The sequence below is a fragment of the Sinosporangium album genome (assembly GCF_900100605.1).
Taxonomy (GTDB): Bacteria; Actinomycetota; Actinomycetes; order Streptosporangiales; family Streptosporangiaceae; genus Sinosporangium; species Sinosporangium album.
This window is the reverse complement of the sequence record NZ_FNCN01000001.1, coordinates 227,648-284,165: the sequence shown is the minus strand read 5'-3', so window position 1 is coordinate 284,165 and position 56,518 is coordinate 227,648. Positions and strand designations below refer to the sequence as shown.

The 56,518-nt window shown below is 70.9% G+C and carries 54 protein-coding genes and 1 pseudogene (2 of these 55 cut by a window edge); 26 read left to right on the top strand and 29 right to left on the bottom strand.

Going from position 1 to position 56,518, the window contains the following annotated elements:
• On the top strand, positions 1–249 hold the 3' portion of the coding sequence (gene pgeF / locus BLQ73_RS01210; RefSeq protein WP_093167541.1) for a peptidoglycan editing factor PgeF. It extends 486 nt beyond the left edge of the window; the window shows 249 of its 735 coding nt (coding positions 487–735); its start codon lies beyond the left edge, outside the window; its stop codon occupies positions 247–249.
• Between the two features lie 98 nt (positions 250–347).
• Positions 348–995, top strand: a complete 648-nt coding sequence (locus tag BLQ73_RS01205) for a Uma2 family endonuclease (protein ID WP_143020069.1) — start codon at positions 348–350, stop codon at positions 993–995.
• Positions 996–1,074: 79 nt separating this feature from the next.
• Here the strand turns inward: BLQ73_RS01205 and BLQ73_RS01200 are convergent, their stop codons facing one another.
• The 4 genes from BLQ73_RS01200 to BLQ73_RS01185 are packed head-to-tail and all read right to left on the bottom strand — an operon-like array spanning position 1,075 to position 6,832.
• Positions 1,075–2,232 (bottom strand): acyl-CoA dehydrogenase family protein, encoded by a 1,158-nt coding sequence (locus BLQ73_RS01200; RefSeq protein ID WP_093167301.1) that lies wholly within the window; start codon positions 2,230–2,232, stop codon positions 1,075–1,077.
• Positions 2,225–3,166, bottom strand: coding sequence for a hydroxymethylglutaryl-CoA lyase (locus tag BLQ73_RS01195; protein WP_093167539.1), 942 nt, complete (start codon positions 3,164–3,166; stop codon positions 2,225–2,227). Before BLQ73_RS01195 ends, BLQ73_RS01200 begins: the two co-directional genes overlap by 8 nt.
• A 43-nt stretch (positions 3,167–3,209) precedes the next feature.
• Positions 3,210–5,255, bottom strand: a complete 2,046-nt coding sequence (locus BLQ73_RS01190; protein WP_093167299.1) for an acetyl/propionyl/methylcrotonyl-CoA carboxylase subunit alpha — start codon at positions 5,253–5,255, stop codon at positions 3,210–3,212.
• Between the two features lie 2 nt (positions 5,256–5,257).
• On the bottom strand, positions 5,258–6,832 hold the full coding sequence (locus BLQ73_RS01185) for a carboxyl transferase domain-containing protein (RefSeq protein WP_093167297.1): 1,575 nt from the start codon (positions 6,830–6,832) through the stop codon (positions 5,258–5,260).
• Between the two features lie 208 nt (positions 6,833–7,040).
• Here BLQ73_RS01185 and BLQ73_RS01180 point away from each other — a divergent pair, with 208 nt between their 5' ends.
• On the top strand, positions 7,041–7,697 hold the full coding sequence (locus BLQ73_RS01180; protein WP_093167295.1) for an SACE_7040 family transcriptional regulator: 657 nt from the start codon (positions 7,041–7,043) through the stop codon (positions 7,695–7,697).
• Between the two features lie 57 nt (positions 7,698–7,754).
• Here the strand turns inward: BLQ73_RS01180 and BLQ73_RS01175 are convergent, their stop codons facing one another.
• Positions 7,755–7,991, bottom strand: a complete 237-nt coding sequence (locus tag BLQ73_RS01175; RefSeq protein ID WP_093167293.1) for a DUF397 domain-containing protein — start codon at positions 7,989–7,991, stop codon at positions 7,755–7,757.
• A gap of 28 nt (positions 7,992–8,019) precedes the next feature.
• On the bottom strand, positions 8,020–8,844 hold the full coding sequence (locus tag BLQ73_RS01170) for a helix-turn-helix domain-containing protein (RefSeq protein WP_275936253.1): 825 nt from the start codon (positions 8,842–8,844) through the stop codon (positions 8,020–8,022).
• Positions 8,845–9,105: 261 nt separating this feature from the next.
• Between BLQ73_RS01170 and BLQ73_RS01165 the strand changes: the two genes are divergently transcribed.
• The 3 genes from BLQ73_RS01165 (at position 9,106) to BLQ73_RS01155 (ending at position 10,614) form a co-directional block, all read left to right on the top strand.
• A complete protein-coding gene (locus BLQ73_RS01165; protein WP_176955207.1) occupies positions 9,106–9,633 on the top strand; it encodes an ATP-binding protein in 528 nt (175 codons plus the stop codon).
• A 95-nt stretch (positions 9,634–9,728) separates the two neighbouring features.
• Positions 9,729–9,917: a hypothetical protein gene (locus BLQ73_RS01160; protein ID WP_093167287.1), complete on the top strand. Its 189-nt coding sequence runs from the start codon at positions 9,729–9,731 to the stop codon at positions 9,915–9,917.
• A 241-nt stretch (positions 9,918–10,158) separates the two neighbouring features.
• Positions 10,159–10,614 carry a GNAT family N-acetyltransferase gene (locus BLQ73_RS01155; RefSeq protein WP_245690659.1) on the top strand — a complete coding sequence of 152 codons (456 nt, stop codon included), beginning with the start codon at positions 10,159–10,161 and terminating at the stop codon, positions 10,612–10,614.
• A 121-nt stretch (positions 10,615–10,735) separates the two neighbouring features.
• On the opposite strand, the gene BLQ73_RS01150 is transcribed toward BLQ73_RS01155, so the two are convergent.
• The 3 genes from BLQ73_RS01150 to BLQ73_RS01140 all read right to left on the bottom strand — a co-directional run bounded on the left by BLQ73_RS01150 (position 10,736) and on the right by BLQ73_RS01140 (position 14,414).
• Positions 10,736–12,466, bottom strand: coding sequence for a hypothetical protein (locus BLQ73_RS01150; RefSeq protein WP_093167285.1), 1,731 nt, complete (start codon positions 12,464–12,466; stop codon positions 10,736–10,738).
• Positions 12,467–12,530: 64 nt separating this feature from the next.
• The gene (locus BLQ73_RS01145; RefSeq protein ID WP_245690698.1) at positions 12,531–13,463 is read right to left on the bottom strand and encodes a carbohydrate kinase family protein; all 933 of its coding nucleotides are present in this window, start codon (positions 13,461–13,463) and stop codon (positions 12,531–12,533) included.
• A gap of 15 nt (positions 13,464–13,478) precedes the next feature.
• A complete protein-coding gene (locus BLQ73_RS01140) occupies positions 13,479–14,414 on the bottom strand; it encodes a pseudouridine-5'-phosphate glycosidase (RefSeq protein WP_093167281.1) in 936 nt (311 codons plus the stop codon).
• Positions 14,415–14,755: 341 nt separating this feature from the next.
• On the opposite strand from BLQ73_RS01140, the gene BLQ73_RS34435 reads away from it, so the two are divergent.
• Positions 14,756–15,061: an FAD-dependent oxidoreductase gene (locus BLQ73_RS34435; RefSeq protein ID WP_338056583.1), complete on the top strand. Its 306-nt coding sequence runs from the start codon at positions 14,756–14,758 to the stop codon at positions 15,059–15,061.
• On the opposite strand, the pseudogene BLQ73_RS33745 reads toward BLQ73_RS34435, so the two are convergent.
• Positions 14,972–15,808, bottom strand: a pseudogene (locus BLQ73_RS33745) (helix-turn-helix domain-containing protein); the annotation flags it as partial. The gene BLQ73_RS34435 and the pseudogene BLQ73_RS33745 sit on opposite strands and share 90 nt — an antisense overlap.
• Before the next feature lie 229 nt (positions 15,809–16,037).
• Between BLQ73_RS33745 and fxlM the strand changes: the two are divergent.
• From fxlM to BLQ73_RS01105, 6 genes are all read left to right on the top strand, one after another.
• Positions 16,038–17,282: a methyltransferase, FxLD system gene (fxlM, locus tag BLQ73_RS01130; protein ID WP_245690657.1), complete on the top strand. Its 1,245-nt coding sequence runs from the start codon at positions 16,038–16,040 to the stop codon at positions 17,280–17,282.
• Positions 17,279–17,404, top strand: coding sequence for an FxLD family lanthipeptide (fxlA, locus tag BLQ73_RS01125; RefSeq protein ID WP_093167277.1), 126 nt, complete (start codon positions 17,279–17,281; stop codon positions 17,402–17,404). Before fxlM ends, fxlA begins: the two co-directional genes overlap by 4 nt.
• A gap of 81 nt (positions 17,405–17,485) precedes the next feature.
• Complete coding sequence (locus tag BLQ73_RS01120; protein ID WP_093167275.1) at positions 17,486–20,203, top strand: lantibiotic dehydratase; 2,718 nt, start codon at positions 17,486–17,488, stop codon at positions 20,201–20,203.
• Positions 20,200–21,276 carry a lanthionine synthetase C family protein gene (locus tag BLQ73_RS01115; RefSeq protein WP_093167273.1) on the top strand — a complete coding sequence of 359 codons (1,077 nt, stop codon included), beginning with the start codon at positions 20,200–20,202 and terminating at the stop codon, positions 21,274–21,276. The genes BLQ73_RS01120 and BLQ73_RS01115 overlap by 4 nt, the downstream gene beginning before the upstream one ends.
• Before the next feature lie 14 nt (positions 21,277–21,290).
• Positions 21,291–22,217: a thiopeptide-type bacteriocin biosynthesis protein gene (locus BLQ73_RS01110; protein ID WP_093167271.1), complete on the top strand. Its 927-nt coding sequence runs from the start codon at positions 21,291–21,293 to the stop codon at positions 22,215–22,217.
• A gap of 433 nt (positions 22,218–22,650) precedes the next feature.
• Positions 22,651–23,286, top strand: coding sequence for a TetR/AcrR family transcriptional regulator (locus tag BLQ73_RS01105; protein WP_093167269.1), 636 nt, complete (start codon positions 22,651–22,653; stop codon positions 23,284–23,286).
• A gap of 43 nt (positions 23,287–23,329) precedes the next feature.
• Here BLQ73_RS01105 and BLQ73_RS01100 read toward each other — a convergent pair whose 3' ends face one another.
• The 4 genes from BLQ73_RS01100 to BLQ73_RS01085 all read right to left on the bottom strand — a co-directional run bounded on the left by BLQ73_RS01100 (position 23,330) and on the right by BLQ73_RS01085 (position 25,785).
• A complete protein-coding gene (locus BLQ73_RS01100) occupies positions 23,330–23,593 on the bottom strand; it encodes a hypothetical protein (protein WP_093167267.1) in 264 nt (87 codons plus the stop codon).
• Between the two features lie 96 nt (positions 23,594–23,689).
• Entirely contained in the window at positions 23,690–24,535 is an 846-nt protein-coding gene (locus BLQ73_RS01095) for a helix-turn-helix domain-containing protein (protein ID WP_093167265.1), read from the bottom strand.
• 238 nt (positions 24,536–24,773) lie between these two features.
• Positions 24,774–24,980, bottom strand: a complete 207-nt coding sequence (locus tag BLQ73_RS01090) for a hypothetical protein (protein WP_093167263.1) — start codon at positions 24,978–24,980, stop codon at positions 24,774–24,776.
• Between the two features lie 253 nt (positions 24,981–25,233).
• Complete coding sequence (locus BLQ73_RS01085) at positions 25,234–25,785, bottom strand: TetR/AcrR family transcriptional regulator (RefSeq protein ID WP_093167532.1); 552 nt, start codon at positions 25,783–25,785, stop codon at positions 25,234–25,236.
• 97 nt (positions 25,786–25,882) lie between these two features.
• On the opposite strand from BLQ73_RS01085, the gene BLQ73_RS01080 reads away from it, so the two are divergent.
• The gene (locus tag BLQ73_RS01080) at positions 25,883–26,782 is read left to right on the top strand and encodes an NmrA family NAD(P)-binding protein (RefSeq protein ID WP_093167261.1); all 900 of its coding nucleotides are present in this window, start codon (positions 25,883–25,885) and stop codon (positions 26,780–26,782) included.
• 213 nt (positions 26,783–26,995) lie between these two features.
• Here BLQ73_RS01080 and BLQ73_RS01075 read toward each other — a convergent pair whose 3' ends face one another.
• The 3 genes from BLQ73_RS01075 to BLQ73_RS01065 all read right to left on the bottom strand — a co-directional run bounded on the left by BLQ73_RS01075 (position 26,996) and on the right by BLQ73_RS01065 (position 29,585).
• Positions 26,996–27,781, bottom strand: a complete 786-nt coding sequence (locus BLQ73_RS01075) for an enoyl-CoA hydratase-related protein (protein ID WP_093167259.1) — start codon at positions 27,779–27,781, stop codon at positions 26,996–26,998.
• A gap of 70 nt (positions 27,782–27,851) precedes the next feature.
• A complete protein-coding gene (locus BLQ73_RS30855) occupies positions 27,852–28,202 on the bottom strand; it encodes a hypothetical protein (RefSeq protein ID WP_143020068.1) in 351 nt (116 codons plus the stop codon).
• A gap of 234 nt (positions 28,203–28,436) precedes the next feature.
• Positions 28,437–29,585 (bottom strand): helix-turn-helix transcriptional regulator, encoded by a 1,149-nt coding sequence (locus BLQ73_RS01065; RefSeq protein ID WP_093167255.1) that lies wholly within the window; start codon positions 29,583–29,585, stop codon positions 28,437–28,439.
• Between the two features lie 223 nt (positions 29,586–29,808).
• On the opposite strand from BLQ73_RS01065, the gene BLQ73_RS30850 reads away from it, so the two are divergent.
• Genes BLQ73_RS30850 through BLQ73_RS01055 form a run of 3 tightly spaced genes read left to right on the top strand, consistent with a single transcriptional unit; the run spans position 29,809 to position 31,276 of the window.
• Positions 29,809–30,240 carry a hypothetical protein gene (locus BLQ73_RS30850; protein ID WP_143020067.1) on the top strand — a complete coding sequence of 144 codons (432 nt, stop codon included), beginning with the start codon at positions 29,809–29,811 and terminating at the stop codon, positions 30,238–30,240.
• Positions 30,237–30,806 carry an ATP-binding protein gene (locus BLQ73_RS01060; RefSeq protein WP_093167253.1) on the top strand — a complete coding sequence of 190 codons (570 nt, stop codon included), beginning with the start codon at positions 30,237–30,239 and terminating at the stop codon, positions 30,804–30,806. Before BLQ73_RS30850 ends, BLQ73_RS01060 begins: the two co-directional genes overlap by 4 nt.
• Positions 30,803–31,276, top strand: a complete 474-nt coding sequence (locus BLQ73_RS01055; protein ID WP_143020066.1) for a GntR family transcriptional regulator — start codon at positions 30,803–30,805, stop codon at positions 31,274–31,276. The genes BLQ73_RS01060 and BLQ73_RS01055 overlap by 4 nt, the downstream gene beginning before the upstream one ends.
• Positions 31,277–31,547: 271 nt before the next feature.
• Here the strand turns inward: BLQ73_RS01055 and BLQ73_RS01050 are convergent, their stop codons facing one another.
• Together BLQ73_RS01050 and BLQ73_RS01045 are read right to left on the bottom strand one after the other, a co-directional pair.
• The gene (locus BLQ73_RS01050) at positions 31,548–33,341 is read right to left on the bottom strand and encodes a serine/threonine protein kinase (protein WP_093167249.1); all 1,794 of its coding nucleotides are present in this window, start codon (positions 33,339–33,341) and stop codon (positions 31,548–31,550) included.
• A gap of 57 nt (positions 33,342–33,398) precedes the next feature.
• A complete protein-coding gene (locus BLQ73_RS01045) occupies positions 33,399–34,775 on the bottom strand; it encodes an FAD-binding oxidoreductase (protein ID WP_245690655.1) in 1,377 nt (458 codons plus the stop codon).
• A 246-nt stretch (positions 34,776–35,021) separates the two neighbouring features.
• Here BLQ73_RS01045 and BLQ73_RS01040 point away from each other — a divergent pair, with 246 nt between their 5' ends.
• From BLQ73_RS01040 to BLQ73_RS01030, 3 genes are all read left to right on the top strand, one after another.
• Positions 35,022–37,847 carry an immune inhibitor A domain-containing protein gene (locus BLQ73_RS01040; RefSeq protein WP_093167247.1) on the top strand — a complete coding sequence of 942 codons (2,826 nt, stop codon included), beginning with the start codon at positions 35,022–35,024 and terminating at the stop codon, positions 37,845–37,847.
• 170 nt (positions 37,848–38,017) lie between these two features.
• Positions 38,018–38,956, top strand: coding sequence for a diacylglycerol/lipid kinase family protein (locus BLQ73_RS01035; RefSeq protein ID WP_093167245.1), 939 nt, complete (start codon positions 38,018–38,020; stop codon positions 38,954–38,956).
• Between the two features lie 69 nt (positions 38,957–39,025).
• A complete protein-coding gene (locus BLQ73_RS01030) occupies positions 39,026–40,222 on the top strand; it encodes a sensor histidine kinase (RefSeq protein WP_176955206.1) in 1,197 nt (398 codons plus the stop codon).
• Between the two features lie 90 nt (positions 40,223–40,312).
• Here BLQ73_RS01030 and BLQ73_RS01025 read toward each other — a convergent pair whose 3' ends face one another.
• From BLQ73_RS01025 to BLQ73_RS00995, 7 genes are all read right to left on the bottom strand, one after another.
• Positions 40,313–41,440 carry an aminotransferase class V-fold PLP-dependent enzyme gene (locus BLQ73_RS01025; protein ID WP_245690653.1) on the bottom strand — a complete coding sequence of 376 codons (1,128 nt, stop codon included), beginning with the start codon at positions 41,438–41,440 and terminating at the stop codon, positions 40,313–40,315.
• 12 nt (positions 41,441–41,452) lie between these two features.
• Entirely contained in the window at positions 41,453–42,394 is a 942-nt protein-coding gene (egtD, locus tag BLQ73_RS01020) for an L-histidine N(alpha)-methyltransferase (protein WP_093167524.1), read from the bottom strand.
• A gap of 93 nt (positions 42,395–42,487) precedes the next feature.
• Positions 42,488–43,198 (bottom strand): ergothioneine biosynthesis protein EgtC, encoded by a 711-nt coding sequence (gene egtC / locus BLQ73_RS01015; RefSeq protein ID WP_093167244.1) that lies wholly within the window; start codon positions 43,196–43,198, stop codon positions 42,488–42,490.
• Entirely contained in the window at positions 43,198–44,502 is a 1,305-nt protein-coding gene (gene egtB, locus BLQ73_RS01010; RefSeq protein WP_093167242.1) for an ergothioneine biosynthesis protein EgtB, read from the bottom strand. Before egtB ends, egtC begins: the two co-directional genes overlap by 1 nt.
• Complete coding sequence (locus tag BLQ73_RS01005) at positions 44,499–45,794, bottom strand: glutamate-cysteine ligase family protein (RefSeq protein WP_093167240.1); 1,296 nt, start codon at positions 45,792–45,794, stop codon at positions 44,499–44,501. Before BLQ73_RS01005 ends, egtB begins: the two co-directional genes overlap by 4 nt.
• 56 nt (positions 45,795–45,850) lie before the next feature.
• Positions 45,851–46,195: an anti-sigma factor family protein gene (locus BLQ73_RS01000; RefSeq protein ID WP_093167238.1), complete on the bottom strand. Its 345-nt coding sequence runs from the start codon at positions 46,193–46,195 to the stop codon at positions 45,851–45,853.
• Between the two features lie 63 nt (positions 46,196–46,258).
• Positions 46,259–46,915, bottom strand: coding sequence for an RNA polymerase sigma factor (locus BLQ73_RS00995; protein WP_245690651.1), 657 nt, complete (start codon positions 46,913–46,915; stop codon positions 46,259–46,261).
• Between the two features lie 229 nt (positions 46,916–47,144).
• Here BLQ73_RS00995 and BLQ73_RS00990 point away from each other — a divergent pair, with 229 nt between their 5' ends.
• The 5 genes from BLQ73_RS00990 to BLQ73_RS00970 all read left to right on the top strand — a co-directional run bounded on the left by BLQ73_RS00990 (position 47,145) and on the right by BLQ73_RS00970 (position 52,011).
• A complete protein-coding gene (locus BLQ73_RS00990) occupies positions 47,145–47,897 on the top strand; it encodes a LytR/AlgR family response regulator transcription factor (protein ID WP_093167236.1) in 753 nt (250 codons plus the stop codon).
• Positions 47,894–48,268: a DUF485 domain-containing protein gene (locus tag BLQ73_RS00985; RefSeq protein ID WP_093167234.1), complete on the top strand. Its 375-nt coding sequence runs from the start codon at positions 47,894–47,896 to the stop codon at positions 48,266–48,268. The genes BLQ73_RS00990 and BLQ73_RS00985 overlap by 4 nt, the downstream gene beginning before the upstream one ends.
• The gene (locus tag BLQ73_RS00980; protein WP_420819985.1) at positions 48,265–49,773 is read left to right on the top strand and encodes a sodium/solute symporter; all 1,509 of its coding nucleotides are present in this window, start codon (positions 48,265–48,267) and stop codon (positions 49,771–49,773) included. Before BLQ73_RS00985 ends, BLQ73_RS00980 begins: the two co-directional genes overlap by 4 nt.
• 301 nt (positions 49,774–50,074) lie before the next feature.
• A complete protein-coding gene (locus tag BLQ73_RS00975) occupies positions 50,075–50,404 on the top strand; it encodes a DUF485 domain-containing protein (protein WP_093167233.1) in 330 nt (109 codons plus the stop codon).
• Positions 50,401–52,011: a solute symporter family protein gene (locus tag BLQ73_RS00970; protein ID WP_093167231.1), complete on the top strand. Its 1,611-nt coding sequence runs from the start codon at positions 50,401–50,403 to the stop codon at positions 52,009–52,011. Before BLQ73_RS00975 ends, BLQ73_RS00970 begins: the two co-directional genes overlap by 4 nt.
• Positions 52,012–52,211: 200 nt before the next feature.
• Here the strand turns inward: BLQ73_RS00970 and BLQ73_RS00965 are convergent, their stop codons facing one another.
• Entirely contained in the window at positions 52,212–53,765 is a 1,554-nt protein-coding gene (locus tag BLQ73_RS00965) for an MFS transporter (RefSeq protein ID WP_476712858.1), read from the bottom strand.
• A gap of 44 nt (positions 53,766–53,809) precedes the next feature.
• A complete protein-coding gene (locus BLQ73_RS00960) occupies positions 53,810–54,385 on the bottom strand; it encodes a TetR/AcrR family transcriptional regulator (RefSeq protein ID WP_093167229.1) in 576 nt (191 codons plus the stop codon).
• 168 nt (positions 54,386–54,553) lie between these two features.
• Here BLQ73_RS00960 and BLQ73_RS00955 point away from each other — a divergent pair, with 168 nt between their 5' ends.
• A complete protein-coding gene (locus BLQ73_RS00955; protein ID WP_245690649.1) occupies positions 54,554–55,093 on the top strand; it encodes a TetR/AcrR family transcriptional regulator in 540 nt (179 codons plus the stop codon).
• 127 nt (positions 55,094–55,220) lie between these two features.
• On the opposite strand, the gene BLQ73_RS00950 is transcribed toward BLQ73_RS00955, so the two are convergent.
• Positions 55,221–56,518, bottom strand: partial view of a wax ester/triacylglycerol synthase family O-acyltransferase gene (locus BLQ73_RS00950; RefSeq protein WP_093167227.1) — the 3' portion only. 424 nt of this gene lie beyond the right edge of the window; 1,298 of the gene's 1,722 nt are visible here — the last part of the coding sequence; its start codon lies beyond the right edge, outside the window; its stop codon occupies positions 55,221–55,223.

Below are 56,518 nucleotides of genomic sequence, written 5' to 3'. Positions count from 1 at the left end.
TACGAGGTGCCCGCCGGGATGCGCGACGAGGTGGCGGCAGCCGTACCCGAAACCCACTCCCGGACCCGCCACGGGACCCCCGCCCTCGACGTCCGCGCCGGCGTCGCCGCCCAACTCCGCCGCGCCGGCCTCACCGACATCCGCCACGACGCCCGCTGCACCATGGAATCCCCCGAGCTCTACTCCTACCGCCGCGACCGCACCACAGGCCGCTTCGCCGCCTACATCTGGCTGGACACTTCGCTTTGAGTGTTCACCTGACGACTGTCGGTGGCCGCTGTTAATGTCGCGCCTGGCCGTGATCCGGCACGGGTGACAGACTGGGCGATGTGGAGGGAGACGAGAAGATGAGTGCGCTTCCCGCGGAGTCCTGGCCGGAGCGGTCCGGTGCGGAGGAGGAGACCGAGCAAGAGATCCGGCGAAGGATCCTGCGCGATGTCTCGCGTCCGTGCACCGTCGACGACTGGTTGGCACTCCCGGATATAGGACGGCGGGTCGAACTCATCGATGGGAGCTACGTGGTGAGCCCGGCGCCGGCCGCGGGCCCTGCGTTGTGCGCTCAGAGGCTTTCCCACATCCTCCTCGCGGCGGCGCCGGACGATGTCGAGGTGATCGAGGCCGCGAACCTTCGGGTGAGGGATGAAGGGTTCATCCCCGACATCGTCGTCGGGTGGGCCGAGCCGATCATCGCGGGTGTCCTGGCCCTGGACGCGTCGGATGTGCTGATGGTCGTGGAGATCGTCAGCCCCGGCAATCGCAAACGTGACTACGTGCTCAAACCCGCATCGTACGCGGCTGCGGGGGTCCCCTTCTTCATGCGGGTTGAGCTTGAGGTGCCGGGCGGGCCGCTGGTGGAGGTGTTCGCGGCCAAGGACGGGGAGCCGGTTCCGGTGGCGGCGGCGCGGGCGGGGGAGACCCTGTCCTTGATCGAACCCTACGAGGTCTCATTCGATCCGGCGGACCTGGCGGGGCCCAGGCGGAGGGGCCGGGGCTGACCGGCGGCGTGCCAAGGGGGCGGGCCCGGGGGTGGGCTCGCTGGGCTCGCCCCCTTTGCGCCGGCCGGGAGGGGAGGGGTCAGAGCGAGCTCAGGCCGAGTTCGCGGGCGATGAGCATGCGCTGGACCTCGCTGGTGCCCTCGCCGATCTCCAGGATCTTGGCGTCGCGGTAGAACCGTCCGACGGGGTATTCGTTCATGAAGCCGTAGCCGCCGAAGATCTGGGTGGCCTCGCGGGCGTTGTCCATGGCGGCGTTGGAGGCGACCAGTTTGGCGATGGCCGCCTCGCGCTTGAAGGGCTCGCCGGCGAGCATCTTCTCGGCGGCGTGGTAGTAGGCCAGGCGGGCGGTGTGGGTGCGGATCTCCATGTCGGCGATCTTGAACTGGATGGCCTGGTAGTGGCCGATGGGGTGGCCGAACGCCTCGCGTTCGCGCACATAGCGCAGGGACTCGTCGACGCAGCCCTGGGCGAGGCCGACGGACAGGGCGGCGATGGCGACCCGGCCCTCGTCGAGGGTCTGGAGGAACTGCGCGTATCCCCGCCCTCGGGTGCCGAGCAGGTTCTCCTCGGGCACGCGGCAGTCGTCGAAGGACAGCTCGCGGGTGTCGGAGGCGGACCAGCCGACCTTGGAATACTTCTTGGAGACGGTGAAGCCGGGCGTGCCCGCCGGCACCAGAATGGTGGAGATCTCCGGTTTGCCGTCTTCGCGGGTGCCGGTGATGGCGGCCACGCCGACGAAACCCGTGATGTCGGTGCCGGCGTTGGTGATGAACGCCTTGGTGCCATTGATCACCCACTGGCCGTCCTCCAGCCGGGCGGTGGTCCGCATGCCGCCGGCCGCGTCCGAGCCGCCGCCGGGCTCGGTGAGGCCGAACGCGCCGAGCAGCTCGCCTGCGGCCAGCTTCGGAAGCCAGCGTTCGCGCTGCTCCGCCGTACCGAAGCGGAAGAGCGGCATCGCGCCGAGGGAGACGGCGGCCTCGACGGTGATGGCCACCGAGGAGTCCACCCGGGCCAGCTCCTCCAGGACCAGGCAGAGCGCGAAGTAGTCGCCGCCCATGCCGCCCTGCTCCTCGGGGATCGGCAGGCCGAACAGACCCATCGCCCCCATCCGGCGGACGATGCCGTACGGGAACTCGCACCGCTCGTAGTAGTCGCCGATGACGGGCGCCACGACGTCGCGGGCGAACTCCTCGACCGTTTTGCGCAGCGCCTCGTAGTCGTCGTTGAGCCTATGCATCCTGCTTCTCCTTGGCGAGGGCCTGCACGACCCGTGATGTTGAGGGGCGGCCGAGCTTCTCGGCCAGCCAGACGCTGGTCTCGACCAGCGTTTCGAGGGACACCCCGGTGTGCACGCCGAGGCCGTGCAGCATCCAGACGAGGTCCTCGGTGGCGAGGTTGCCGGTCGCCGACTTGGCGTAGGGGCAGCCGCCGATGCCGCCCGCGGAGCTGTCCACGGTGGTGACGCCCTCGCGCAGCGCGGCCAGGGTGTTGGCGAGTGCCTGCCCGTAGGTGTCGTGGAAGTGGACGGCGAGCTGGTCGGTGCCGATGCAGCCGCCGCCGAAGGCGCGCAGGAGCGCGGTGACGTGGCCCGGGGTGGCGACGCCGATGGTGTCGCCGAGCGACAGCTCGTAGCAGCCGAGGTCGAGCAGGCGCGATCCCACCTCGACGACCCGCTCGATCGGGACCGGCCCCTCCCACGGGTCTCCGAAGCACATCGACAGGTAGGCCCGTACCCGCAGCCCTTCGGCCCGTGCCCGCGTCACCACGGGCGTGAACATCTCGATCGACTCCTCCACGCTGCGGTTGAGGTTGCGCCGCGCGAAGGTCTCCGTCGCACTACCGAAGATCGCGATCTCGTCGACCCCGTGTTCGAGGGCCCGGTCGAGGCCGCGCTCGTTCGGCACCAGCACGGGGTAGCGCACGCCGGGCGCGCGTTCGAGGGACGTCAGCAGTTCACCGGCGTCGGCGAGCTGCGGCACCCACCGGGGGTGGACGAAACTGGTCGCCTCGATCACGTTCAGTCCAGCGCGGGCCAGACGGGTGATGAACTCCGCCTTCACCTCGACCGGCACCACCGTGGATTCGTTCTGCAGCCCGTCGCGCGGCCCGACCTCGTAGATCGTGACCCGCTCGGGCAGCTCCTCCGACTTCACCCTGTACGGCTCGCGCATCACTCTTCCCTTCTCCCGCACGCCGCGGTGTACGGCGCCGCCCTCATGACGCGGCCCCCGCCAGCCCCGCCGCCGGTCCCGCGTCCGCGGCACGCACGGCGTCCTCCTCGCCCGGGGCCTGTCCCTGGGGCGCCTCCTGCGGTTCCACGACCGCGAGGACGGCGTCCATCTCGACGGCCTGCCCCGCTCTGACGGCGAGTTCGGCCACGGTGCCCGCGACGGGCGCGGCCACCGTGTGCTCCATCTTCATGGCCTCGACGATCATCAGCGGCTGCCCCTCGGCGACCTGTTCGCCCACTGCGGCCTTGACCACGAGCACGGTGCCCGGCATCGGGCTGCGGACCACGCCGCCGCCGGCGCCCGCCCCCGAGGAGAGGTCCTCCGGGTCGCCGGGCCGGTGGGGGGTGAACGCCCAGGCGGCGCCCTCACTCCCCAGCCACAGTGTCTCTCCGTCGCGGGCGCGGGTGTAGCGCCGGGTGGCCCCGTCGAGGGTCACCACCAGGTCGCCGCCGTCGGCGCGTACGCGGCCGTGGCGGATCGGCCCGCCCGCGAGCCGGACCCGGGCGCCTGAGGCGGGCAGGCCGCTCACCTCGACGTCGGTGACGCCGCCCGAGGTCTCGACCCGCCAGGTCGAGAAGGCGGCCTCGCCGACGCGCCACCCGTCGGGCACCTCCCACGGGTCGCGCGGGCGCTCGGGCACGAGGTCCTGGTGGAATGCGAGCGCCGCGGCGAGTACGGCCTCGCCGGGCACGGCCGCCTCCGGGACGATCTCGGGCGACACCCGTTCGACGAGCCCGGTGTCGAGGTCGCCGCCGACCACCGCGGGGTGTGCCAGCAGGCGGCGCAGGAACGCGATGTTGGTGGTGACGCCGAGGATCGACGTGCCGGCCAGCGCGGCGGACAGGCGGCGCAGCGCGCTCGCCCGGTCCGGTCCCCAGACGATCACCTTGGACAGCATCGGGTCGTAGTCGCTGCCGACCACGCCGCCTTCGGTGAGGCCCGAGTCGACCCTCGCCCCTGCGGGGTCGCGCAGGGCCAGCACCCGCCCCCCGGTCGGCAGGAACCCGCGCGCCGGGTCCTCGGCGTAGACGCGGGCCTCGACCGCGTGGCCGGTCAGGCGCACCTCGGCCTGGCCGAACGGCAGCGGCTCGCCCGCGGCCACCCGCAGCTGGAGCTCCACCAGGTCGAGTCCGGTGACCAGCTCGGTGACGGGGTGCTCCACCTGGAGCCGGGTGTTCATCTCCATGAAGTAGTAGTCGGAGGTCGAGCCCTGCACGATGAACTCCACGGTGCCCGCCCCGACATACCCCACCGCCCGGGCCGCCTCCACGGCGGCGGCGCCCATGGCGGTCCGGGTCGCCTCGTCGAGCAGCGGCGAGGGCGCCTCCTCGACGATCTTCTGATGGCGCCGCTGCAGACTGCATTCACGCTCGCCGAGGTGCACGACGGTGCCGTGCGCGTCGGCCAGGACCTGGATCTCGATGTGCCGGGGGTTCTCGACGAAGCGCTCGATCAGCAGCGTGTCGTCGCCGAACGCGGCGGTCGCCGTACGCCGGGCCGACTCCAGCGCGGCCGGCAGCTCCTCCGCCGAGCGCACCAGCACCATGCCCTTGCCGCCGCCGCCGGCCGACGGCTTGACGAGGGCGGGGAAACCGACGCGGGCGGCGGCCTCGATCAGGTCGTCGCCGGGTTCGGCGCCGCCCGGCACGACCGGCACCCCGGCCGCCGCGACGGTCTCCTTGCCGCGGATCTTGTCGCCCATCGCCTCGATGGCGCCCGCCGGCGGGCCGATGAAGACCACGCCCTCTTCCGCGCAGCGCCGGGCGAAGGCCGCGTTCTCCGCCAGGAAGCCGTATCCCGGGTGTACGGCACCGGCCCCGGTGTCCTTGGCGGCCCGCAGGATGCGCTCGGCGTCGAGGTATCCCAGCGGCCCGTCGAGCAGCACCGCCGCGTCGGCCTCGCGCACGTGCCGTGCGTCCGCGTCGGCCGGACTGTGCACGGCCACGGAGCGGACGCCGAGCTTGCGCAGCGTACGGATGATCCTCACGGCGATCTCGCCGCGGTTGGCGATCAGAACGGTGTCGAACATCGTCACATCCGGAAGACGCCGTAGCCGATGGGGTCGAGTGGCGCGTTGGCCGCCGCCGACAGGGCGAGGCCCAGCACCGTCCGCGTGTCGAGGGGGTCGATGACCCCGTCGTCCCACAGCCTGGCCGTCGAATAGTAGGGATTGCCCTGCGTCTCGTACTGCGCGCGGATCGCGGCCTTGAACTCGTCCTCGTCGCCCGCGCCGGCGGGCCGTACGGTGGCCAGCACGTTGGCCGCCTGCTCGCCGCCCATGACCGAGATGCGGGCGTTCGGCCACATCCACAGCATGCGCGGCGAGTAGGCCCGCCCCGCCATCGCGTAGTTGCCCGCGCCGAACGAGCCGCCGATGACGACGGTGAACTTCGGCACCCGCGCGCACGACACCGCGGTCACCATCTTGGCGCCGTGCTTGGCGATGCCGCCCGCCTCGTATGCCTTGCCGACCATGAAGCCGCTGATGTTCTGCAGGAACACCAGCGGGATGCTCCTGCGGTCGCACAGCTCGATGAAGTGCGCGCCCTTCAGTGCCGATTCCGCGAACAGGATGCCGTTGTTGGCCACGATGCCCACCGGGTGCCCGTGGATGTGGGCGAACCCGGTGACCAGCGTGTGGCCGTATTCCGCCTTGAACGGCAGGAACCTGCTGCCGTCCACGATCCGGGAGATCACCTCGTGCACGTCGTACGGCGTGCGCGTGTCGGCCGGGACGATGCCGTAGAGGTCGCGCGGATCGTACAGCGGCTCGGCCGGCTCGGCCGTCTCCCAGGGGCGCGGCGGGCGCGGCGCGAGGGTCGCCACGATGTTCCTGACGATCGACAGCGCGTGCGCGTCGTCGTCGGCCAGGTGGTCGGTCACCCCGCTGACGCGGGCGTGCAGGTCGCCTCCGCCGAGCTCCTCGGCCGTGACGGTCTCACCGGTCGCCGCCTTCACCAGCGGCGGGCCGCCGAGGAAGATCGTGCCCTGGTTGCGCACGATCACCGCCTCGTCGCTCATCGCCGGGACGTAGGCGCCGCCCGCCGTACAGGACCCGAGCACCGCGGCGATCTGGGCGATGCCCCGGGCCGACATGGTGGCCTGGTTGTAGAAGATGCGCCCGAAGTGCTCCCGGTCGGGGAACACCTCGTCCTGGCGCGGCAGGAACGCGCCGCCGGAGTCCACCAAATAGACGCAGGGCAGGTTGTTGTGGAGGGCCACCTCCTGCGCGCGGAGATGCTTCTTCACGGTCATCGGGTAGTAGGTGCCGCCCTTGACCGTCGCGTCATTGGCGACGACGACGCACTCCCGGCCGCTGACCCGGCCCACGCCGGTGATGATCCCGGCCGCCGGGGCGTCGTCGCCGTACATCCCGGTGGCGGCGAGGGGCGACAGCTCCAGGAACCTGGATCCGGGGTCGAGCAGCGCGTTCACCCGGTCGCGCGGCAGCAGTTTGCCGCGTGCCACGTGGCGCGTCCGGGCCCGCTCGGGCCCGCCGAGGGCCGCCGCCGCGAGCCGCTCGCGCAGCTCGGCCGCCAGCCTCTCGTTGGTCTCGGCGTTGTGCTTGAAGCCTTCGCCGCCGGGGTCGACGGAGGTCTTGAGCACGGGAACCGCACTCACGGCGTCACCCGCCCGCCGCGCTCACCGGGGCGTGTGGGCACCCGCCAGGGATCTGGCCACCCGACCATGTTGTGGGCTCCCTCGTCCGTTCGTACGGCGGCGCCTGCTTGGGGGGAGCGCCGCGCCGGCCGATCAGGTTAATGATGGCTAACTATGCTCGTGATGTTAGTCATCATTAACTGATTCGTCTACTATGCGTGACGTGACCTCTTCCCGGACCCCTACCCGTAATCGCGGGTCGCGGCGCGCGGAGATCCTCGACGCGGCGGCCACCCTGTTCGCCGCGCGCGGCTTCCACGGCGTGTCGATCGAAGACATCGGCGGCGCCGTGGGCGTTTCGGGGCCGGCGCTGTATCGCCACTTCAGCGGCAAGGACGCGCTGCTGGCGGAGATGCTGCTCAACGTCAGCCAGCGCCTGCGCGCCTCGGCGGCCGAGGTGGTGACGGGGGCGGGCTCGGCGGAGCAGATGCTGGACACGCTGATCGCGGGGCAGATCGCCTTCGCGCTGTCGGAGCCGGCGCTGATCACCGTGCACGACCGGGAGCTCGGCAACGTGCCCGAGCCCGAGCGCCGGGCCATCCGCCGGCTTCAGAGGCTCTACGCCGAGGAGTGGGTCACGGTGCTCGCCGAGCTCTATCCCCGCTGCCCGGCCGCGGACCTGCGGGCTGCCGCTCACGCGGTCTTCGGGCTGCTCAACTCGACCCCGCACAGCGCGGGGGACCTGCCCAGGGAGACGATGGCCCCGCTGCTCCACCGCATGGCCCGGGCGGCGCTGTCCGCCATCGTCGGGGAGCGCGGCGTCGGTGAGCGTGGCGACACCGAGCGGGGCGTCGGCGAGCGGGGGCGTTAATAAACGCTAACGTCCGCCGAGCGGCCGGGGAGCCCCGGCCGCTCGGCGGACGGGGCCTCAGGCCGGGATGTCGAACTCCCCGTCCTTGACCCCGCCCAGGAACGCCTCCCATTCGGCGGGGGTGAACTGGAGTTGCGGGCCGTCCGGGTCCTTGGAGTCGCGGACCATGAAGACCACATCGCCGGCCTTGGGGCCGGTGCCGCCCTTCACGACGGCTACTTCCACGCAGTTTTGACCGTTGGCGCTTCGTGTGCTCTTTCGCCACGTGACGCGGGAGACTTCAAGCGCGGACATCCCACGCCCCCTTTCCTGGTGGTCGATCTTATTGAGCCTTGGTCAGTGCGATCAGGCGGCGAGACTCATCCGGGTCCATCGCCTTTGCCCGGAGATGGTCAAATATCATCGAATATTGATATATGTCCGTCTCGCGCTCTATATAGAGGCTGCCGGTCAAGTTTTCCACGAACACAACGTCCGGGTCAGCGGGCTCGGGAAATTCAAGAATTTCAAACGCTCCATTTGTCGCCGGATGGGCTCCGGCAGAGAAAGGGAGCACCTGAACGGTGACGTTCGGCCGGTCCGCCATTTCCAGAAGATGATCGAGTTGCGGCTTCATGACCTCGCACCCGCCGATCTCGCGGCGGATGGCCGCCTCGTCCAGAATCGCCCACAGGCGCAGGGGGTCGTCCTGGGAGAGCAGGGCCTGCCGGGCCATGCGCACCTCGACGCGCCGCTCCACCTCGCCCTGCGGAGAGATCACCAGCCCGGACCGGATGATGGCCCTGGCGTAGTGCTCGGTCTGGAGCAGGCCGGGCACGACCTGGGGCGCGAAACTGCGCATGGAGGCCGCCTCCGCCTCCAGCCCGATGTAGGCGGCGTATTCCGTGGGAATGTCACCGAAGGCATGCCACCAGCCCTTTTTCTGGGCGTCGCGCGCGAGATCGAGCAGCTCCTCGCGCTTGGTCTCCCCGACGGCGTAGAGGTCGAGCATCAACCCCACGTCTTTGGGGACGACGCCGACGCGCGAGGTCTCGATGCGCGACACCTTCGTCGCGGACCAGCCGAGCCGCTCGGCCACCTGCTCGATGGTGAGCTGAGCCCGATCGCGCAGCCGCCGCAGCTCTGAGGCGAGCCGCCGCCTTCGCACCGTAGGACTTCCCGCTCGGGCCACCCATCGCCTCCTGTGGACTGTGAATCGCTCTCGCAATCGGTTCGCGCCCAGAGTAGCGGTTTCCTCACCCTAGGCAATCCGGGGCCCGGAGTAGTGGGAAGCAAATCTCCGCGCAATTTGCTGATCCCCTTGCGTCGCGAATGAGCTCAATGCATGCTCTCAGTGTACGGTTCGTTACTCTGGGGTGGGGAGCGGATGACCGCAAAGATACCGAACATGTCGTCAACGGTGCTTGACATGGCTGGTCCGACGACCCGCGACCGCGCATCGAGCCTGCTTACGGCGGACTCGCCGGGCGCTCCGCAGCTCACCAGGGCATGCGACCGGGGGCCTCACCCCGGAACCGCGCCGCGGCGCACCCCGCGCGCGCTCTTGCGGATGGATCTCGCCGGAGAGGTCGCCTCCGTCCCCCTCGCCCGCCGCCGCGTCGGCACCTTCCTGGCCCCCCGCGTGCACCGCCGCGTCTGGGAGGACACGCTGCTCCTGGTCAGCGAGGTGCTCACCAACGCGGTGCTCCACAGCGACTCCGGGCTCATGCCGTACGGCACCATCACGCTTGTCGTGGTCCACCGCCACGGCGTGATCCACGTCAACGTCACCGACGACGGGACGGACGCGCGGGAGCCGCGCGTGGGGGAGGTCGGCGCCGACAGCGACAACGGACGCGGCATGCTCCTCGTCGACCGGATAGCGGACCGGTGGGGAACGCACCCATGCGGGCACGGGCGCGTGGTGTGGTTTGAGATTGCGGAAGGTGAACCGTGATGAGGGGTCTTCATCGTGGAAACCTCCACGTTTCCCGACCTTCCCCCCAGTGCGAGGAATTAAGTTGGCGCGTTCCAACTCGTGCGGGGGAAAGGGTGCGCGTCCGCGAATGGACGTGCGAGTGCAAGTCCATTGTTTACGAGCTCTGCTTCAGCGGGGGAGTCGGCTTTCTCCGCCGGACCAAGCGCCGGGGCGAGCACACCGCCGTCACCGAGACCGACCGGTGGCAGACCAGCAGGGCCAGGGCGGTCTGGACGGCGCTGCTGGCGGGACGGGTGCGCTAGAGGTAGCCGGTGCCGGATCGGGTGTCGTCGGCACCCGGCGGACCGCGCGCGGTGACAGCGGTGACAAGGGCCCCGCGTACGGCCTGCCGGCAGAGGCGGCCGGGCCCTGGGCGCGACCGCCTGTGACACCTGGTTTGGCAGGGGCCGCTCTGGCGTTCGCGGGAGTCGGCGCGCAATACTCAGCCAAACCCGTGTCGATCACCGGAGGCCATATGACCTTGCACGAGCAAGGCCCCGACACATGATGTCTGAGAGCTTCGAGAGCTTCGAGATACGCAAGGCGGAGGAGACCGACGCCGACGAGATCTTCGGTCTGGCGAGAGACTTCGGGCTGACCTTCCGGCCCGAGCGGGCGGCGTTCGACACGGCCCTGCCCAGGATCCTCGCCGACGAGGACGCGTTGGTGATCGCGGCGACCGTGGACGGCAGGGTCCGCGGCTACCTGATGGGCTACGTCCATCTCACGCTGTTCGCCAACGGGTGCGTGGCGTGGGTGGAGGAGGCCATGATCCAGAGCGAGTACCGCCGCCAGGGGTTCGGCCGGGCGCTGCTGGAGGAATTCGAGAGCTGGGCCAGATCCAGAGGGGCGGGCTACGTCGCGCTCGCCACACGCCGTGCGCCGGGCTTCTACAAGGCCCTGGGATACGAGGAGTCCGCGAGGTACTACCGGAAGGTTCTGCGCCCCGCGCACCGCTGAGCGTGCCGCACGCGGCCTCGGAACACCGCAAGAACGCAACAGCGAAGGCGGCCCCAGTGGATCACCGGGGCCGCCTTCGCTGTTGCTTGCGGCGTTCCGCAGCGCGTCACGCGCGCGGGCGTCAGCTTGTGAGCTGCGCGTCCAGGCGGTAGCCGTCCACGGTCACGTAGACCTGGTCGCCGGGGCGGGCGTTCAAACGCATCAGCACCGGCTGCAGCGAGTCGAACACCGGCTGGCGGTCGCGCCAGACCAGGACGACGGCGTTGTCGCCGGGGCCGGTGACCGACAGCAGCGTGCCGGGCCGCATGCCGAGCTGGGCGGCGTAGTTCTCGGGCACGGCCACCGGCTCGCCCCGCAGGTGCTCGCTGGTGACCTCGATGCGCTGCCACCGCCGAGGGTCGGACGCAGGGCTGGAGGTCAGCGGCGGAGGCACCGACGGCGCGCCCGGCCGCTGGCCGCGCATCATGTGCGAGCGGCCGTTCGCCCCCGACAGGGCCGACAGCGTCGCCAGGGCCGCCGTGGGGTCGATGCCCGCCGGGGTCGGCACGGACGGACCGCTGCGGTGGTGGCCGTTCGCACCGGGAGTACGGCGGGGCAGCGGCTGGGGCGGTTGCCCCGGCGCGGAGCCGGGGCCCGCCGGGCCCTGTTCGGCGGGCTGCGAGTCGAGCCACGCGCCCGCCGAGTGCGCCCGGATGCCGAGCTCCCGCCCGAGCAGCTCCGCCAGGTCGTCGCGGGAGGCCGGGCCGTTCGCGATCAGCGCGCGGGTGCGCTCCCGGAGACTGCCGAGGTCGCCCACGACGAGCCAGCCGTCCTGGAAGCGCCGGTCGTGCATCAGCGCCACGAGCACCCGCCACAGCGGCGTGCGCAGGACGGGCACCTCGATCGGGTGCGCGGGGTCGGCCGCGATGAGCTGTTCCTCCGTCGCGGCCGACCCGAGCCACTCGTTCAGGGCGAACAGGTGGCCGGTGACGGGGGCCGACTCGGAGGAGCGCAGCCACTGGAGCACCCGCTCCTCGGCGGTGCGCTGGGCGATCGAGAGCAGCTCGCGCTCGACCCCGAGCCGGTGGGCGAGCGCCCGCAGACTGACGGGGTCGGCGGCGAAGAGCCGTTCGATCGCGACGGCCTGCTCCAGGGCCTGGAAGGACCGGAACAGCCCGTCCACCAGGCCGACCAGCGGGTATTCCGCGGCCGGCACGGTCTGCTGCGGCACGGGCGCAGGGGCTGGGGCGGTCGGCGCGGCGGGGGGTCCCGCCTGCGCCGAGGGGTGCACGACCTCGACCTCGTGGGTGGGCCTGGCCGTCTCGCGGCGCGGCAGCGGCAGAACCGGGGAGGCCTTCTCGGCCGGGGGCGACGCGGCCTCGGCGGCCTCCGCCCCCTTCCCGGTCTGCGCCTGCTCCGCGGAGCCGGCCTGTTCGCCTTCGCCCGGTGCGGGCTGTTGCGCCGGGATCTGGCTCAGCACCTCGTGGAACACGGCGGCGACGACGGCCTCGGGCTCACCCGAGGACAGGTCGCCGGGCGTGAGCCTGCGCAGACGGCTCCAGCCGCCGAGCCCGGTCACGATGGTCCGGGCGGGCTCGGGCCAGGCGGGCAGGGCGGGGTCGACCGTGTGCACTTGCAGCGCGGGGAGCAGATCGCTCAGCGGGAGGTGCTCCCAGCGCGAGACGCACAATCGAGCCAGCCGCTCGGAGATCCAGTCGATCCCGGCGGCGCCGAGGGCGCGCGAGATCCCCACGGATGCCCACCATCCGGCGGGCAGGCGCGGGTCGGCCAGCACTTCGGCGACCTGCTGGGGCCGGCTCCAGCGCAAGGCAGGAACCAGGTCGCTCAAGCAGATCGATGACTCGGCGTCCATCGGTGGACCGCAACCTCCCCAGAGTGACGCATGTGGCTAATGGTGCAGCCTACGCGGCAAGTTATCAATCAGTGTCAAGTGGGTAAAGCTGGTTGGAGCCCAAACTTGGGCTCCGACGTATGCGCGGACGGCCTCCTACGAGGCTCACCGCATCGGCTCCCGCACGGCATCCGGAGGCCAGGGCCTCCTCGTCCCCGGCCCCGCCGAGCAGCGCGGTCAGGAACCCCGCGGCGAAGGCGTCACCGGCCCCGGTCGAGTCCACGACCTCGGCGGCGACGCCGGGCGCGGTCGCCGTCACCCGGCCGTCCCTGGCGAGCAGGGCTCCGTCCGGGCCGCGTTTCACTGCGGCCGTGCCGTACGTCTCGCTGAGGGCCACCGCGGCCCGCTCGGCGGTGATCTCGCCGGTGAGCAGCAGTGCCTCGTCCAGGTTCGGGATGATCAGTTTGGCTGAGGCGGTCTCGTGCAGGAATCGCCCGGGTCCGAACTCATGCAGAAAGCCTACCGACGAGGGGTCCACACTGATCGTCACCCCCCGTCCGGCGGCCTCCGCCATCGCCGTCCGGGCGAGTCGCAGCCCGGGTTCGGCGAACAGCGTGTAGCCGGAAAGATGCAGATGGGCCACGTCGTCGAGCAGGTCGTCGGCCCAGTCGTCGAGGCCGATGAGCCCGCCGGCGCCCCGGTTGGTGAGCATGGAGCGCTCTCCAGCGGAGTCGACCATCGCGATGACGACGGCGGTGGGGTGGTCCGGATCCATCCGCATGTGCGGGCGGACCCCGTCGCGCAGCAGTTCGGTCTGGTGCCACTCGCCGGTGTCGAAGCCGACGCGCGTGAGGAGGCGGGCGTCCGCGCCGAGGTGGGCGGCCCACGACGCGGTGTTCGCGCCTGACCCGCCGGGGCGCAGCACGATGTCGGCTGCGGTGTCGGTGCCGGTCGCGACCGGTGCCTCGTGAAGCGCGACGACGTCGGTGACAACGTCGCCGATGACGAGCAGACCCATACCGGCCACGCCTTCTCAGTTCTCCTTGGACCAGTATGAAGCGATTTGAGCGGCAATGGCAGCGTTTCCGCGTACTGCAGTGAGATTGGCCTCCAGGGAGGCCCCGCCGGTGCCCTTCACCAGGAAGTCGAGCAGGAACGGCGTGATCGCCTGGCCGGTGATCCGCCGCCGATCCGCCTCGGCCAGCGCCTCGGCGAGCACCCGGTCGTGCAGCTCGGGGTCGAGCTGGTCGGCCGGCGGCACCGGATTGGCGACGACGAGCGCGCTCTCCGCCCCGCCCAGGGCGTCCTGCGCCTTCATGATCGCGGCTGCCTCGGCGGGGGAGTCGACGCGCCAGTCGATCGGGATCCCCGACGTGTGCACATAGAACCCGGGGAACTCGCCGGTACGGTAGCCCACGACCGACACACCCCGGGTCTCCAGCCGCTGGAGCGTGGCGGGCACGTCGAGGATCGACTTGACCCCGGCGCACACGATCGTGATCCGGGTGCGGCTCAGCGTGTCGAGATCGGCGGACTCGTCCTGATCCACGGTGAAGCCCCGGTGCACGCCGCCGAGGCCGCCGGTCGCGAACACCCGGATGCCCGCGCGGGCCGCCAGGAACGCGGTCGCCGACACCGTCGTCGCGCCGCAGGCCGACAGCGCCGCCGCCACCGGCAGGTCGCGCTGCCCGAGTTTGCGCAGCCCCGGCTGGGTCGCGATCCGCTCAAGCCCCGCCTGGTCGAGCCCGATCCGCGCGACCCCGTCGAGCACGGCGATCGTCGCGGGTACGGCACCGCCCCGCCGTACGATCTCCTCAAGCTCGGCCGCCACCTCCAGATTGCGGGGCTGCGGCAGCCCGTGCGAGATGATCGTGGACTCCAGCGCCACGACCGGCAGCCCCCGCGCCAGGGCGTCCGCCACCTCCTCGGACAGGCGGATCACGGTCGAAGCTCTGCCGGTCGTGCTCATACGGGGGTTCGTCTCCCTGACTCGTGCCTTGCTGTTCCTTGCCCGTGCCCCTGCTGGTTCCCTGCTCATGTTCGGTGCTCATGTTCGACGTCCACGCGCGACGCTCATGGGTCGCCTGGAACGTCACCAAGTTGGAACGTTGCAAGATCGTCTTTTGTTCCACGGTTGCGGGGTGACGCGAGGGCGGTCTCCCGACCGGCTGCCCGGATCGGACGGCCGAGCGCCTGGGGCGGAGTGGAAAAGTGTTCGCTCCTCGTTGAGGAGGTTACTCCTCGCGGGGGATTCTGGGTATCTCGTTGAAGCTCGTCATCGCTCGTAACGTTTGTCTGGTTCGTTATAAGGTGCCGGCAAGGTCAACGAGAGAGGACCCCACCGTGCGCTATGACGTGGTCGTCGTCGGAGCCGGGCACAACGGGCTGGTCGCGGCCGCCTACCTCGCGATGGCGGGCCGGCGCGTGCTGGTCCTCGAACGCCACGGCCACGTGGGGGGCCTCGCCGTCTCCGCCGCCGAATCTCCTCCCCTCAAGAGCCTCCAAGGCCCGTCCGATCAGGCCGCGGACGCCGTCGCCATAAACGGCGCGGGACATGAGGGCGTCCCATGCCTGCCGGTACATGGCGAGTTCGTCGGGATGGGTGAGGGTGAGTAGCCCGGACAGCAGCTCCACCTGGACGTGTTCGCGGTCGGGGAAGGTCGAGATGTCAAAGGACTCGCGTGGCCTTACGCCCCGCCGGTCGGCGTCCATCGGGATGACCGCCAAGAACACCGTTGGCAGCCGTATGGCCTCCAGAAGGTGGAGGAGCTGTTCACGGTGGACGTCCGGACCGAACTGGCGGAACCGCAGAACGGTCTCTTCCAGGAGGAATATGAACTGGGCCCCGTGGCGACGCAGATTTCGCTGCCGTCCGAGCCGTTCAGCGAGAGCTTCGGCGACGTCGTCGGGTTCTACACGGCGATCGCTGCGGACACCACGCAGAACCTGCTCCATATAGCCAGGCGTCTGCAGCAACCCCGGGATGACCTTGGTCTGGTAGGTGCGAACGAGTGTCACGCGGGACATCGCGTCGCCGATGGTGAGCTTCTGGCGGGCGTTCAGGCCTAGGCCGCCGGCTTGTTCGCGGAGCGAGAGCCAGATGCCCGCCATGTTCGCCTGCTCGGCGAGCAGCTCGGCTGTCAGCTCGGGGGACGCGCTGGTCAGCGAGCACCACAGCCGCACGTGATCGGCGGTGATGGTGCGGCGGCCCTTCTCGACCTGCGATACGACGGCCGAGGCCGACCAGCCGGCCCGTCGCGCGAACTCCACACCGGACAGCCCCGCACCGGTCCGGAGGTCGCGCAGCCGTGTTCCCAGGCGCTCGCGGGCGGCCTGGGCGGAGGAGGAGGACGAGGTAGCCATCACGTGCATCATGCCGACCGCCCCGGGCTCGCGCCCTCTGGTTTAGCGGTGATTAGCAACCGTCCTATATATCCGGTTTCCTGTCTGACCAGGCGGGAAGTGAGCATCGCTCTGTCACTGCTAAAGGTAGCTAAATTCCTGGCCCACGAGGCGGGGTAGCGGCAGGGTGGTGGAGCACGCGCGAGGCGGTGATCGCGGTGGCGGAGAGGACTTCAAAGGGGGAACGCCAGTGAGTGTCGACACCATGAGCGGTGGGGATCTGCGGAACGCGATGGTGGATCGGCTCGCGGCCGACCATCAGGCGAAGAACCTGGTGTTGCGGCCGGAAGTGGAGGCGGCCATGCGGACCGTCCCGCGCGAGCTGTTCACCCCGGGTCTTCCGCTGGAGGAGGCGTACGCGAACACAGCCGTCATCACCAAACGGCTGCCCAGCGGGGAGAGCCTCAGCTCGGTGTCGGCACCGTTCCTCGTCGCCGAGATGCTCGGCCAGGCCGCCGACGCGCTCGGTGGCCTGGCCGGACGTTCGGTGCTGGAGATCGGCTCTGGCGGATACAACGCCTCTCTTCTGCGGGAGCTGGTCGGTCCTGCGGGGTCCGTCACGACCGTCGATATCGACTCGGACGTCACCGACCGGGCTTCCAAGTGCCTGGCGGCGGCGGGTTACCACGATGTCACCGTCATCTGCGCGGACGCCGAGCATCCGGTCGTGCCGGGCCGCGGTTACGACTTGATCATCGTCACGGTGGGGGCGTGGGACGTGCCGCCCGCTTGGCGGGACCAGCTCACCGATAGCGGCGTGCTCATCGTGCCGTTGCGGACGTTCGGGATGACCCGTTCATGGACGCTGCGCCGGGACGGCAACCGCATGGTGAGCCACAGCCACCGCCAGTGCGGGTTCGTGTCCATGCAGGGTGACGGGGCCTCCGAGGTCCGGTACGTCGACATCGCCGACGGCGTTCACCTGCGGCTGGACGAGGGTCAGTGGATCGACCCCGCCGCCACCGAAGGTCTTCTCGCGCTGCCCCGCGCGGAGGCGTGGGCTGGGGTGGCCTTGCCGCCCCGCACGATGCTGTCCGACCTTGACCTTTGGCTGGCGGCCCGGCTGCGGGAGGAGTTCGTGGTGCTGTCAGCGCAGAGTGAAGCCATCGAGGCCGGGACCGTAGCGCCGTCCTGGCAGTACGGCGCCCCCGCCACCCTTCGGGACGGCACGTTCGCCTACCGGTCCGCGCTCGCCTGGACCGGCAAGCTCTTCGACCTCGGTTCCTACGCTCACGGCCCGCAGGCCGAGGCGGCTGCTGGACGGATGGTCGAGCACGTGCGCGCCTGGCTGAAGGCAGGCAGCCCGGCACCGGTCCTGAACGTCCTTCCCGCGCACACACCGGACGGCGACCTGCCGGACGGAACGGTCCTGGACAAGCGGCACAGCCGCCTCGTCCTGACCTTCACCCCCGATGAGAAGGGAAATGCCGAATGAACCCCGAGAACGAGCTGAACCTGCGCCTGGTCGACGCAGGACCCGCCGCCAACGCCTACGCCACCAGCACCGACGACAACTGCGGCAGCGGCAACACCGGCTCCGACGCCTGTTCGGGCTGAGCACCGCACCGTCCGAGAGGGTCCGGTCCACACCAGCGACCGGACCCTTCATCCGCCATCCTTTCGAACGCGGAGCGAGACATGTTCCAAGCGGTCGACGCAACGTTGATCAGGGCCGCCGCCTACCCCCAAGGGCTCACCTTCCCCGCGTGGCCTGACCTCACCAGCTACCGACCGTCCTCCTGGGTGGAGTGGTTGCGGAACGTGTGGGCGCTTCCCGAATTCGCGGAAGCCGTCGGGCTCGCCTCCCCGGATCTCAGCGCCCAGATCACACGCGTACTGGACGGCGATACGGTCGACGCACGCAGGCTGCGACGTCTGACCGAGGCGACGGTTCGATACGTACTGCGGTGGAGGACACGGGCGACCCCGTTCGGACGCTTCGCCGGAGTGGCATCAGGCCGCCTTGGCACGCACGCCGCGTTCTGTTGGGATGAGAAACATCACGCGGTTCCCCACCCACGCGAGCACCATGGGACCGCCGATGGCTTCCCTGCCCTGCGCACCGCTTCGGTCGTGACCAGTTCACTCGGGTACGTACGGGGCGGGGCCTGGGTGACACCCTGCGTTCGCGTCGAGGGCGGCCGGCTCTGGGACGCGGAGGTCGACTTGACCGGCCCGGCAGCGATCGCAGTCGAGGCCGCCCGGTCGCCTATCCCATTTGTCGACTTGGCCGAACTCGTCGCCAAAGAGCCTGACGGCGACCTCGCGGCGGCCGAGGTACTGCTGGCCGGCCTAGTGAACGCAGGGATACTCCTCACGGACACCCGACGGAGAATGATCACCACGGATGCCGACAAGGCCCGTGCCCGTTCCGAGGATTTCGCCGGGACACCTGTTGATCTCCGCCTGGACTGTTCGGTGACGCTTCCTCCGTCCGTGGTCGGCGAGGTGCAGGACGCGGCTTCCGCGCTTGTCGCTGTTGCCCCGCGCTTCGCCTGGGCAGCCGATTACCACCGGTCCTTCATCGAACGATGGGGCCCCGGCGCGGCCGTGCCCGCCCGCGAAGTCCTCCGGGTTCTCGGCTACCCGGCCGGATACCGGACCTCAACCCGGCGCAGGTCCCAGGTACCGCATACGAGGCGAGACTCCGTCCTGTTCGTCCTCGCGCAGGAAGCCGCGCTGGACGACGGGGCCGAGGTGCTGCTCGATGACGAGACGATCGCCGCGCTGCGCGGCGAGGACGACCGGGTGCCGATCCCGCACACCGAACTCCGGTTCACCCTCGCCGCAGACACCGTTCAAGACCTTGATCGCGGTAAGTTCACGTTGACGGTTGTGAGCGCGGCTCGGCACGCCGGTGTTTCCGCCGCTCGGTTTCTGCACCTGCTCGACCCCGCGGACCTCGACCGATTCCGGCGCGTTTATGAACAGCTGCTGACCGCGTCGCCTGGAGCATACGCCGTCCAGGTGGCCGCGCCTCCGCTGAATCTTCGGATCGCTGCTCTCGCCTGTGCCCCGGAGCTGCTTCCCGTCCTGCCCGTCAGCGAGTTTCATCCCGATCCGGCCGTGCAGGTCGATGACCTGGCCGTTGCCGGAGACGGCCTCCGGCTGTGGCTCGTCTCGCGTACCACAGGGCGGCCCGTCGAGCCCTTGCTGTTCAACAGCGTGCTGCTACCCACCGGGCAGCACCCCCTGGTCCGATTCCTCGTCGAGATCTGGACGGCGTTTCTCGCGCCTTGCGCCAGGTTCGACTGGGGCCACGCCATTCGCCTGCCGTTCCTCCCGCGCGTGCGGCGCGGACGGTCGATCCTGCACCCGGCTCGCTGGCTAGTCCCCGCGACCGCGTTCCCTGGCCGGAGAGCGACGTGGCGGGAGTGGAAGACCGGTTGGGACCGATACCGCGAGCGGTACCGGCTGCCGCGCGAGGTTTTCCTCGGCGAGGATGACGAACGGGTACGCCTCGATCTGGATGAGAATGCTCACCTCGCGCTGCTGCGCAGCCACCTCGACCGGTACCCGAACGCTGTTCTCACCGAAACCCCCGGGGCGTCGGGGTGGTCCGATGGACGACCTGCCGAGATCCTTCTTACGCTAGCCCGCACACGACCCCCTACCGTTTCCCGCGCGCGGCCGTGTCGTCCCGCCAGCGTCCTGCAGCACCGGCCCGGCCGGTCCCCGTGGCTGGACGCCCGCTTGTTCGGCAGGTCCGATGACATCCTCACCCACCTCACCAGCCATCCCCGTCTCCCTCCCGGCTGGTGGTTCCTACGTTACCCCGACCCCGAACCCCACCTGCGGCTCCGCATCCCGCTGCACACCGTCTCGTTCGCCGACGCTGCCTACGACCTCGCCACCTGGACCGAGCGCCTGCATGACGAGGGTCTCTTGACCGACTACCTGCTGACCACCTACCGGCCCGAGGCCCGCCACGGAACCGGCCCGACCCTTGCCGCGGCCGAGACGGTCTTCGCCGCCGACTCCCGCAACGCCCTGCGGCACCTGTCGGGAGACCGGCAAGCCGCCACCGCCGCCGGGATGCTCGCCATCGCCCACGGCTTCACCGGCGACGGTCCCGAATGGCTCGTCGGGCACGCACCCCGCCTCAGCGGGCCACGTCTCGATCCAGCCCAGCTCACCCGTTCCCGTCGCCCGTTCGGCGACGCCGACCTCTCCACCGCGCTGGGTGCCTACCGGACCCTCGTCGAGGCTGACGGCCTGGACGTCGACCAGGTTCTGTCTGATCTGCTGCACCTGCACCACGCCCGCATGATCGGAGTGGACGTCGCCTCCGAACGGCACTGCTTGCGTCTGGCCCGTGCCGTCGCCCTTACCCACCTCGCTCGGACAGCGTCATGACGGCGGAACAGTTTCTCGCCGACGGAGCAGCCGGAGTAGCCCTCCTCCATCTGGCGATCGGCGATCACCAGGGCGCGTTCGCGGCACTCGAACTAGCCGTCGCCGAAGGCGTGAGCGTCGCCGAGGGCGCGAGCCTGTACTACGGTGCCCCCGCCCTCGCGTTCGTCCTTTCCGCCAGCGACCACCCCGGCCTCGCCCGCGCCAAGGCCACCGCTATCAACGGAACCGCAGACGTGACCCGACGACGCCTGGAAACCGCGCACCGACGCATCGACCAACACCAGCGCCCCGACTACGCCGAATACGACGTAATCCGAGGACTGACCGGCCTTGGCGTCGCCCTGCGCCGGGTTGGGCGGACCGACCTGCTCCGCGACGTTCTCATCTACCTCGTACGCCTCACCGAACCCATCGGAGCCCTCCCCGGCTGGTGGTGCCGCAACGGCCCCCGCCGGGACCAGCCCACGCCCGTAGGCGGCCACGGCAACCACGGGCTCGCCCATGGCATCACCGGGCCGCTCGCTCTCCTGGCTCTCACCCACCTCGACGGCACCCAGGTCGACGGCCACGCCGACGCTATCCGGCGCATCCTCACCTGGCTGGACGCCTGGCGGCAGCACACCGCCGAGGGAGCGGCATGGTGGCCCCAAACCGTCACCCGCACCGACCTCGAAACCGCCCGCCCCACCCAGGCCGGCCCACTCCGCCCCTCCTGGTGCTACGGAACACCCGGCATCGCCCGAGCCCAGCAACTCGCCGCCCGCGCCCTCGCCGACCCCGACCGCCGGCGCGCCGCCGAAACCGCGTTCACGACCTGCGTGAACGACCCTGCCCAGATAAGCCGCCTCACCGACCGCAGCCTGTGCCATGGCACCGCCGGACTCCTCACGACGGCCCGACGGATCGCCTCCGACGCCATCCACCCAATTCCGCTAGAGCGCCTCGCCTGCCTGCACCGCTCGATCATCTCCCCGCCAGACGAACCCGCCGGGCTGCTCGAAGGCAGGGCGGGCGCTGCCCTGGCGACGACCGAGACGACGACCGCATGGGACGCCTGCCTCCTGCTTTGCTGACTGAAGGAACGAGCGTGGACGAGACACTCTGGAAGCAGGTGAACATCACCTATCCCGGCAACACCGCACGCGAACGCGAACGCGCTGCCGTCCAGCACCTGTCCAACGTGCTACCCGAAGCCGAGACCACCGGTATCACCTCTTGGTGGTTCATCCGGAAAGGCCGCTGGCGCATCCGCTATCTCGGCCCACCCCACCCCACACAGAACATCTTCACCGACAAGCACGCCTGGACCACCGACATCTACGAACCCGAGGTCCACGCCTTCGGCGGCACCCACAGCATGGACGCGGCGCATACCCTCTTCCACCACGACAGCCGCCACCTACTCGCCTACCTAGCCGACAACCCCGACGACCGGCAAGAACGATCACTTCTCCTCAGCGCGGCCCTCATGCGCGCGGCAGGACTCGACTTCAACGAACAAGGCGACGTCTGGGCCAGAATCGCCGAACAACGCGCCCCCCTGGCAGCCGAACCACCGACCCCTCAGGAATGGGCGTCCTACACCTGCGACGTCCGCCTGCTCCTCCTCGGCCGCGCCCGCGCCGACCTCATCGGCAATGACTGGCTCACCTCCTTCGAGGACACCGGCACCACACTCCGAGAACTACGCGAGAACGGCCGCCTCACCCGAGGCATCCGCGCGGTAATCGCCCTACACGTCATCTTCCACTGGAACCGCATGGGCCTCGCCGTCACAACCCAAGCCACCCTCGCCCGCGCCGCCGCCCAAGCCACTCTCGGAACCCTCTCCGACGACAAGGGCCCCTGCGAGCAACCAACGGCAACGTCTGGGAGCCAGAATCTCTCATCAGGAACCTTCGAGGAAACCCCCGCCTTCAGGCGGGGGAGGAATCGGACCCCCTGCGGGAGCAGGGCAGGGGCAGGCGTTCCGCCGCCAGGCGGAACGCCGTACGAACACACGCACGAGTCTTGACCGATCGTGCGATATGATGCGGGGAGTCTCAACGCAGCGAAGAACATCCTCGCCGCCGGGCTGGCGGAGAGGTGAAACGCCTGTGGAGCCGGTGTAAGACCTCAAGGGGGATCCCTCCTGGCGGGCGGCTGGCGGTGAAGCAGGAACCCTCACGGGCGACCGTGGGAATCCCCTCCCTTCAGGGAGGGGAGGATGTCAAGAGCGAGCCATGCCCCGGACACACCTGTTCGTTATGTGCGGTCGGGACATACCAACGCCAGCCACCGCCGCCCGTAGGGAAACGGTCTTGTTCCCCCCTCCACGAACGCGGCGGCGGGGCCAGCGGGATACCGGGCCACAACGCGGCGATGGCCGTACTCCGGCGCGCCTGACAACTGCGGTCGTCAGCGTCCACAGTGTCTACAGTGTCCGCGCCGCTCTGTATCCTCGGTGAGTGCGGAGTGCGGAGAGGTCCCGGAGCAGCCGGGCCGACCAGGCCGATCAGCGCAGGGCCGAGCTGCTCGACGCGGCCCGCAGAGTCGTGCTCGACAAGGGGCTGGCCGGCACCAGGGTGGCCGACATCGCCAAGGCCACCGGCGTCAGCGGCGGTCTGATCCACTACCACTTCGCCACCAAGGACGAGCTGATCACGGCCATGCTCCGGGCCACCCTCGACCAGGAGAGCGCCCGGCTGGCCGAGCTCACCGAGGGGCCGGGCGGCCCGGTGGAGCGCCTCGACCGGCTGCTCAGGTTCTACATCCCCGAGTCGCGGTCCGACCAGAGCTGGATCCTGTGGATCGACGCGTGGACCTCCGCGGTGCGCGAGCCCGCCATCCGCGAGATCGTGCTCGAACTGGAGGCCGCGTGGTCGGCCGCGGTCGAGCGGGTGCTGCGGCACGGTGCGGCGTCGGGAGACTTCACGTGCGACGACCCGGCGGGGGCGGCCGAACGCCTCGACGCGATGCTCGACGGCCTCATCGTGCGTTACACGCTGCACCCGTCGGCTCTGTCGCGGGCCCGCCTGCTTGAGCACGCCCGCATAGCCGCCGCCCGCGAGGCCGGCATCGACCCGGGCGCGTTCCCCGCTTGAGCGCGATCTCAGGATCGCCTGGGCCGCAGTGCGGCGCGGTGCCTCAGTGCGGCAGAGCGGCCAGCAGGTAGGCCAAGCGGGAGGCGGCGTCGTCGATGTTGGCGACGTCGCCCAGCCGGTAACCCCACGAGGTGAGGAAATTGCCCTCCGGGCAGCAGGTCACCGTCTCGCTCAGCGTGTTGCTGAACCGGTTGCTCACGCTCACGTATGCCGGTTCGCTGCTGAGGGCGACGGCGTCGACCGACAGGTCGGCGTGCTGCCGCGCGGCGGCGGCGAACAGCGAGAGAAAGGACCCGGTGTCCGGCATCGTGCGTCACCTCCGCGTCAGGACTCGCGACAGGATTGCACGATCTTGACGTGGCAGGCAAGCAATTGCGGGAGTTGGGCCGCCGATTGCCCGCACCTATCCCTGCTCGGTAAGGCAGGCGAGCACGCGGACCACGATCGCGCGGGCGTCCTCCCCGAACACCGCGGCCCTTCTCAGCTCCTCGAACGCCTGCGAATAGAAGCCCACATCCTCCGCGTCGCGCAGCATCAGATCCTTGGTGCGCGTCGGCACGCTCACGAGATCGTCATCGTAGATCCAGAAGCCGTCGACCGGGGCGGCGGGCAGCTCCGTCTGGAAGGGGATGATCCCGAACTCCACATTGGCCAGCGTGCCGACCGCGAGCAACCGGTCGAGCTGCCCCAACATCACATCGGTAGGGGCGAGCCGGTAGTAAAGCACCGCCTCCGGCATGAGAAAACGGAACGTGCGCGAACGGTCGTACAGGATCTCCTGCCGCTGCATGCGCACCCGGATCGCCGCGTCGACCTCATCGGGCTCGCTTCTCACCCGTTTGACCTTGGAGAAGATGTGCCGGGCGTATTCCGCCGTCTGAAGGAGCCCGATGACCAGGCCGGGCTCGAACACCCGGAACAGCCGGGTGCGTCCCTCCACGTCGCGGATGTTCTCCTGGAGCACGGCCAGTCCCGCCCGCTGCCGGTGCCGCCACGAGTCCGACTGCTCGTGCAGCCCCGCGGCCAACGCGATCAGCTCGCCCGCCACGGCCTCGTCGGCCTGTACGGCGTGAGCCCACGCGGCCACATCCGCCTCGGTCGCGTTCTGGCGGGCGTTCTCGATGCGGGACACCTTGGAGGGCTGCCACGCCATGCGCTCGGCGAGCTCCTTGCCGGTGAGGCGGGCGTGTTCACGCAGGCGCCGCAGCCGCGTAGCGAGGTCGAGCCTGGCCTGCTGAAAGCTGCTCACGACTTCCTCCGCGTCGCGCGACCGCGTGTCCGGGTGCCGGAATGTGGTGCCGTGCCCGCTCGCGCGCCCGGCGCCCGGCGCCGCGGCACCGGGTCCCGAGGAGCATGGCCTCGACGAGGCTAGTCGCCTGCCCGGTCGAGGGCCATGCAGGGCCCGCAATCGTGATCAACCTCGGAGCCTACCCTCAGGGTGCCGGCCGAAACTGCGGCCTTCGGCCGGCACCCGGGCGTGTCAGAGGTCAGTTGAGCACCCGTCTGGCGATGTCGACCAGCAGTTCGCGCGGCACCTCGACGGCGGCCTCGCCGTCGAGGACGTCGCGGAGGTCGGCCAGGGCCTTCGGGTCGGTGACGTGCAGCCCTTGGACGACGATGGTGCCCCGGTCGGTCTCGTAGAGCGAGGGGCACGCGCCCGCCTCGGAGGTGGAGGCGAGAAAGCGCAAGCGCATGGTGGTTCCTTCCCCGTGTCCGTAACCATCGTGCAATTGCGCGCAAACCTACGCAATTGAGGGTTGCGTGAGCGTTGCGGGCAATTCAGACACGGCTCTGCCGTACCGGTTCAGAGCAGGACAGCCATGGTGGCGGAATCACGGTGCCGCGCCGGTCGATGACGCGGCGCGGTGCACGCCCTCGATCGGGTCAGCAGCGCCGACGAACACGTCGACCGGCTGCCGGCCGTCCTCAAGGCCTTCTCCGCGCGGATCACAGCCGCCTGATCGGGCTGAGTCCCGTGATCGCCAGGTCGAGGAGGCGATTGGCCTCGGCGGCGGGGTCGGGATGGGTCTCGGTGGCCAGGGCGATGCCGGTGATCAGGGCGAGCAGGTCGGTGACGGTGACGCCGGGGGCCAGGTCGTCCGCGGCCTGACGGACCAGCGGCTCGCCCGCCTCGGTGAGCTGCGTGGTGGCGCAGTGTTCGTGTTCGGCGTCGGCCGTCCGGTCGCGGTTGAGGGCCATGGCCAGCCCGCGGATCGTCGCGGCCGATGTGGTCACCGCGCCCAGCCACTCCAGCAGCGCCCCCCGGGTGTCGGGGCGGCCGAGCCGGTCGCGGGCGTGCGCGCAGAGGGTCTCGACGCGGTCGCGGAAGACGGCTGCCAGCAGGGCGTGCCGGGTGGGGAAGTGGCGGCGTACCGTGCCCGATCCGACGCCCGCGATGCGGGCGATCTGTTCCAGCGACGCGTCGGCGCCGTTCACCGCAATCTCCGCTTCGGCCACGGCCAGGAGGCGCGCGTAGTTGCGCTGGGCGTCGGCGCGCATGGGCTTCACCTCAGGAATTGCTAAACGGCGGGGGTCTCCGTATCCTACCGGAACAGAAGCGGCGGGCCACGCCGTTTAATTTTCGCAGAGGAGTCCCATGTCCCACGTTCTGGTCACCGGTGCCACCGGGCAGCAGGGCGGCGCGACCGCCCGTGCCCTCATCGCGGCGGGGGTGCCCGTCCGGGCCCTGGTCCGCGACCCTTCGACGGCGAAGGCCAAGGCCATCGAGCGGCTCGGCGCCGAACTGGTGACCGGCGACCTCACCGACCGCGACTCCCTGGTCGCGGCCGCACAGGGCGCCCGCGCCGTCTTCTCGGTGCAGATGCCCCCCATGGCGGGCGGCCAGCAGGGCGCCTCCTTCGACTTCGACGGTGAGATGGCCCAGGCCGTCAACCTGATCGGCGCCGCTCAGGCCGCCGGAGTGCCGCAGTTCGTCCACACGTCCGTCTCCGGCGCCGATCACTTTGTCGACGGCGAGCGCTGGGCCTCGCTGAAGCCCTACTACGTCACCAAGGCCGGCATCCAGGACAAGGTCCGCGAGGCCGGGTTCACTCACTGGACGCTGATCAAGCCAGGTTGGTTCATGGAGAACTTCCGGCCCTCGGCGGCGTACCTGTTCCCCCGCGGCGTCGAGGGCGGCCTGGTCACTGTGCTGAAGCCGGACACTATGCTGTCCCTGGTCGCCGTCGACGATATCGGCCGCGCCGCTGCCGCGGCCATCATCGAACCCGAGCGGTTCCACACCGTCGAACTGGAGCTTGCCAGCGACTACCGGTCAATGCGTGAGATCGCCGCGAATCTCGCGAAGGCCCTGAAGGCCGACCTGACCGCGCCCGACCTGACCGAGGAGGAGGCGCTGGCCAAGGGGATGCCGGTGTGGGCGGGCGTATCGCACGAACACACCGGCACCTTCGGTCAGCCCGCGCGCCCGGAGTTCGCGCGGGCACTCGGCATCCCGTTGACGACCTTCGAGGAATGGACCGAGAAGTACCTCTAACCGGCCATCATCTGGTCGCGGAAGAGCCCGCGTACTCGTACGGGAGTGTCTGGGCCACCGTGAGGTTCAGCAGCGTGCGGAGGCGGGCGCGGGTGCCGAGCAGCGCCTCGATGATGGCGGAATCACGAGGGCCGCGCCGATCGGCCGCGCGGCGCAGCGCCCTGCGGGATGGTCAGCGCCTTGGACGCACCAGGACAGGAGATGCGGGCCCGCTCAGGCCATCGGCGGGATCCACGAAGCCGGGCGCTTCTCCATGAACGCGCGGATGCCCTCCTGTCCCTCCTCCGACGTGAACCGCTCCGCCGACAACCGCGCCATCTCCTGCAACCCGTCGTCGAACGACAGCGCCGGAAGCTCCCGCACCAGCCGCTTCGTGATCGCCAGAGCCTCCGGACCGCCCCGCAACAGCATGCCCGTGTAGTGCGCCACCGTCTCATCCAGAGCGGAAGCCGGCACCGCCCGCGTCAACAGCCCGATCTCCACCGCCCGTGCGGCGTCGAAGACCTCGCCCGTAAGAAAAAACTCCCCCGCCGCACGCGCACTCACCCGGCGCAGCACCGGCACCGCGATCATCGCCGGCACCACCCCCAACCGCACCTCACTGAACGCGAACGACGCCTCCTCCGGCGCCACCGCGAAATCACACGCCGCCACCAACCCGAGCCCACCCGCCCGCGCCGTACCGTTCAAGCGGCACACCACCGGCTTCGGACTCTCCCAGATCAAACTCAAGATCTCCGGGAACGACGCCGTCACCGGCGCCTCCGCCTCCCCCTGCCGCCGCGCCACCCGCTGCTCCTTCAGGTCCGCCCCCGAACAGAACACCGGCCCGGCCCCCGTCAGCACAATGACCCGCACACCCGCGTCCCCAAGCGCGGCATTCAACCTCTCCTCAAGATCGCCCAACAACCGCACCGACAGCGCATTCCGGTTGTGCGGTGAATCAAGAGTGATCGTGGCGACCCCACCCTCAACCTCAAGATGAACCAGGCGCGTCACTTCGGCTTCCCCTCACATCCTCACGGGCCCGATCGGCCCCGACAGCCAGGACCGTACCGCCCCCACCCCACTAGATCACCCAGGGGTACGGCTTCAGCCCCGAACTCGGGCCCGTCCCACCACGGACGGCGAGTCCAGGATCGGTGTCACGGGAGCCGGGGGGGCGAGGGGCGGTCTGGTCCGGGTGATCAGTGGCGGCCAGCGTGCCACCGACGACGAGAACAAGAGCGCCCGCAAGCCAGCCCCACAAGCCGGGGGCGGGCACATTGCGAAAGCCCTCCTCGGAGGCGACCGTGACCCGGGGCGTCACCGTGGCGAGATCGCGCTCCAACGTGGAGGCGGCCGACGGCCGGTGCATGCCGACACCCGCAGCGGAAGCCGCAGCCCCTTGGCCGCCCGCCCCGTAAAACGCACCAGCCATGGGGTCAGCATCACCAGGCCGATCACGACCAGCACGGCGGAGCCCCACACCCACACCGCGCCCGGCTGGCGCCGCGCCACCACGGTCGCCCCCAGCCCCACCTACTGTTTGCCTGCCATGAGGCCTAGGTGTTTCACGGCGGCCTTGAGGTCTGAGCCGTGTTGACGGTCCTCGACGGCGGCGACGATTTCACGCACTCGCTTGTCGAGGCGACGGGATGCGACGAACACATGGTCAGCGTTGTTCGATCTCCGCCAACAGCATACGGAGAGTCAAACTGTGCTTCTCCGTCGGCAGCTTCGCGAGGGCTTCCCTCGCGAGACTCACGCCGCTACGTCGGTCCCCGGCGCGAACCAGCATCAACCCCTTATGCATCTCCAGGTGGGTTGCAAAGCGCGGGAGATGCGCAGGGAGGTGCTTCGCGGCCTCCTCCTGTGCGATCAGCGCCGTCCGCTCATCCCCGAGTCGGGCGGCTAGCAGGCTCACGAACACGTTCACCCTCCAGAACGGCACTGCGTAGTCCGACTCTTGTTCTTCGCTGCCTGCGACGTCGAACACCCTACGGACCTCTTCGATGAGAGTTCGAGCGGCATATTGGTCGCCGCGGATCGCCGCCACGTGAGCCTGGCCGGCAAGCGCGTTCAGTCTGCCCAGCGACGGCCTATCGGAAATGGCCAAGGCCTGGTTGGCGAACGACTCGGCCACTGACAGCGAGGCACCCTCATAGCCAAGAGCGATAGCGGCCCTGCCGCGAACCCACACGCGAGTACTGTCATCTCCCGACCTGTCGGCCGCTTGCGCGGCCAACAAGTACCAGTTGACGGCCTTGGAGCCGTCAACGCCGGGAAACGTTTTGCCATACAAGGTCATGAGCTTGGCTGCGACATCCCACCGCCCGGGGGTGTCGAGCTGCTGCTGCAACACAATCAGGTCGCCTGCAAGGCGACGCTGGATCTCGGCGCTACCCAGGGACATGTAATCGCTGCCGTAGGCATCGATCTTGGCATGCCAGTCGTCCAAGGTCGGGCCGCTCCTACCGAGCGCGGCTGTGAACCCTTGGTCAAGCAGGTCGGATGCGGCTACGGGGGCGATGGATAGCGCGGCAACGTCTGTCAGAAATGTCCGGCGTTTCACTTCAGACTCCAACGGTGCTGAAATGGGTGCTTCCAGCACTGTAGCTAGGTGCTTCGCCCAAAAAGGCCCAGGGGTCCGCTTTCCGCGTTCCCAGCGTGACACCAGCTCCCGTGTCACCGTCGCATGCCCGGCAGCATCGCAAAGCTTGCTGGCCAACTGGCTTTGAGACCAGCCGTGCGCCACCCGAAGTTCCGCAATCACCCGCCCCTGAGCTGCGGTGTCGGGGCGAAGAGCTTTCGCATTCGGCATGCCTCAATTATGGGGTGCGGGCTGTTCAAAAGCCCTGCGTGTTACGGTCGGGAGCCAATTGCGGCTCCCCCTTTGGCTACCCCCTAGGCTCCGCGCTGGCTGCCCGTGTGGCTCTCCCCCCGGCCAAGTGCGTTGAGCGACCATTGCATCCCGACAAGCAATTAGCCCGTTGCGCTATAGCTACAGAACGGGCGGGCACTGGACCGCATCGGAGGTGTGATCCATGTTCCAGCTGACGGCGCTACTCATGGCCGATGAACAGCAACCGCATAAGACGGATACGGCCTTCCTGGAGAACTATGCCGTGGTGTTGCGCGAATGGGGGGTTCGTGCCCGTCTGACTTCTGACCGGCTATGCGTCTACTCGTTCCTCTCAGGCTCGCTGGAGGCTGTCGTAACAGTGGACCATGCTCGGGAAGGTTTGGTGTACCGCTATACCCCCGCTGACAGTGATCGCGCCCACCGTGTCATCTCGGTCGCTAAGTTCCGCGAGATCACGACGTACGCTCCGATGACCTTGCCGGGCGTCCTCCCTTACAACCGGGAGGTGCCCGCGCCGTGGCCACTTTGCAGCCGAGCTCGCGAAGGCTGGGTATGCGGTGCTGTATACGCATCTACCTGCCCCGCGCGGGCAATAGACGGCGGTGGGCGATGAGCGCGGGTGAAGGAGGCACGCTCACCGCGGACGCCGGGGCGGCCCCGGTGTTCAAGGACAGCCGGGGAAGAACGTTCATCCCTCCGACCGGCATGGGCGATCCCCGGCTACTTCTCGCCGCCTACCGTCTCATGCCTGACGGGATGGTGTGGCGGCGGCTGTTCCCCAGTCGGGCGGACCAGGCGCGGCAGGCGCGGGAGCTGGTGCGCTGCATGCTGCGCGGGCACGACCGCGCCGAGGACGCGGAGGCGGTGATGTCGGAGCTGGTGAACGTGGCGATCGCGCACGCGGCGGGCAGGCCGTTCTTCTCGTCGTTCATCGCCGAGGTCCAGCGGTTCGGCACGGCGGGCGAGACGCTGCGCGTCACGGTCTACCACTGCGGGCCCACGGGCATCCCCACCTACCGGCAGCGGCACAGCTCGATCTCCCGCCGGCCGATCGCGGGGACGGCCGACGAGCGCTGCCTGCTGGTCGTCCACGGCCTGGCCGACGCGGTCGGGTACTGGGACGCCCCTCCCGGCGTGCCGACCTATCCGATGAGCGCGGAGTTCACGGCCCCTGCGTGAGCCCACCCGCAGCGACGAACGAGGGAAGCGAGGCCATGCGCCTACCCCAGCAGATCGCGGCCCGGCTCAGGGCCGACATCCACGACGGAACACTCCTACCGGGCCAGCTCCTCCCCTCGGAGTTCCAACTCGTCGAGCGGTACGGCGTGTGCCGGCACACGGCGCGGTGCGCGGTGGCGCTGCTGCGCGAGGAGGGCGCGGTCTATACCGTGCGGGCCGAAGGCTCGTATGTCGGCCCGCGGAGCGCCCCCAGGCGCCGCCCGCCCCTCAAGTGCGAGGAGGTCGCGGGCGACCTGCGCGAGCGGATCCGCGACGGCCGGCTCCGGGCGGGCGAGCGCCTCCCCAACGAGGTCGTGCTCGCCGCCCGGTACGGCGTGGCCCGCGACACGGTCCGGGCGGCCATCAACCTCCTCCGGGACAGTCGACTTGTCCACACGCTGCCGAGGAAAGGGACGTTCGTCGCCGACTGACCCGGCAGGCACGAAGTCAGGCGGGCGGATGCTTGTGCAGGTGCTCCCAGACGGCCTCCAGGCCCTCGGCCGAGCCGACCAAGGGGGGGTAGGCGAGGGGGTGATGGCCCGTCTGGGGCGGTTGCGCGTGGGGGGAGGTATCCGGCAGAAAGAGGACCGGCCGCTCTTCCTGCCCGTTTCATCTGGCATGGCCACACGGAACGAAGGATTCTCCTTGTCGGCTCCCTATGACGGCTGGGGCCGGGACACGAGTCCACTCGCCGCGAGGCGGTCAGCCGCAGTGGCTCCAGGGGCTGCGCCAAGTGCTGCTCAGGTAGGTGCCGCCCCACATCATGCAGGCCTTGGGGGCCGAGAGGATGACCGGTCCCGCGTAGTAGGCGTAGTTGCCGGTGTCCTGGCCGGATGCGCCGGCCTTGATCTGGAGGGTGGCCGACATCTTGGGTTTGAGCGAGCCGTTCACGCTGGTGGCCATGGTGATGACGCAGTTCTTCTTGGTGCCGGCGTTGTAGAGGAGGTAGACCGTGGCCTTGCCGCCGGCCAGGCCGCGTTTGTCGATGACTTTGTAGCCGGTGCCGCCCTTGGACGCGCAGGCCGCGACGGGTGTGTGGGGGTTGGGGCTGGTCTTGGGGGTCGCCGCCGGCTTGGTGGGTGTGGGGGGCGGGGGTTTGGGGGTGGCGGTCGGCTTGCCGGTGGCGGTGGGGAGGGGGACGGGGTATTCGGGTTTGAGTTCGGAGCGTTCGGGGGTGGAGCCGCCGCCGGTGGGCCGGTCGGCGGTCGGCGTCTGCCTGGGCCTGCCGGGCGCGGGGTCGACCGGCGGGGTGTGCGTGGCGTCGGCGGGGGTCGGGATGGTCCTCGCGGGCACGCGGGTGGGCTCGGTGGACGACAGCGCCGGGCCGGCCGGGTCGGCCGATGGCGAGGGGGCCGAGGCCGGGGCGGGCCGCGCCTGTGGGAGCGTGGCCGGGGCGTCGGTGGGGGAGGGTTGTGTCAGAGCGATCGACACGGCGGAGAACTCCATGCCGGTCGTGTAGAAGATCCCGGCCCCGAGGAGCGCCCCGGTGGCGACGGCGGCGGTCGTCAGGCCGACCGCCCGCTTGCCTCCCGGCGTGCGCCCGCGCGGGCCTGCGGGCCTCGGCGGGTGCGGGCCGACGGCGGCGCCCGCCGTACGCGGCACGCTGGTCGGCCCGCTCGCCGGTGCGCCCACGGGTGCGCCCACGGGTGCGCCCACGGGTGCGCCGGGGCGTCGCACGGGCGCGGTGGGCTGCCCGGTGAGGTGGGACACGAGGTCGTCGGCGGTGGGCCGCGCGGCCGGGTCTTTGGCCAGGCAGGCGGCCACCAGTTCGCGCAGCGGCCCGTCCAGGGAGCCGAGTTCGGGCGGCTGGTGCAGGATGCGGTTCATCACGACCGGGATCGAGTCCTGGCCGAAGGCCGGTGTCCCGGTGGCGGCGAACACCATGGTGACGCCCCACGCGAACACGTCGGCGGCGGGCGTGACCGCGGCTCCGGCGAGTTGTTCCGGGGCGAGGTACGACGGGGTGCCCATGGCCATGCCCGTCGCGGTGACGTTGGGCGCGTCGAGCGCTCTGGCGATGCCGAAGTCGATGACGACGGGCCCTTCGGGGCCCATCAGCACGTTGGCCGGTTTGAAGTCGCGGTGCAGGATTCCGGCGCGGTGGATGGCCGCGAGGGCGGTCGCCGTACTGATCGCCAGGCGTTCGAGGGCGGCCCCCCGGCGCGGCCCCTCGCGGTCGACGAGTTGCCGCAGCGACGGCCCCGGCACGTATTCGCTGACGATGTACGGCTGGTCGCCCGCGAGGTCGGCGTGCAGCACGGGCGCGGTGCAGAACCGTGCGACGCGCTGGGCGACGGCGACCTCCCGCAGGAAGCGCCCCCGCGCCTCCTCGTCGGTCGCCAGGCCGGCGTGCAGCAGTTTGACGGCGACCGACTCGCCGTCGGGTCCCCGCCCCAGGTAGACGACGCCCTGTCCGCCCGCGCCGAGACGCCCGGTCAGCTCGTAGGAACCGAGCCGGGCCGGGTCGTCCTTCGTGAGCGCTTGAACCTCTGTCACGGTGCCCCCCGTGCGGACCCAATCTGGTTCATGTGGGGCAGAACGCTACCAGCGGTTCTAGTTCTGGATGGCTTTCCCCGGGTTCATGATGCCCAGCGGATCGAAAACCTGTTTGATCCCGAGCTGTACCTCGCGCCCCACGGGGCCCGTCTCCAGGTCGAGCCACCGGCGCTTGAGCAGGCCCACCCCGTGCTCCCCGGTCAGCGTGCCGCCGAGGTCGAGCGCGGCCCGGAACACCTCGTCGGCCGCCGCCCACACCTGCGGCGGAGGCTCGGGCAGCCCGTGGTCGAACACGAAGACCGGGTGCAGGTTCCCGTCGCCCGCGTGGGCGACCGTGCAGATGAGCACATCGTGGCGTACGGCCGCCGCCTCGATCGCGGAGATCATCTCCGGCAGCCTGGACCGGGGCACGCAGACGTCCTCGACCAGGCAGGCGCCGAGGCGCTCCTTGGCCTCGTAGGCCATCCGCCGTACGCCGATCAGCTCGTCGGCCTCCTGCGGCGTGGAGGAGGCGGCGACGAACGACGCCCCGCACTCGTCGAACAGCGCGGCCATGCGCTCGGCCACCGCCTGCCCGTCGGGCGTGTCGGACTGGGCGATGAGCATCGCCGCGGTGTCGGGGTCGAGGCCGATGTTGCGCCAGTCGTCGATGGCCTTGAGCGTCGCGCGGTCCAGCAGTTCGAGCAGCGACGGCCGGCACCCGGCGGCGATCACCGCGGCCACGGCCTCGGCGGCCTGCCGCAGCGTGGGGAACTCGGCGGCGACCGTCGCGGGGGGAGCCGCCGGGGCGCGCTGCAGCCGTACGGTGGCCGCGGTGATCACCCCGAGGGTGCCCTCGGAGCCCACGAACAGCCCGGTCAGGTCGTAGCCGGTGACGCCCTTGACGGTCCTGCGGCCGGTGTTCAGCACGCGGCCGTCGGGGAGCACGACTTCAAGGCCGAGGGTCGAGTCGCGGGTCACGCCGTATTTCACACAGCGCAGGCCGCCCGCGTTGGTGGCGAGGTTGCCGCCGATGGTGGAGATCTCGTAGGAGGACGGGTCGGGCGCGTACATCAGCCCGTGCGCTCTGGCGGCCCGGTCGAGGTCGGCGTTGATCACGCCGGGTTCGACCACGGCGATCTCGTCGGCGGGGGACAGTTCGCGGATGTCGGTCATCCGCGCGAGGGACAGCAGCAGGCCGCCCTCGACCGCGGTCGCGCCGCCCGCCAGGCCGGTGCCGGCGCCCCTCGGCACCACCGGCACGCGGTGCTCGGTCGCCCACCGCATCGTGGCCACCACGTCGTCTCGGGTGCGGGCCAGCACGACGCCCAGGGCGCGGCCCGGAGTGAGGAAGGTGCGGTCGCGCGCGTAGGAGTCGGTCACATCCGGGTCGGTGACGACCCGGCCTTCGGGGAGGACGCGCAGCAGGCTGTCGAGGGATGTCGCAGGTGTCACCCTCCGGACTTTACGGCCTGTCCGCCCGTGCTTCGTTCGAGGTCGAATGTCCACTTGTCCTGACAAGGCGAGATTTACCGAGAAAGGTTACGTTTTTACAACTTCCGCGATCAACTTTACTGTGCCGTTACTTTGTGCTCTAACGTCCCGGTTCGTATCTCATGACGCTCGCGTCACATCTGTCCGAGCGCCCCCTTCGCGGCGCTCGACGACGTCGCCCGCAGATCCGGGTGAGGGAGGCAGTTCGTGTCCAGCAGAGGAAGAGCCGTACGGCGGAGGCTCCTCGCCGTCGTACCGATCGTCGGCCTGGCCACCGCGGGGCTGGCGGTGGCCGGAACGCAGCAGGCCGCGGCCGACCGCACGGCCGTACGGGCCGCCGAGTGGGCGGCCGACGGGTCGCGCGCCGACTACCGGCCGGCGGCGGCGGACTACTACATCAACTACGTTCCGCCGCAGGTCGCCAAGGAGGCCGAGGAACCCGCGGCCCCGGGCATCAGGCCCAAGGCCCGCGCCGAGTCGCACGCCCAGGCGGCCGACCGCAAGTTCGTGAGCGGCAACCCGGCGGCGGCGCGGGTGCTGGCGGCCAACGAGCAGCGGGCCCTGCGCACCGGAGCCAACCCGGCGGACTTCGTCTTCAAGAACAACCCCCGCAAGCAGACGGCCAAACTGCTGACCCTGCTGGTCGAGTTCGACGAGAAGGCCAACGACGACTTCTCCGGGTTCCGGCGGCCGAAGAGCCTCGACAGCGACCCGGCCAACCCCGCCGACTGCGTCACCGAACCGCCCGGCACCCTCAAGAACGGCCCCCTGCACAACCGCATCCCCGACCCGGCGAAGGCCCCCCGCCTGGACAACAACTCCATGTGGGTGCCGGACTTCGGCCCCAAGCACTTCAACGACATGCTCTACACCGACAAGGGCATCACCCGGCGGGTGCGCACGGACCTCAAGGGCCCGGACGGCAAGCCGGGCGTCGACATCTCCGGCTACACCCTGAAGAGCATGTACGAGGAGATGTCCAAGGGCGCCTACTCCGTGAGCGGCGAGGCCGTCGGCTGGCTCAAGGTCCCGCACTCCGAGGCGTGGTACGGCGCCGGCGTGTGCGGCAACATCCCGCAGGACACCAGCGGCCACCCCGACAACCCGCGCGGCGCCGCCCAGCTCGCCGTGGACGCCGTCAACGTGCTGGCAGCCCAGCGGCCGGACTTCCCATGGCGCGACTACGACATCGAGGACATCTCCGATGCCGACGGCGACGGCAACCGCGCCGAGCCCGACGGGGTCATCGACCACCTCGTGCTCGTCCACGCCGGCAAGGACAAGTCGGCGGGCGGCGGAGCCGAGGGCACCTACGCCATCTGGGCCCACGCGAGCGCGGTGACCGGCGGCCACACCGTCCCCGGCACCAACATCAAGATCTCCAACTACATCGTGCAGCCGGAGGACTCCGGCGTCGGCGTCTTCGCCCACGAATACGGCCACGACCTCGGCCTCCCCGACCTCTACGACACCACCGGGGCCGCCGAGTCCGCGGTGGACTTCTGGGACCTCATGTCCAGCGGGTCGCACGCGGGGCCGATCTTCCAGTCGATGCCGACCCACATGGGCCTGTGGGGCAAGTGGGTGCTCGGCTGGGCCGATCCCAAGGTCTTCAACCCCGGCGACCGGGCCAAGGCCGTGGCCGTCGGCCAGACCTCGCGGACGCCCAAGCGGACCGAGGACGGCGTGCGCGTCAACCTGGAGAGCGCCCCGCTGCAGATGGTCCGCCCGCACAGCGGCACCAAGGCGTGGTGGTCCAACATGGACCAGGAGTGGGCCGACGTGAAGCTCACCCGCGACATCGACGTCCCCGCGGGCACCGACGTCCGCTTCTGGCTGTGGAGCAACTACGAGATCGAGCCCGACTGGGACTACGGCTTCATCGAGGTGTCGGCCGACGGCGGCGCCACCTGGGCCGAGCAGAAGGTCTACGACCAGGCCGGGACGCCCGTCACCACCTCCGACGACTACGCCGACCCGAACAAGCGGCTCAAGGACTTCGGCAACAAGAAGTACGGCCTGACCGGCACCACCCCCGGCTGGCGGCACGACTACGTCGACCTGACCCCCTTCGCCGGCAAGAAGATCAAGCTGCGGCTCCGCTACGACACCGACGCCGCCTTCACCCCGCGCGGCTGGCACGCCGACGACTTCTCCGTCTCCCATGGCGGCGTCACCGTGTGGAGCGACGACGTCGAGTCCGGCAGCGCCGGCTGGACCGCCACCGGCGGCACCTTCACCAACACCTCGGGCCAGGGCTTCGGCGTCAACGACGGCAGCCGGTCCGTCGACCGCTTCTACCTCGCCGAGTGGCGCAACCTCGACGGCTTCGACAAGGGGCTGGCCCACACCTACGACACGTCGTATTCGCGGGACGGCGCGTGGAAGGTCGAGAAGGTGAAGTACAACGCGCCCGGCCTGCTGGTCTGGTACCGCGACTCCACCCACACCAACAACAGCAGCATCTCCTCCAACCTGGAGCTCCCGCCGAGTGTCGGCTCGAAGGGGACCCTGCTGCTCGTCGACTCCCACTACGAGCCGCTCCGCCGCACCGGCGTCGCCGCCGAGAAGGACACGAGCCTGCGCAAGAACCTGAACGGGCGCGTCCAGACCTCCAACGCCGCCTTCTCCTTCGGCAGGACCCAGGCGTTCCGCGAGTGCCTGGAGGCCGCGGGCGAGCCGTTCAGCGAGTACTGCACGGATCTGCCCAGGCTGCCCGGCGTCCGCGAGTTCACCGACGCCAAGACGTGGTATCCGGGGCTTGAGGTGCGCGACGGCCAACTCGGCTACCGCGACTTCGACGCCTCCACGGTCATCCCGGCCAAGGGCGACCAGCCGTACACCACGCGGGTCGTCAACGCCGACGGCACCCCCGCCACCGCGTTCTACGGCCAAGACCTCGGACAGGGGAACATCCTCGGCACCGGCAACCCCGGCGAAGAGGGCAAGGCGCTCGGGGTGAAGTTCCGCCTCCTGCGCCCGCTCCCGGGCAACGTGGGCGCGATCGTGCGCGTCACACCCCCCGCCAAATAGCCCCTCCGGGCACACGCGGCCACCCCGGCGGCAGCGCCGGGGCGACCGCCGCAGTCCGTACGGCGCGAGCCTCGCGGCGCGTCGCTTGCGCGCCCCGCCCACCGGGCCCAGGGCCGTACGATGTGAGCGCCGATCGCGCGCGCCGCGGGCGACGGGCGACCACGGAAGGCGTGACCGTTCTGCGCACCAAAGCCGAGCACACCCAGGCGATCCTCAGCGAGCGCCGGGTGGCCGTCGTCGTGAACACGCATTCCCGGCGGGGCAGGCGACGCCACCCCGAGGTGGTCCGGCAGCTCCGGCTCGCGGGATTCCAGCCCCTCGGGATGTTCGTCGTCACCGAGACCGCGAAGCTGCGCAAAGCCCTCGACGCGGCCCTCGCCCTCGGCCCCGACCTGCTGATCGTCGGAGGGGGCGACGGCACCCTGTCCACCGCGGCCAAACACCTCGCCCACCAGGACGTGGCGCTCGGCGTCCTGCCCCTCGGCACCACCAACAACTTCGCCCGCAGCCTCGGCCTGCCGCTCGATGTGGCGGGCGCCGTCCGCGTGCTCACCACCGGCAAGGTCGCCGACATCGACCTCGGGGTGGCCGGCGACATCACCTTCGCCAACCTCGCCAGCTTCGGCGTCTCCGTCGAGGTGGCGGGAACGGTCCGGCCCTGGTTGAAGAAGATCCTCGGCCGCGCCGCCTACCCCGTCACCGCCCTCGCCCTCCTGCCCGGCCACCACCCCTTCCGGGCCGTCCTCACCGTCGACGGCCGCCGCCACGAACTGCTCACCCACCAGCTCAACATCGCCAACGGCCGCTTCCAGGGCGGCTGGCAGATCGCCAAGGACATCAGCATCGACGACCGCATGCTGGTCGCCTACCAGCTCGGCTCGGGCAAGCGGCTGCGCCTCCTGCTGGAGACCCTGGTCCGCGCCACCACGGGACGCTGGCGCAGCCTGGCCGGAGGCCCGTTCGTGGTGGGGCAGGAGATGATCCTGGAGACGTTCCCGCCCATGTCCGCCGATGTCGACGGCGAGGTGCGCCTCCTCACTCCGGTCACCCTCCGCGCCGAGCCGAACGGCCTGCGCGTCATGGTGCAGGCGGAGTTCGTCGACACCTGATGCTTACTTCGTAAAGGCGTGGTCCGGCCGACCGCGTGACCGGCGCGGCGGGCTGTATGCTCCGGGCTCGTGGAGCCGCTCGTCGCCGTTCTCCTGATCAGTGTGCTGATCGTCATCCCCGCCGCCGTGGTGTGGCGGATGTGGCGCGGGCGGCGCGAGCTCGGCGGCGGGCCCGCCGAGCGGGCCACCTTCGAGACGCTGCACACCGCGTCGCTGGCCGCGCCGCCGCTGCGGGCAGGGCTGTCGCAGGCCGGGGCGGAGAAGGCGGCGCGGCACCTCAGGCAGCTGCTCGGCTCCCCGGCGCTCGCGATCACCGACAGGGAGCGGCTCCTGGTCTACGACGGCGCGGGCGACCACCACTCCCGCGACGTGTTCTCCCACGCCGCGCGCACCCTGGAGCAGGGCCGCACCCAGGTGCTCGGGCCCGACACCGTCGCGTGCGGGCGGACCGACTGCCCGACGGAGTTCGCGGTCGTCGTGCCGCTCACGACCGACGGGCGCGTCGTGGGGTCGCTCGCCGCCTACGGCACGCACGCCTCCGCCGCGCTGGTGCGCGCCGCCGAGGAGGTGGCGGGGTGGGTGAGCGGGCAGCTTGAGCTGGCGGAGCTCGACCGGTCGCGCACGCTGCTCATCGAGGCGGAGGTGCGGGCGCTGCGGGCGCAGATCTCCCCCCACTTCATCTACAACTCCCTCACCACCATCGCGTCCTTCACCCGCACCGACCCCGAGCGCGCCCGCGAACTGCTGCTGGAGTTCGCCGACTTCACCCGCTACTCCTTCGGGCGGCACGGCGAGTTCACCACCCTCGCCGAGGAGCTCCGCTCCATCGACCACTACCTCACCCTGGAACGCGCCCGCTTCGGCGACCGCCTCCAGGTCACGCTGCGCATCGCGCCCGAGGTGCTCGGCGTCGCCGTACCGTTCCTGTGCCTGCAGCCCCTCGTGGAGAACGCCGTACGGCACGGCCTCGAAACCGACGCCGTCACCGGCCGCGTCACGATCCTCGCCGAGGACGCGGGCGCCGAATGCCGCATCAGCGTCGAGGACGACGGCCTCGGCATGGACCCCGGGCGCCTGGCCCGCATCCTCGCCGGCGATCTCGCCGAACGCTCGGAGCAGGGCGGCGTCGGCCTCCTCAACGTCGACGAACGCCTCCGCCAGGTCTACGGCCACGAATACGGCCTCGTCGTCGAGACCGCGCTCGGCGCCGGCACCAAGGTGTGCGTGCGGCTGCCGAAATACCACCCGAACGTGTCCGCCCGCTGACCAGCGCCGCCCGCGCCCATCACGCCGTCCGCGCCGTCCGCGCCGACTGCCGCGACCGCCGCGGCGGCCTGCCGGCCGGCCGGTCGGCCGCTAGCGGGTCGCGAGGACCCCGGCGAGCCGGTGGAACACCTTCTCCGACGCGCCGGGGGAGGGCGAGACGCGCAGCAGCGAGACCGTCATGTCGCCCGGGGCCCGGGCGGGCGGCACGACGGCCACCGCGAGGCCCGCGGCGGCGGCCGAGGCCGCCGCCGACTCGGCCGTGCTCCCGGCGGGCGGGCGCAGGGTGACCAGGGCGGAGGGCTCGTCCAGAGGTTCGAGGACCTCCCAACCCCCCACCCCGTGGAGGATACGGCGGGCCTCACCGCCGAGCGCGGCCAGGCGGGCGTGGACCGCGCCCGGCCCGAGGGCGTGATGCTCGAGTACGGCGACGCCGAGGCCGACGCGGGCCGCGATGGGCCCCTCGTAGCTCTCGTAGTCGGCGGCGGGCCGCAGGGCGCCGCCCGGCTCACTCGGGGGCAGGATCGAGAACCCCGCGCCCCGCGGGCCGGCGAGCCATTTGCGGGACGTGCCAACGTAGGCCGCGGCGCCGACGCCGCGGGTGTCCACGTGGCCGGCCGACTGGCAGACGTCGAGCACCAGGGGCACCCCCGCGGCCCGGCACATGGCCGCGGCCCCCGCCGCCGGCTGCACAACGCCGCGGTGCGAGCCGATGTGGGACAGCACGAGAAGGTCCAGCCCGGCGGCGAGCACCCCGCCCAGGCCGGAGAGGTCGAGGCGGGACCAGTCGCCGAGGGGGACGTCGACAAGTGTCCAGCGGTGCCGTACGGCGAGGCGGCGCAGCAGGGCGACGGTCGGACCGTATTCCGCGCGGGTGACGCCGACGCGGGCGCCCGCGGGAAGCGGCCAGTCGGCGAGCAGGGCCGCCATGGCGGCGGTGCCGCTCTCCGCGAAAGCCACGTCCTGCGCCCGCGCGTCGACGAGCGCCGCCAGCGCGGCCTTGGGCGTGGCCATGTCGGGCACGGCCGCGTAGCCGCCCACCTCCCGTTCGCGGTGGAGGTGGGCGACCATCGCGTCGAGGACCCGGTCGCTCGGGACGCCGCAACCGGCGGCGTCGAGGTGCCCCTGCGGGTGGGCGCCGCGGGCCGCGCGCCACACCCGCGCGACGTCGCCCGCGGAGGGCGTGGCGGCGGCGGTACTCATCGTGGCGGCGGTGTCCATGGGCGGCGGTGTTCAGACCGAGGCCAGGACGAGGCTGAAGTCGTCGCTCGGATCGGTGTCGAAACGCCTGACGGTGAAGCCCGTCTCGCGCAGTTCCTCCCGCAGCCTGTCGGGCCTGAACTTGGTGCTGATCTCGGTGCGCATCTCCTCCCCGGCCGTGAACATGACGCTCATCCCGAGCCCGTGGATGCGCACCGCCATGTCGCGCGTGGCCCGCAGCCGCATCTCGATCCGGTCGTGCCGGTCGTCGTACAGCGCGACATGGGCGAACGCGTCCGGTTCGAAGTCGGCGTCGAGCTCCCGGTTGATCACGTGGAGCACGTTGCGGTTGAAGGCGGCGGTGACGCCGGACGCGTCGTCGTAGGCGGCGATGAGCCGGCCGGTGTCCTTGACGAGGTCGGCCCCGAGCAGGAACGTGTCGCCCGGCCTCAGGGTCGCCCGCAGGCTCTTCAGGAACACGTGGCGGGCCTGCGGGTCGAGGTTGCCGATGGTTCCGCCGAGGAAGGCCACCATGCGCCTGCCCGTGCGGGGCAGCAGCGCGAGGTGGTGCTCGAAGTCGGCGCGGACGGCCCGCACCGTCACCCCCGGATAGCGGGCCGCGAGCCGGTTGGCGGCGGACAGGAGCGTGGCCCCGTCCACATCGACGGGGGTGTAGGCCCGCAGGGTGCCGGCCTCGGCGAGCGCGTCCAGCAGCAGCACCGTCTTCTCGCTGGTGCCGGAGCCGAGTTCCACCAGGGTGCTCGCCCGGGACGCCGCGGCGATGTCGCCGGCGCGGGCGCGCAGGATGGCCAGCTCGCGGCGGGTCGGGTAGTACTCCTCAAGCCGAGTGATCCGCGAGAACAGGTCGCTGCCCGCCGCGTCGTAGAACCATTTGGGCGGCAGCCACTTGGGCGTGGACGACAGGCCGATGCGGACATCGTGTTCGAGGTCGTGGCGCGGATGGCCCGGGTCCATATGGTCGATCAGGCTGACGGTCGGTTGAGCCGGGCGGGCCGGATGGCTGACGGACACGGTGCCTCCTCGTGGCGGGACGGATTCGGGAGAGCTCTAGAGCGGCAGCACCTCCGCGCCGCGCGGGGTGACGAGCACGAGGCTGCGTTCCGGTACGGCGTGCCAGCCCGGCCGGTCGTCCAGCGGTTCGCTGGCGACGAGCGTGCCCGAGGGCGCCTCGGCGCGCAGGAAGAGCGTGTCGCCCCACGTGGTCGCGGCCAGCGACGTGCCGTCGGCGGCGAGCAGGTTCAGGCGGGCCTCGGCGTCCTTGGCGCCGGCCGTCGAGACCACCTCGGCCAGGGCGTCGCCGAGGGCCGCCCCGGCGCGCAGGCGCAGGAACACGGCGGCGGCGACCCAGGCCGAGTCGCAGGTGCTTTCGGCTGCGTCGGCGAGGTCTCTGACGGCGTCGCGGGCGACGCGCCCGTTGTGGCTGAGCAGCCACGGCCCGTCGGTGAAGGGGGCGGTGGCGCTCTCCTCGACCGGCATGCCGGCGGTGGCCGAGCGTACGGCGGCGAGCAGGCAGTGGGACCCGGCCGACTCGGCGAGCGCGGGCACGTTGGCGTCGCCCCAGATGGGGACGGCGCGGCGGTAGCGGACCGGGGCCTGCCTGCCCTCGGCGTACCAGCCCATGCCGAAACCATCGGCGTTGATCATGCCGTGGCGCTGGAGGCGCGGGGCGTAGGACTGCCTGAGCAGGCCGTACTCCGGATCGTGGATCAGCGAGGAGAGGCTGCGCGGCTGACCGAGCCAGGCGGCGTGGCGGCACATCACGCCTCCTCGGGGGTGGCGTCGCGGGCGCAGCGGAACCCGGTGAAGATCTGGCGGCGGATCGGGTAGTCCCAGTTGCGGAACGTCGTGCGCACCGCGGCCGGGTCGGCGGCCCAGGAGCCGCCTCGCAGCACCCGGTGGTCCCCGCCGAAGAAGACCTCGCTGTACTCCCGGTAGGGGAAGGAGTGGAAACCCGGGTACGGCAGGAAGCACGACGACGTCCACTCCCACACGTCGCCGATCATCTGCTCGGCCCCGTAGGCGCTCGCGCCCGCCGGGTAGGCGCCGATCGGCGCCGGCCTGGCTGCCCGATGGCCCAGGTTGGCCCGGTCGGGGCCGGGGGCCTCGTCGCCCCAGGCGTACTTCCGGGAGCGTTCGGCGTCGGGGTCCCACCCGCACGCCTTCTCCCATTCGGCCTCGGTGGGCAGGCGCCTGCCCACCCAGCGGGCGTAGGCGTCGGCCTCGTACCAGCACACGTGCTGCACCGGCTCGTCCATCGGCACCGGTTCGCGTCTGCCGAAGCGGGCGCGCCACCAGGTGCCGCCGTCGCGGGTCCAGAACAGCGGCGCGCGGGCGCCGCTGTCCCGCAGCCACCGCCACCCCTCCGGCGACCACCAGCGGGGCTCGTCGTAGCCGCCGTCCTCGATGAACGCCGCGTAGGCGCGGTTGCCGACGGGGAACCGGTCGATGAAGTACGCGGGCAGGTCCACCCGGTGGGCGCGGCGCTCGTTGTCGTAGGCCCACGGTTCGGTGTCGGTGCCCATGAGGAACGGCCCCGCGGGCACGAGCACCTCGTCCGCGCCGCGCGGGCGGCGCCCCGGCGGCAGGTCGGCGTCGCGGACCAGTCCGGGCTGCCCGGAGAGCTGGAGGGTGGCCAGCATGGTCTCGTCGTGCTGGTGTTCGTGCTGGATGACGAGGCCGAAGACGAACCCGGCCCGGTGCAGCGGGTCGGGCGCCGACAGGTCGAGCCTGTCGAGCACGTCGAGGGTGCGTCCGCGTACGCCGGAGATGTAGTGCCTGGTCTCGGACGGGCCGAGGATGGGGAGCGAGGGGCGGTTCTTGCGGGGGTGCTTGAACGCGTCGTACAGATCGTCGATCTCGGGCCGCAGCGGCGTGATGCCGCCCGCTTCGCGCAGCACCCACAGCTCCTCGTAGTTCCCGATGTGCGCCAGGTCCCACACCAGCGGCGACATCAGCGGCGAGTGCTGCCGCAGCAGGAGGTCGTCCTCGGCGTCGGTGTAGGCGAGCGACCGGTTCCGCACGGCGGCCAGGTCGGCGGCGATCCGCTCCTTGAAGTCGTTCAAGCCAGTCCTTCCTCACTGAGCCAGGGCGGCAGGGTCCGCCCGGATCCGGTTGGTGTCCGTGCGTCTGTCAGGTCGGCCGCCGGCGACCGGCCGGCGGCGACGTGGCGGTCGGCGAATGCCGCCACTTGCGCGACGAGCGCCGGTCCGGCGCCGAGGCGGGGCAGCGCGGCGAGGGCCGCCTCGAAGCAGGCGGTGGCGGCCCGCCTCAGCGCCGGGTCGGCCAGCCCGAACCGCGCCGCCCGCAGCCACGCGGTCCGCCCGTCCTCCTCCGCGGCGGAGGGGGAGTACGGCACGGCCCCGCGGTCCAGGACCGCGGCCATGGCCGCCTCTCCGGCGCGGTCGTCGGTGATCAGCGCGTGGGTGACGGCGACGCACACGGGCCAGTGGGCCGGGTGCTGGGCGTCGAGGTAGCGGATCTCCAGCCATCCCCGGGGCCGCACCGGCGGGAAGAGGGTGGTCGCGTGGTAGGCCAGGTCGTCGAGGGTGGGCGGGGGGCCGCCGCCGGTCAGCCAGTCGCGGAACGTCGAGCCGTCGCGCACCGGCCTGCAGGTGTGCCTGTTCTCCCGCACCAGCATGAGCCTGGCGTCGAGCAGGTAGCGCATCCAGGCCAGCGCGGGGTCGCCGGCGGCGGGCACGGGGGCCGTGCGCGTGCGGTCGAGGTTGTCCCAGACGACCTGGCGGCCCGACATCCAGCCGCAGGGCCGGCCGCCGCTGAGCGGCGAGTTGGCGAAGGCCGCGGTGAGGACGGGGCCGAGGGCGTGGGCGCGTTCCCACCGCTGTGCGGGCCTGTCCCCGAGGTCCAGGTTGATCTGCACCGAGGCGGTCGAGCACATCATCAGCGCGCCGTAGGGGAGGCCGAGGTAATCGGCCATCGCGTTGTAGCGCGGCTCGTGCACCTGCCGGGCCGCCGGGCGCAGCGGGTCGAGCCCGGTGCCGGCCAGCAGCAGGCCGGCCGGCAGGAGCGCGGCGCGGACGGCGGCCACGTCGGAGGTGGCCTGCGCGACGGCTTCGCGGAGTGGCGCGGCGGGGCAGGACAGTTCGAGCTGGCCGCCGGGTTCGAAGGTCACCCGGGTGCCTCCGGGGAGCGGCGGCAGCGCTTCGGCGATGCGGGCGAGCGGCACCGTGTCGGCGGGAGCCGTACGGTCGAAGACCAGGAACTCCAGTTCGACGCCGACGCGGTCGGCCCCGGGGGCGGCCTGCCGCGGAGGGGATGCGGGGAAGCAGGAGCGCGCGTAATCCTCCACTGCCGAGACATGCAGGATCGGTGTGTCCTCGGCCGTCAGACCGACCATCGCGTCCCCTTCCGCCGGATGCCCTCGGGACTACAGACCCGTGAGGCGGCGGGGCGTTACAGAGGAGTTCGCGGTTCGGCCGATGTCCTGCGTTCGCGGAACGCCTTCAGCAGGCGTGCGCGCATGTCGGTGGGGAGGCGGTCGCCGTCGGGCGGGAAGGCGCCGTGTGGGCCGAGCGGGCCGTGCTGCTCGGCCTGTTCGGACTGCCCGGCCTGCCCGGACTGTTCGACCGTGAGGCCGCCGAGCAGTCCGATCGTGGTCTTGATCTGCCGCAGATGGCGCTCGCAGCCTTCGCAGGCCGCCAGGTGGCTCTCAAAGCGGCTCCGCGCCGTTGGGCCGAGCGCGTTCTCCAGGTAGGCGGTGGTCAGTTCCACCGCCTCGTCGCAACTGAACCGCTTCACGATTGTGATCGCCTCACCCTCTCACGGACGGTTGGTTCAACCCTTATGTACTACTTTTCTGTCCTAAATCGAACGGGAGGCCGCCTCGAAGTAGTCCTCCATGACGCCCCGTACCGACGCGCGTGCGCGGTGGAGCAGGACCCGCTGGTTCGCCGCCGAGATCTCCAGGATCTCGCACACCTCCTCGGACGTGTGCCCCTCGACGTCCCGGAGCGTGATCACGGTGCGCTGCCTCGGCGGGAGCCCGGCCAGCGCGGTCGCGAGGCGGTCGCGCGCCTCCGCCGCCAGGGCCTCGCCCTCGGGGGTCGGCCACAGCGCGGGCAGCTCCTTCCATCCTCCCGACCGCAGATCCGTGCCGCGCCGGAAGCGCGAGGGGTCGGTCGCCGCACCCTCGGGCTGGTCGCCGTTGAAGGCGCTGCTCCACGGGATGGTACGGCTCTCGCGTGCCTGTCGTTTTTTCGCGGTGTTGATGAGGATGCGGTAAACCCATGTTTTGACCGAGGAGCGGCGCTGGAAGCCGTCGATGTTCCCGATGACGGCGAGCCAGGTGTCCTGGACGACCTCCTCGGCCGAGTCGCGGGTGGACAGGTAGGAGCGTGCCAATCTGAGCATGCCGGGTGTCCAGAGATCGAGGAGCTGTGCGAACACGGTTTCGTCCCCCGCCCGGAGGGCCTCGACCACGACGTCGTCCGGCGGCGGTTCACCCAGGTAAGTCCCCACGATTGCTACCTTCCCCGCACCGGCCAGCAAATGTGCATATACACATGCTTTATCGGTCTATCCCTCTTAGATCTCGCAACAAGGGGATGAAACAGCGTATTTTTACCGTACGGCGAGTGCCGTGTATCGGCTCGATGACGTCATGCTCACGGACCCTGCCGACCCGTTGACTTCTGATGTCGGGTTCATCACGCTCTATGGAAATCTGTGAGTGTTGAGAGGTGGGATCGTGACCGGCCTGCGCGTCCTCGCGGTGGACGACGAACTCCCCGCCCTGGAGGACCTGGCCTACCTGCTGCGCGCCGATCCCCGCGTCGACGAGGTCGCCACCGCCCGCGACGGGGCCGCCGCCCTGCGCCTGCTGGACCGGGCCATCGCCGAGGGCAGGCCGATCGACGCGGCGTTCCTCGACATCCGCATGCGCGGCCTCGACGGCGTGGTGCTGGGCCGCCTCCTGTCCCAGTTCGCCAGTCCGCCCAAGGTCGTCTTCGTCACCGCCTACGAGGAGCACGCGGTCGACGCCTTCGAGATCAAAGCCGAGGACTACCTCCTCAAACCGGTACGCGCCGAACGGCTGGCCGAAGCCGTACGCCGCGTCGCCGCCGCCGTCGCGGCCCCCGAGCCCGCCCGCTCCCAGCCCGACACCATCCCCGTCGAACTCGGCGGCGTGACCAGGTTCGTGTCCAGCTCCGACGTGGTCTACGTCGAGGCCCAGGGCGACTATGCGCGGCTGCACACCCAGGGCGCCAGCCACCTGGTGCGCATCTCCCTGGCCACCCTGGAGGAGCGGTGGGCGGCGGCCGGGTTCGTGCGCGTCCACCGCAGCCACCTCGTCGCCGTCAAACACATCGAGGAACTGCGCCTCGGCTCGGGCCGCTGCACCGTGCGCGTGGGAGGCACCGAGATCCCGGTCAGCCGCCGCCACACCCGCGAACTGCGCGACCTGCTCGTGCGCCGCGCCCGCAAGGGCAGGCCGGATTGAGGCCGGAACGGCCCCGCCGGGTCGTCGTGACCAGCCCGCGCACCTCGGCCGCGCGCCCGCCGCGCTATCCCGTGACGAGGGAGATCGACGAGCAGACCCGCCTCGGCGAGGTCTACATGCGCTCCCTGGTGCGCACCCAGCTCCGCCTCGCGCTGCTGGTGTGCACCGTGCTGGTGTGCTTCGTGGGCGGGCTGCCGCTGCTGTTCCTCCTCGCGCCCGGCCTGTCCGGCGTCGCCGTCCTCGGGGTGCCGCTGCCCTGGATCGTGCTCGCCGGGCTGACCTATCCGGCTTTCGTGGGTGGTGCCGCCCTCTACGTGCGGTACGCCGAGCGCAACGAACGGCGTTTCGCCGAACTCGTGGACCGTAGGTGAACCCCGCCCTCCAGATGGGCGCGGTCGTCGCGGTCGTGTCGGCCGCCCTGCTCATCGGGGTGTTCGGGCTGCGCGTCTCGCGCACGACCTCCGACTTCTACGTGGCCTCCCGCACCGTCTCGCCGCTGTGGAACGCCTCGGCCATCGGCGGCGAGTATCTGTCGGCGGCGTCCTTCCTCGGCATCGCCGGGCTGATCCTCGCCTACGGGGCCGACATGCTGTGGCTGCCCGTCGGCTGGACCGGCGGATACCTCGTGCTGCTCGTGCTGATCTCCGCGCCGCTGCGCCGCTCGGGGGCCTACACCCTGCCCGACTTCGCCGAGGCGCGCCTCGCCTCGATGGTCGTACGGCGGACCGCCGGCGTCCTGGTCGTGCTCATCGGATGGCTCTACCTGATGCCGCAGTTCCAGAGCGCCGGGCTGGTGCTGCGCACGGTCACCGGCGCCCCGGTGTGGGCCGGGGCGCTGCTCGTGGCCGTCGTGGTCGTCGTCAATGTGCTGTCGGGCGGTATGCGGTCCATCACCTTCGTCCAGGCGTTCCAATACTGGCTGAAGCTGACCGCGCTGGCCGCTCCCGTGATCTTCCTGCTGGCGGCGTGGCGGCGCGACGGCGCCCCCGGGCTCACGCCGGAGGACCTCGCCACCTGGGCCGTGCCGCTCGCCGGGGAGCGCGACTACGGCGTCTACTCCACGTATTCGCTCATCCTCGCCACGTTCCTCGGCACGATGGGGTTGCCCCATGTGCTCGTCCGCTTCTACACCAACCCCGACGGCAGGGCCGCCCGCCGTACCACCCTGGTGGTGCTCGTGCTGCTCGGCGCGTTCTACCTGCTTCCCGCGATCTACGGCGCGCTCGGGCGGATCTACGCCGGGGACCTGGCCGCCGGGGGGCGCACCGACGCGGTCGTGCTCACCCTTCCCGGCCGCCTCGTCGGCGGCACCCTCGGCGAGCTGCTCACCGCCCTCGTCACCGCGGGGGCCTTCGCGGCGTTCCTGTCCACGTGCTCGGGGCTGACCGTCTCGGTCGCCGGGGTGATCGGGCAGGACCTGCTGCGCGGGGGAGTGCGCTCGTTCCGCGTGGCCGCCGTCCTGGCGGTCCTCGTGCCGCTCGGCCTGGCCCTGTCGGCGCGGTCGCTGCCGGTGGCCGACGTCGTCGGGCTGGCGTTCGCCGTCGCGGCCTCGTCGTTCTGCCCGCTGCTGGTACTCGGCATCTGGTGGCGGCGGCTCACCGATGCCGGCGCCATGGCCGGGCTCGTGTGCGGCGGCGGCCTGGCGTCCGCGGCGGTGATCGCCACGATCGTCGGCGGGCCGTACGAGGGGCTGCTCGGCGCGCTGCTGGCCCAGCCGGCCGCCTGGACCGTCCCCGTCGCCTTCATGGCCATGGTCGGCGTCTCCCTGCTGACGCCCGCCCGGGTTCCGCCGGGGGTGGCCCGGATCATGGTGCGGCTGCACACCCCTGAGACACTGGACGTCGACCGCGGCGACTGGCGGCCCCGCCGCACCTGAGGGCCTGCCTTGGAGCGGGGCAACGGGCCTCGTGTGACCGCTTGGCGCAGGCAGACGACCTTTTACCGCAAAGACATATCAACTGGTCGCGGCGTTGTGCCGACTCGCCGATGCACCCGCGCGTGGGTCTGCAAAACCGCTAGCGTCGCCTCTTACGTTGAGCGTGATCGGCATCACTTTTGAGCCTTTTTCATCTCCCCGAACGGTCGTGCTGTACGGCAGTTGCAGCGGACGGACCGGCCGCCGGCCACGCGGCCGAGGCGGGACGGGAGGGGCTCATGCGCACGAGGAGGGTCCATCGGTGACCACGAGGCAACACGACATATCCGTCTATGAAGAGGTGCACCGGAGTGAGGATTTCCAAGAGCTGAAAAGGCGGTTCCGGTCGTGGGCCTTCCCCATGACCGCGGCCTTCCTTGGGTGGTATCTCCTTTATGTCGTGTTGTCGGGTTTCGCCCGTGACTTCATGGGAGTCAAACTGCTCGGCAACATCAACGTGGCCCTCGTCATCGGCGTGCTCCAGTTCGTCTCCACCTTCTGGATCGCGTGGGCCTACTCCCGGCACGCCGAGAGAAAGCTCGACCCGCTCGCCGACAGCCTCAGGGAGCACGTGGAAGGGCGGATCGGATGAGCCACGAGACCCTGTCGACGATCCTCTTCCTGCTGTTCGTGGTGGGCACGCTCGCCATCACCTTCTGGGCCAGCCGCAACACCAAGGACGCCGCCGACTACTACGCCGGCGGGCGTTCCTTCACCGGCGTGCAGAACGGCCTCGCCATCGGCGGCGACTACATGTCCGCGGCGTCCTTCCTCGGCATCGCCGGCATCATCGCCCTGTCTGGGTATGACGGTTTCCTCTATTCGATCGGCTTCCTCGTCGCCTGGCTCGTCGCGCTGCTGCTCGTCGCCGAGCTGATGCGCAACTCCGGTAAATACACGATGGCCGACGTCCTGGCGTTCCGGATGAGCCCGCGTCCGGTCCGCACCGCGGCCGGGGTCTCCACGATCACCGTCAGCATCTTTTACCTGCTCGCCCAGATGGTCGGGGCGGGAGCCCTCGTCGGCCTCCTGCTCGGCATCACCTCCGAGACGGGCAAGGCGCTCACCATCGTCGGCGTCGGCCTCCTGATGATCGTCTACGTGGTCGTCGGCGGCATGAAGGGCACCACGTGGGTGCAGATCGTCAAGGCCGTCCTGCTCATGGGCGGCGCGACCCTCGTGACCCTGCTGGTACTCGGGCAGTTCGGCTTCAACCTCTCCGCCCTCCTCGGCCAGGCCGCCGCTCAGAGCGGCCAGGGCGACGCGTTCCTGAACGCGGGCTTGAAATACGGGACCGAGGCCCAGGGCCTCGCAGGCAAGATCGATCTGATCAGCCTGGGCCTCGCCCTCGTGCTCGGCACCGCCGGGCTCCCGCACATCCTCATCCGCTTCTACACCGTCCCCACCGCCAAGGACGCCCGCAAGTCCGTCATTTGGGGCATCGGCATCATCGGGGTGTTCTACCTGCTCACCCTCGTCCTCGGCTTCGGCGCCGCCGCCCTCGTCGGCAGCAAGGCCATCGCCGCGGAGAACGCCGCCGGCAACACCGCCGCGCCCCAACTGGCCGAAGCCGTCGGACGCCAGCTCCTCGGCGACGTCGGCGGCACCGTACTCCTCGCCGTCATCGCGGCCGTCGCCTTCGCCACCATCCTCGCCGTCGTCGCCGGCCTCACCCTCGCCTCCAGCTCCAGCTTCGCCCACGACCTCTACGCCCACGTCATCAAACGCGGCAAGGCCACCGAACGCGAAGAGATCACCGTCGCGAGGATCTCGGCCTTCGTCATCGGCGCCGTCGCCATCGTGCTCGGCATCTTCGCCCAGAAGCTCAACGTCGCCTTCCTCGTGGCGCTGGCCTTCGCCGTGGCCGCCTCCGGCAACCTGCCGGCCATCCTCTACAGCCTGTTCTGGAAGCGTTTCAACACCGCCGGGGCGGTCAGCGCGATCTACGGCGGCCTCCTGTCGGCCGTCATCCTGGTCGCCTTCTCCCCGGTGGTCTCAGGCGGCCCCACCGCCCTCTTCCCCGAGGCCGACTTCGCCTGGTTCCCCCTCCAGAACCCCGGCATCGTCTCGATCCCGCTCGGCTTCCTCGCCGGGTGGCTCGGCACCGTGCTCAGCCGCGAAAGCGACGCCGGCAAGTTCGCCGAGATGGAGGTGCGCTCCCTCACCGGCGCCGGCGCGGAAAAGGCCGGCGCCCACTGACGGCCGACCCCGGGCGCCTTGCCGCCCAGGGCGAGGCCCACGGTGAAGGCCCGGCGCCGGGGAACCGCCGGGCCTCCACCCGATCCCATCAGCTTCTCCCGAAGGTCCGCCGGGGGCCGGACCTGGAAGGCCCGGTCGCGGGGCACGGTGCTCTCCCCGCGACCGGGCCGCCCCCCGCCCACGACCGCCCTGCGACGGGGTCAGTGGTGGCCGGCGGAGAGGTCGAGGGTGCGGGGGGTGAGGAGCCAGACGGCGGCGGCGGCCAGGAGCATGATCAGGGCGCCGACCAGGCCGAAGAGGCCGAGGGAGGCGGAGAAGGCGTCCTGCGCCTCACCGACGAGCCGGGACGCGGCGGGGCCGAGGGACCTGGCCGCCTCCATGGCGCCGGCGAGGGACTCGCGGGCGGCCTCGGCGGCGGGGCCGTGGAGGCCGTGCTCGGCCAGGTCCGGCACCGGCAGCCGATCGCGGTAGATCGCCGCCGCGACGCTGCCGAGTACGGCGACGCCGAACGTGCCGCCGAGCTCATAGCTCGTCTCCTCGATGGCCGCCGCGCTGCCCGCCTTCTCCGGCGGCGCACCCGACATGATGACGGCCGACGCGATGGCCAGCGCCCCCATACCGGAGCCGATCAGCAGGAGCGCCACCGCGACGGCGAGGTAGCCGGGCGGTGTCGGCACCGCGAAGACGACGAGGAACCCGATGCCCGAGACCAGAAGACCCCCGGCGAGTACGGCACGGGCCCCGAAGCGGTCGGCCAGGCGCGGGGCGAGCGGGGACATGACGCCGGCGCCGACGGCGGTGGGCAGCAGCCGTACGCCGGTCTCCAGCGCCGAATAGCCTTCGACGAGCTGCATCCACTGGGCGATCAGCAGCAGCATCGCCGCCATGGCGATGCTCGTGGAGAGCGCGGCTATCGTGCCGGCCGAGAAGGCGGGCCCCTTGAACAGCCTCACGTCGAGCAGCGGGTCGGGCCGGTGCAGGCAGCGCGCGATGAACCATCCGAGGGCCGCGGCGGCCACGGCCAGGGAGATTAGCGCGCCGGGGTCGGCCAGGCCCTCCTTGCCGAACTGTTTGATCGCGTATACCAGGGCGGTCATGCCGGCGATCGACAGCAGCGCGCCGAGGGCGTCCCAGCGGCCGGGGTTCGGGTTCTTGGACTCGGGCAGCAGGAGCACCCCCGCGACGATCGCGGCCACCATGATCGGCACGTTGACCAGGAAGGCCGACTGCCAGGTGAAGAACTCCAGGAGGAGCCCGCCGAGGATCGGCCCGAGGGCGCTGCCGACCGCCGCCATGGCCGCCCACACGCCGAGCGCGGTGGCCCGCTCACCCGGATCGGTGAACAGGGTCCGGATCATGGAGAGTGTCGACGGCATGATCATGGCGCCGCCGATGCCGAGGAGCGCCCGCAGGGCGATGATGTGGGCCGGGCTCGCGGCGAGCAGGACGCCGAGCGACACCAGCCCGAAGATCGCGAACCCTGTGAGCAGCGTCCGCTTGCGCCCCCACCGGTCGCCGACGGCGCTGGCCGTGACCAGCAGTCCGGACAGCACCAGCGAGTAGACGTCGACGATCCACAGGAGCTGCACCGAATCGGGCCGGACATCGGCGGTGATGGCGGGCAATGCCACGTTGAGGATGGTCATGTCCATCACGACGATCAGCAGGCTGACGGACAGGACCGCGAGCCCGGCCCAGCGTTTGGGGTGCGGCGGAGGGATGGAACGTTCCGGCTTGTGGGCGTGCGTGATCAATGTTTCCCCGTGTGTTGTGCTGGTCCAGTGGTACGGCGGGCGGGTCAGGCGTGGTGCGGTCGTGCCGCGTGGCCCTGCAGGAAGCTGTCGATGACCAGCCGCTCGGCGTCCTTGCGCGCGATGTCGCCGTGGCGGAGCACCTCCCTACATGCGACGAGAAGGCCGACCATGGCCTGGCCGATCCACCGCACGGGCATGTCGGCGCGGAGGATGCCGGCACGCTGGGCCGCCTCGTAGAAGGCGAGCTCGGCGTCCAGGAGGGTGTCCACCTGCTCGATGAGCCCGGGCAGCTCCGACATCTGATAGTTGGTCAGGGCGAAGCCGTAGTACTCGACGTCGGCCACCAGGGCCTCGGTCAGCCTCCGCAGCGCCTCCTCGATCCGCTCGCGTCCGCCGTCGGCGACGGCTTCGGCGATCCCTGCGGTCTGGTGGATGCGGGCCCAGCTCGAAAGCGCGCGCTGTCCGAGGACCCTCACCAGGTCGTCGCGCGTCGCGAAGTGGCGGTGCATCGTGGCTCTGCTCACCCCGATGGCCGCGGCCAGTTCGCCCACGGGCGCGGCGGGGTCGCGGCCCAGATGGCGGATCGCCTTCTGGATGATCTGCTCCCGGCTGACGGCCACGCATCACTCCTGTCTTGTTTGAGACAGCATTGTCTCAAACGAGAGAGTACAGCGTGGGGGAAGCTGAAATTGCCCTCATGCCATGGAATCGGCCGTGTCCGAACCGTTATGGTCGGGGTCGTGAGGGATCGCGGAAGCGTTCAATGGTCAAACAGTGGTGAACCGGCCGTGCCGGGTGCGCGTACGCGCATCCTCGACGCCGCCGAAGAGCTGTTCGCCGGAGGGGGGTACGATGCCACTCCCACCGCGCAGATCGCCAGGACGGCGGGTGTGCCCAAGGGCCTGCTCTTCCACTACTTCCCGAAGAAGATCGACGTTCTCATCACCTTGATCGACGAGCGGACGCTCGTGGTGGAGGCGCCGGAGGTCGAGGCCGTCCCCGGCGACGCCGCGGGCACGCTGTCGAGACTCGCCCGAAGACTCCCGCTCCGCGCATCCCCGGCGATGCGCCGCATCCTGTTCCGTGAGGCCGACACCCACGGGTCGGTCCGGGAGCGCCTCGGCCGCCTCAACGGGGAGCTGATCCGCCGGGCCAGGTTCGCGCTGGAACTGGCCCTGCCGACACGCCGGGGCGACGCCGCCCGGCTGGAGGCCGCGGCCGCCACCTTCGCGGCCGTGCTGCTGTATCAGGAGAACCTCTGCCAGCTCACCGGCCACCAGATCGACCCGGACGCGGTGGCCGAACTGATCGCCATGGCCCTGGTCTGAGCCCGTGCCCCCCGGCGGGCCCCCGGCCGATGGACGGTGCCGGGGACCCGGGCTTGCGTGATCCGCCTCCGCACCCGGCCGTTCCTCGGCGACGGACGCGCCGGAGGGTCGGAGGGTCGGAGATAGGTCAGGCCGGGACGGGCTCCCGCAGGTCGGACAGTTCGGAGAGGTCCGGCACGTCCAGCGGCAGCGGCGTGGCGCCCACCGGGACCGGCGTCCCGACCACGTCGGGGACGGGCCGCACCGGGGTGTGCCGCTGCGCCACGGGCTGCGGCACGCTCGGCTCAGGCGCCGACGGCCGCGCCGTCGGTTGCACTGCGGGTTGCACCGTCGGTTGCGCTGTCGGTTGCGCCGCAGTCGGCTCGGACACGGGAACGGCGACCGGCACCAGGGCGCTGAGCTCCTCCATGGCGTCCCGCAGATGCGCCAGCAGCTCCCACACGTCGTCCATCCGCGTCGGGCAGGCCAGCACCCCGAAGTCGAGCGAACCGTTGTAGGAGAAACAGGTGATGTTCACCCCGCCCGTGACATCGCTCAAGGCCGAGATCGGGTGGTAGGCCAGCACCCTCGCCCCGCACAGGTAGAGCGGGAACTGCGGCCCCGGCACATTGGACACGATCAGGTTGACCGCCGGGGCGGCCGAGGCGGCCAGCCGGAACATCGCCGGCGTGGCGAGGTTGAGGATGGGCGCGGGCAGCAGCGCGGTCAGCTCGCTCAGCCATGTCGCGGGAGCGGTGGCGAACCTGCGCTTCGCCGTACGCATGTTCTCGCCCACCGCGGCGAGGCGCTCGCGCGGGCAGGCGACGTCGGTCGCCAGCGGCGTGATCATCGCCGAGAGGCTGTTCCCGACCGCGTCGTCGCACGCCGCCTTGCGTACGGCCACCGGCACAGCGGCGATGAGCGGCTGGTCGGGGAGGGCGTCGCGGTCGCGCAGCCAGGCGCGCAGCGCCGACGAGCACAGGGTCATGACGACGTCGTTGACGCTCAGCCCGAACGCCTTCGCCACCCGTTTGACCTCCGCCAGGGGGAGCGAACCGTACGAGAAGCGGCGTTCGCCGCTGATGACCCCGTCGAGCGGGGTGCGCGGGGCGCTCAGGTCCGGCAGTTCGGGCACCTCGCGGTCGTGGCCCGACAGTAGCCGCGTGGCGCGGGCGATGAAGCGCGCACCCGGCAGTGATGAGGCGAGCGGGATCGCGTCGAGGTCCGCGGCGGCGCGGGTGAGTGAGCGCAGCGCGCGCACCGGGTGGGTCGCGGTGCGGACCACCGCCTCGGCCAGCATGGCGACCCGGTCGGGCTCGGCCTCGGGGGCCTCCGGCGGTCCCGGCGGGTCGACGGTGCGCGGCTTCGGTGACAGGTCGAGCAGGGCTGCCAGCGTCTCGGCCCCCGTGACCCCGTCGATCACGCTGTGGTGCACCTTGGTGTAGA

Coding starts and splice junctions, on each gene's coding strand:
- BLQ73_RS30850 (WP_143020067.1), top strand. CDS start 29,809: ATGTTCCAGCTGACGGCGCTACTCATGGCCGATGAACAGCAACCGCAT.
- BLQ73_RS01200 (WP_093167301.1), bottom strand. CDS start 2,232: ATGCATAGGCTCAACGACGACTACGAGGCGCTGCGCAAAACGGTCGAG.
- BLQ73_RS01120 (WP_093167275.1), top strand. CDS start 17,486: ATGTTCCAAGCGGTCGACGCAACGTTGATCAGGGCCGCCGCCTACCCC.
- BLQ73_RS01085 (WP_093167532.1), bottom strand. CDS start 25,785: ATGCGCGCCGACGCCCAGCGCAACTACGCGCGCCTCCTGGCCGTGGCC.
- BLQ73_RS01090 (WP_093167263.1), bottom strand. CDS start 24,980: ATGCGCTTGCGCTTTCTCGCCTCCACCTCCGAGGCGGGCGCGTGCCCC.
- BLQ73_RS01165 (WP_176955207.1), top strand. CDS start 9,106: ATGGCTGGTCCGACGACCCGCGACCGCGCATCGAGCCTGCTTACGGCG.
- BLQ73_RS01025 (WP_245690653.1), bottom strand. CDS start 41,440: ATGGACACCGCCGCCACGATGAGTACCGCCGCCGCCACGCCCTCCGCG.
- BLQ73_RS01145 (WP_245690698.1), bottom strand. CDS start 13,463: ATGGGTCTGCTCGTCATCGGCGACGTTGTCACCGACGTCGTCGCGCTT.
- BLQ73_RS01140 (WP_093167281.1), bottom strand. CDS start 14,414: ATGAGCACGACCGGCAGAGCTTCGACCGTGATCCGCCTGTCCGAGGAG.
- egtD (WP_093167524.1), bottom strand. CDS start 42,394: ATGGACCCGGGCCATCCGCGCCACGACCTCGAACACGATGTCCGCATC.
- BLQ73_RS01175 (WP_093167293.1), bottom strand. CDS start 7,991: ATGTCCGCGCTTGAAGTCTCCCGCGTCACGTGGCGAAAGAGCACACGA.
- BLQ73_RS01060 (WP_093167253.1), top strand. CDS start 30,237: ATGAGCGCGGGTGAAGGAGGCACGCTCACCGCGGACGCCGGGGCGGCC.
- BLQ73_RS01205 (WP_143020069.1), top strand. CDS start 348: ATGAGTGCGCTTCCCGCGGAGTCCTGGCCGGAGCGGTCCGGTGCGGAG.
- BLQ73_RS01180 (WP_093167295.1), top strand. CDS start 7,041: ATGCGTGACGTGACCTCTTCCCGGACCCCTACCCGTAATCGCGGGTCG.
- BLQ73_RS01005 (WP_093167240.1), bottom strand. CDS start 45,794: ATGGTCGGTCTGACGGCCGAGGACACACCGATCCTGCATGTCTCGGCA.
- BLQ73_RS30855 (WP_143020068.1), bottom strand. CDS start 28,202: ATGGCTGGTGCGTTTTACGGGGCGGGCGGCCAAGGGGCTGCGGCTTCC.
- BLQ73_RS01155 (WP_245690659.1), top strand. CDS start 10,159: ATGATGTCTGAGAGCTTCGAGAGCTTCGAGATACGCAAGGCGGAGGAG.
- BLQ73_RS01195 (WP_093167539.1), bottom strand. CDS start 3,166: ATGCGCGAGCCGTACAGGGTGAAGTCGGAGGAGCTGCCCGAGCGGGTC.
- BLQ73_RS01115 (WP_093167273.1), top strand. CDS start 20,200: ATGACGGCGGAACAGTTTCTCGCCGACGGAGCAGCCGGAGTAGCCCTC.
- BLQ73_RS01150 (WP_093167285.1), bottom strand. CDS start 12,466: ATGGACGCCGAGTCATCGATCTGCTTGAGCGACCTGGTTCCTGCCTTG.
- BLQ73_RS01190 (WP_093167299.1), bottom strand. CDS start 5,255: ATGTTCGACACCGTTCTGATCGCCAACCGCGGCGAGATCGCCGTGAGG.
- BLQ73_RS01100 (WP_093167267.1), bottom strand. CDS start 23,593: ATGCCGGACACCGGGTCCTTTCTCTCGCTGTTCGCCGCCGCCGCGCGG.
- fxlA (WP_093167277.1), top strand. CDS start 17,279: ATGAACCCCGAGAACGAGCTGAACCTGCGCCTGGTCGACGCAGGACCC.
- BLQ73_RS01065 (WP_093167255.1), bottom strand. CDS start 29,585: ATGCCGAATGCGAAAGCTCTTCGCCCCGACACCGCAGCTCAGGGGCGG.
- BLQ73_RS01080 (WP_093167261.1), top strand. CDS start 25,883: ATGTCCCACGTTCTGGTCACCGGTGCCACCGGGCAGCAGGGCGGCGCG.
- egtC (WP_093167244.1), bottom strand. CDS start 43,198: ATGTGCCGCCACGCCGCCTGGCTCGGTCAGCCGCGCAGCCTCTCCTCG.
- BLQ73_RS00970 (WP_093167231.1), top strand. CDS start 50,401: ATGAGCCACGAGACCCTGTCGACGATCCTCTTCCTGCTGTTCGTGGTG.